This window comes from Spirochaetae bacterium HGW-Spirochaetae-1 (assembly GCA_002839375.1).
Taxonomy (GTDB): domain Bacteria; phylum Spirochaetota; class UBA4802; order UBA4802; family UBA5550; genus PGXY01.
In genome coordinates, this window is the sequence record PGXY01000007.1 from 519,044 (window position 1) to 576,714 (window position 57,671).

At 44.7% G+C, this 57,671-nt stretch carries 46 protein-coding genes (2 of these 46 running past the window's edge); 8 read left to right on the top strand and 38 right to left on the bottom strand.

Features of this window, described 5'->3' with window-relative positions; translation table 11 throughout:
• Both glpK and CVV44_15835 read left to right on the top strand, forming a co-directional pair.
• Positions 1-1,336, top strand: partial view of a glycerol kinase gene (glpK, locus tag CVV44_15830; GenBank protein ID PKL37802.1) — the 3' portion only. 152 nt of this gene lie to the left of the window's left edge; only the last 1,336 of its 1,488 coding nucleotides appear in the window; the start codon falls outside the window, past its left edge; the stop codon is at positions 1,334-1,336.
• A gap of 65 nt (positions 1,337-1,401) precedes the next feature.
• Positions 1,402-1,599 (top strand): hypothetical protein, encoded by a 198-nt coding sequence (locus CVV44_15835; GenBank protein ID PKL37803.1) that lies wholly within the window; start codon positions 1,402-1,404, stop codon positions 1,597-1,599.
• Between the two features lie 66 nt (positions 1,600-1,665).
• Here the strand turns inward: CVV44_15835 and CVV44_15840 are convergent, their stop codons facing one another.
• Positions 1,666-2,700 (bottom strand): branched chain amino acid aminotransferase, encoded by a 1,035-nt coding sequence (locus CVV44_15840; protein ID PKL37804.1) that lies wholly within the window; start codon positions 2,698-2,700, stop codon positions 1,666-1,668.
• Positions 2,701-2,914: 214 nt separating this feature from the next.
• Between CVV44_15840 and CVV44_15845 the strand changes: the two genes are divergently transcribed.
• Positions 2,915-4,147, top strand: coding sequence for a hypothetical protein (locus CVV44_15845; protein ID PKL37805.1), 1,233 nt, complete (start codon positions 2,915-2,917; stop codon positions 4,145-4,147).
• 11 nt (positions 4,148-4,158) lie between these two features.
• On the opposite strand, the gene CVV44_15850 is transcribed toward CVV44_15845, so the two are convergent.
• The 25 genes from CVV44_15850 to CVV44_15970 form a co-directional block, all read right to left on the bottom strand.
• Positions 4,159-5,340, bottom strand: a complete 1,182-nt coding sequence (locus tag CVV44_15850) for a hypothetical protein (protein ID PKL37806.1) — start codon at positions 5,338-5,340, stop codon at positions 4,159-4,161.
• The gene (gene argH / locus CVV44_15855) at positions 5,337-6,749 is read right to left on the bottom strand and encodes an argininosuccinate lyase (GenBank protein ID PKL37807.1); all 1,413 of its coding nucleotides are present in this window, start codon (positions 6,747-6,749) and stop codon (positions 5,337-5,339) included. The genes CVV44_15850 and argH overlap by 4 nt, the downstream gene beginning before the upstream one ends.
• Positions 6,750-6,863: 114 nt before the next feature.
• Complete coding sequence (locus CVV44_15860; protein ID PKL37808.1) at positions 6,864-7,817, bottom strand: hypothetical protein; 954 nt, start codon at positions 7,815-7,817, stop codon at positions 6,864-6,866.
• Positions 7,818-7,923: 106 nt separating this feature from the next.
• Positions 7,924-9,948, bottom strand: coding sequence for a hypothetical protein (locus tag CVV44_15865; GenBank protein ID PKL37809.1), 2,025 nt, complete (start codon positions 9,946-9,948; stop codon positions 7,924-7,926).
• A 558-nt stretch (positions 9,949-10,506) separates the two neighbouring features.
• Positions 10,507-10,848 carry a hypothetical protein gene (locus CVV44_15870; GenBank protein PKL37810.1) on the bottom strand — a complete coding sequence of 114 codons (342 nt, stop codon included), beginning with the start codon at positions 10,846-10,848 and terminating at the stop codon, positions 10,507-10,509.
• Positions 10,849-10,974: 126 nt separating this feature from the next.
• Positions 10,975-11,820: a flagellin gene (locus CVV44_15875; protein PKL37811.1), complete on the bottom strand. Its 846-nt coding sequence runs from the start codon at positions 11,818-11,820 to the stop codon at positions 10,975-10,977.
• 336 nt (positions 11,821-12,156) lie between these two features.
• On the bottom strand, positions 12,157-13,014 hold the full coding sequence (locus CVV44_15880) for a flagellin (GenBank protein PKL37812.1): 858 nt from the start codon (positions 13,012-13,014) through the stop codon (positions 12,157-12,159).
• A gap of 615 nt (positions 13,015-13,629) precedes the next feature.
• The gene (locus tag CVV44_15885; GenBank protein PKL37813.1) at positions 13,630-15,612 is read right to left on the bottom strand and encodes a hypothetical protein; all 1,983 of its coding nucleotides are present in this window, start codon (positions 15,610-15,612) and stop codon (positions 13,630-13,632) included.
• Positions 15,613-15,624: 12 nt separating this feature from the next.
• Positions 15,625-18,183: an alpha-glucan phosphorylase gene (locus tag CVV44_15890; protein ID PKL37814.1), complete on the bottom strand. Its 2,559-nt coding sequence runs from the start codon at positions 18,181-18,183 to the stop codon at positions 15,625-15,627.
• A gap of 136 nt (positions 18,184-18,319) precedes the next feature.
• On the bottom strand, positions 18,320-20,197 hold the full coding sequence (locus tag CVV44_15895; protein ID PKL37815.1) for a hypothetical protein: 1,878 nt from the start codon (positions 20,195-20,197) through the stop codon (positions 18,320-18,322).
• 31 nt (positions 20,198-20,228) lie between these two features.
• Complete coding sequence (locus tag CVV44_15900) at positions 20,229-22,499, bottom strand: hypothetical protein (protein ID PKL37816.1); 2,271 nt, start codon at positions 22,497-22,499, stop codon at positions 20,229-20,231.
• Positions 22,500-22,503: 4 nt separating this feature from the next.
• Complete coding sequence (locus CVV44_15905) at positions 22,504-24,102, bottom strand: bifunctional glutamine amidotransferase/anthranilate phosphoribosyltransferase (GenBank protein PKL37817.1); 1,599 nt, start codon at positions 24,100-24,102, stop codon at positions 22,504-22,506.
• On the bottom strand, positions 24,099-25,493 hold the full coding sequence (gene trpE / locus CVV44_15910) for an anthranilate synthase component I (GenBank protein ID PKL37875.1): 1,395 nt from the start codon (positions 25,491-25,493) through the stop codon (positions 24,099-24,101). Before trpE ends, CVV44_15905 begins: the two co-directional genes overlap by 4 nt.
• A gap of 170 nt (positions 25,494-25,663) precedes the next feature.
• Positions 25,664-26,479, bottom strand: coding sequence for a hypothetical protein (locus tag CVV44_15915; protein ID PKL37818.1), 816 nt, complete (start codon positions 26,477-26,479; stop codon positions 25,664-25,666).
• A 61-nt stretch (positions 26,480-26,540) separates the two neighbouring features.
• Positions 26,541-28,808, bottom strand: coding sequence for a hypothetical protein (locus CVV44_15920; GenBank protein ID PKL37819.1), 2,268 nt, complete (start codon positions 28,806-28,808; stop codon positions 26,541-26,543).
• Between the two features lie 2 nt (positions 28,809-28,810).
• Positions 28,811-30,796, bottom strand: coding sequence for a hypothetical protein (locus CVV44_15925; GenBank protein ID PKL37820.1), 1,986 nt, complete (start codon positions 30,794-30,796; stop codon positions 28,811-28,813).
• 415 nt (positions 30,797-31,211) lie between these two features.
• Positions 31,212-31,616, bottom strand: coding sequence for an ATP synthase F1 subunit epsilon (gene atpC, locus CVV44_15930; GenBank protein ID PKL37821.1), 405 nt, complete (start codon positions 31,614-31,616; stop codon positions 31,212-31,214).
• 2 nt (positions 31,617-31,618) lie between these two features.
• Positions 31,619-33,034: a F0F1 ATP synthase subunit beta gene (gene atpD / locus CVV44_15935; GenBank protein PKL37822.1), complete on the bottom strand. Its 1,416-nt coding sequence runs from the start codon at positions 33,032-33,034 to the stop codon at positions 31,619-31,621.
• A gap of 42 nt (positions 33,035-33,076) precedes the next feature.
• Positions 33,077-33,958 (bottom strand): ATP synthase F1 subunit gamma, encoded by an 882-nt coding sequence (gene atpG, locus CVV44_15940; GenBank protein ID PKL37823.1) that lies wholly within the window; start codon positions 33,956-33,958, stop codon positions 33,077-33,079.
• A gap of 33 nt (positions 33,959-33,991) precedes the next feature.
• Positions 33,992-35,503: a F0F1 ATP synthase subunit alpha gene (locus tag CVV44_15945; protein PKL37824.1), complete on the bottom strand. Its 1,512-nt coding sequence runs from the start codon at positions 35,501-35,503 to the stop codon at positions 33,992-33,994.
• Entirely contained in the window at positions 35,493-36,101 is a 609-nt protein-coding gene (locus CVV44_15950) for a hypothetical protein (GenBank protein ID PKL37825.1), read from the bottom strand. The genes CVV44_15945 and CVV44_15950 overlap by 11 nt, the downstream gene beginning before the upstream one ends.
• Before the next feature lie 14 nt (positions 36,102-36,115).
• On the bottom strand, positions 36,116-36,625 hold the full coding sequence (atpF, locus tag CVV44_15955; GenBank protein ID PKL37826.1) for an ATP synthase F0 subunit B: 510 nt from the start codon (positions 36,623-36,625) through the stop codon (positions 36,116-36,118).
• Between the two features lie 32 nt (positions 36,626-36,657).
• Positions 36,658-36,945 (bottom strand): ATP synthase F0 subunit C, encoded by a 288-nt coding sequence (gene atpE, locus CVV44_15960; GenBank protein PKL37827.1) that lies wholly within the window; start codon positions 36,943-36,945, stop codon positions 36,658-36,660.
• Positions 36,946-37,044: 99 nt separating this feature from the next.
• Positions 37,045-37,905, bottom strand: a complete 861-nt coding sequence (gene atpB, locus CVV44_15965; protein ID PKL37828.1) for an ATP synthase F0 subunit A — start codon at positions 37,903-37,905, stop codon at positions 37,045-37,047.
• Positions 37,906-38,273: 368 nt separating this feature from the next.
• On the bottom strand, positions 38,274-38,540 hold the full coding sequence (locus CVV44_15970; protein ID PKL37829.1) for a hypothetical protein: 267 nt from the start codon (positions 38,538-38,540) through the stop codon (positions 38,274-38,276).
• A 162-nt stretch (positions 38,541-38,702) separates the two neighbouring features.
• Between CVV44_15970 and CVV44_15975 the strand changes: the two genes are divergently transcribed.
• Positions 38,703-38,957, top strand: coding sequence for a hypothetical protein (locus tag CVV44_15975; GenBank protein ID PKL37830.1), 255 nt, complete (start codon positions 38,703-38,705; stop codon positions 38,955-38,957).
• Positions 38,958-39,073: 116 nt separating this feature from the next.
• On the opposite strand, the gene CVV44_15980 is transcribed toward CVV44_15975, so the two are convergent.
• From CVV44_15980 to CVV44_16005, 6 genes are all read right to left on the bottom strand, one after another.
• Positions 39,074-40,480, bottom strand: coding sequence for a hypothetical protein (locus CVV44_15980; protein ID PKL37831.1), 1,407 nt, complete (start codon positions 40,478-40,480; stop codon positions 39,074-39,076).
• A gap of 250 nt (positions 40,481-40,730) precedes the next feature.
• On the bottom strand, positions 40,731-41,873 hold the full coding sequence (locus CVV44_15985; GenBank protein PKL37832.1) for a hypothetical protein: 1,143 nt from the start codon (positions 41,871-41,873) through the stop codon (positions 40,731-40,733).
• A gap of 43 nt (positions 41,874-41,916) precedes the next feature.
• Positions 41,917-42,705, bottom strand: coding sequence for a GTP cyclohydrolase I FolE2 (locus tag CVV44_15990; GenBank protein PKL37876.1), 789 nt, complete (start codon positions 42,703-42,705; stop codon positions 41,917-41,919).
• Positions 42,706-42,829: 124 nt separating this feature from the next.
• Positions 42,830-43,609, bottom strand: coding sequence for a type I methionyl aminopeptidase (gene map / locus CVV44_15995; protein PKL37833.1), 780 nt, complete (start codon positions 43,607-43,609; stop codon positions 42,830-42,832).
• A 7-nt stretch (positions 43,610-43,616) separates the two neighbouring features.
• Positions 43,617-44,720, bottom strand: a complete 1,104-nt coding sequence (gene recA, locus CVV44_16000) for a recombinase RecA (GenBank protein ID PKL37834.1) — start codon at positions 44,718-44,720, stop codon at positions 43,617-43,619.
• Between the two features lie 311 nt (positions 44,721-45,031).
• Positions 45,032-46,624: a 2-isopropylmalate synthase gene (locus CVV44_16005; GenBank protein ID PKL37835.1), complete on the bottom strand. Its 1,593-nt coding sequence runs from the start codon at positions 46,622-46,624 to the stop codon at positions 45,032-45,034.
• Positions 46,625-47,117: 493 nt separating this feature from the next.
• Between CVV44_16005 and CVV44_16010 the strand changes: the two genes are divergently transcribed.
• From CVV44_16010 to CVV44_16020, 3 genes are read left to right on the top strand one after another with little or no spacing between them, the layout of a single operon-like run.
• Entirely contained in the window at positions 47,118-48,227 is a 1,110-nt protein-coding gene (locus CVV44_16010; protein ID PKL37836.1) for a glycerophosphodiester phosphodiesterase, read from the top strand.
• A gap of 14 nt (positions 48,228-48,241) precedes the next feature.
• A complete protein-coding gene (locus CVV44_16015) occupies positions 48,242-49,156 on the top strand; it encodes a hypothetical protein (GenBank protein ID PKL37837.1) in 915 nt (304 codons plus the stop codon).
• Between the two features lie 31 nt (positions 49,157-49,187).
• Complete coding sequence (locus CVV44_16020) at positions 49,188-49,439, top strand: hypothetical protein (GenBank protein ID PKL37838.1); 252 nt, start codon at positions 49,188-49,190, stop codon at positions 49,437-49,439.
• A gap of 6 nt (positions 49,440-49,445) precedes the next feature.
• Here CVV44_16020 and CVV44_16025 read toward each other — a convergent pair whose 3' ends face one another.
• The 4 genes from CVV44_16025 to CVV44_16040 form a co-directional block, all read right to left on the bottom strand.
• Complete coding sequence (locus tag CVV44_16025) at positions 49,446-50,759, bottom strand: hypothetical protein (protein ID PKL37839.1); 1,314 nt, start codon at positions 50,757-50,759, stop codon at positions 49,446-49,448.
• Positions 50,746-51,777, bottom strand: a complete 1,032-nt coding sequence (locus tag CVV44_16030) for a hypothetical protein (protein PKL37840.1) — start codon at positions 51,775-51,777, stop codon at positions 50,746-50,748. The genes CVV44_16025 and CVV44_16030 overlap by 14 nt, the downstream gene beginning before the upstream one ends.
• Positions 51,778-51,954: 177 nt before the next feature.
• Positions 51,955-53,397 carry an adenosylhomocysteinase gene (locus CVV44_16035; protein ID PKL37841.1) on the bottom strand — a complete coding sequence of 481 codons (1,443 nt, stop codon included), beginning with the start codon at positions 53,395-53,397 and terminating at the stop codon, positions 51,955-51,957.
• Positions 53,398-53,698: 301 nt separating this feature from the next.
• On the bottom strand, positions 53,699-54,616 hold the full coding sequence (locus tag CVV44_16040; protein PKL37842.1) for an ArsR family transcriptional regulator: 918 nt from the start codon (positions 54,614-54,616) through the stop codon (positions 53,699-53,701).
• Between the two features lie 245 nt (positions 54,617-54,861).
• On the opposite strand from CVV44_16040, the gene CVV44_16045 reads away from it, so the two are divergent.
• On the top strand, positions 54,862-56,778 hold the full coding sequence (locus CVV44_16045; protein ID PKL37843.1) for a hypothetical protein: 1,917 nt from the start codon (positions 54,862-54,864) through the stop codon (positions 56,776-56,778).
• Between the two features lie 91 nt (positions 56,779-56,869).
• Here the strand turns inward: CVV44_16045 and CVV44_16050 are convergent, their stop codons facing one another.
• A complete protein-coding gene (locus CVV44_16050; protein PKL37844.1) occupies positions 56,870-57,436 on the bottom strand; it encodes a hypothetical protein in 567 nt (188 codons plus the stop codon).
• A 2-nt stretch (positions 57,437-57,438) separates the two neighbouring features.
• On the bottom strand, positions 57,439-57,671 hold the 3' end of the coding sequence (locus CVV44_16055; GenBank protein PKL37845.1) for a diaminopimelate decarboxylase. The gene runs 1,024 nt beyond the window's last position; 233 of the gene's 1,257 nt are visible here — the last part of the coding sequence; its start codon lies off the right edge, out of view; its stop codon occupies positions 57,439-57,441.

The following is a 57,671-nucleotide window of genomic DNA, read 5'->3' on the forward strand; positions in this document are numbered from 1 at the left end:
AATATGGAAGTCCGTATTGGAACTGATACCTACGGCTATAGAAAAGGGCGGACTGGATTCCCGAAACGCCCTTGCCATTGGTATAACCAATCAGAGAGAAACGGTTGTTTTATGGGACAAAACCACGGGAAAACCCATCTATAATGCTATTGTCTGGCAGTGCAGGAGAACGGCTGATATCTGCAACCAGCTGAAAAATTCCGGATATGAAAAAAATTTCCGGGAGAAAACAGGGCTGGTCATCGACGCTTATTTTTCCGGTACCAAGATAAAATGGATGCTCGACAATGTCATGGGAGCCAGGGACCTGGCTAAAAAGGGAAAGCTTCTCTTCGGCACCATCGATACGTGGATATTATGGAATCTGACAGCGGGGAAATCCCACAAAACAGATTATACCAATGCGTCCCGTACGCTTATTTTCGACATCAAAAAGAAAAAATGGTCGAAGGAACTTACGGAAATTCTGAATATTCCCGTAAACATACTGCCCGAAGTGAATGATTCAGCCTCGCATTTTGGCGAAACAAAAGACGTCAAAGGCCTGCCCGACGGTGTTGTCATTGGAGGAATTGCCGGCGACCAGCAATCCGCCATGGTGGGACAAAACTGTGTTTTTGAAGGCACCATGAAAAACACCTATGGCACTGGATGCTTTGTGCTTATTAACAACGGAAACAATTTCACCATTTCCCAGAACGGACTCCTCACGACACTGGCCTGCGACAACAAGGGAAAACCGGTCTATGCCCTGGAGGGATCAATATTCATCGGCGGCGCGGTCATTCAGTGGCTACGGGATTACATGAAATTTTTCCACAGCAGTACTGAATCGGAGGGCATGGCCACCTCGCTCTTCAACAAGGAAGACGAAGTGGTTCTCATTCCAGCCTTTGTGGGACTGGGGGCTCCCTACTGGAAAATGGATGCCCGGGGCGCAATTTTCGGACTCACAAGGGACACGACACGGGAGCAAATCGTGAAGGCAGCCCTGAAGTCCATAGCCTTCCAGTCCATGGATGTTATCACGGCAATGCAGAACGACACGGGAAAAAAGATAAGGGAATTGCGCGTCGATGGCGGAGCGACCCAGAATAATTTCCTCATGCAGTTCCAGGCCGATATACTGGGAATTCCCGTGCTTCTTCCGGAAATAATTGAATCAACCGCCCTGGGAGCGGCGTACCTGGCAGGAATCACGGCGGGGGTATTCGGCAATGTGGATGAAGTGGCTCATAAAAACAAAATATCCTCTAAATTCGAACCGGTCATGAACGAAGCGGCAATTAATCGTGAAGTCATGCTCTGGCGTGAGGCGATCAAACGATTGCTATAATTATTCATTCAAAGCTCATTCGATCACTATAGTTTATATAGAATAATAATCTCTGGAGGCATACAATGGCAAAGCCCTTATTAGGTGAGATACTGCTGGAACAGGGTGAAATTTCTCAGGAGCAGCTTAATAAAGCACTGGAAGTTCAGAAAAATGAAGGTGGCCTGATTGGAATCATACTGGTTACCCAGGGTGCGATCACGGAACAGATACTGGTTAAATACCTGGCTCTCCAGGCCGAGCGGGTTACAAGTTCAAACTGAAGCATTCAGAACTGATGGCAGAATTTCTCTTTATACTGAAGGGAAATTCTGTCATCATCATTCCCATCACAGTTCGACTACATCGAGCCAGCCGTGTTTATCTTCCAGATCACCGGTTTGTATATTAGTAAGCCTGTTGTAGAGTTCAGTAATAACCGGGCCCACCGATTTACCGTCGCCGTACACAAAATCATGATTTCTGAATTTAATATGACTTACCGGTGTAATAACGGCAGCGGTTCCCACAGCTCCCACCTCATCGAATTCTCCCAGCTCCGCCGCTTCAACGGGTCGGCGCTCCACCTTCATTCCCATATCAGCGGCTATCACCGAGAGGCTGTCATTGGTAATACTGGGAAGAATGGAACGGGACTCGGGTGTTATATACGTGTTTCCCTTTATGGCAATAAAATTTGATGTGCTGAATTCATCGATATATTTCTTTTCCCGGGAATCGAGATACAATACCACGGGAAATCCTTTGTCCTTGCCAAACTGCCCCCCCGAAAGACCGGCGGCGTAGTTGCCCCCCACTTTACAATCCCCCACACCCAGAGGAGCAGCCCTGTCATACTCTTCAACAACGAGGGCCTTTACCGGCGCGAATCCGCCCTTGTAATAGGGACCCACGGGAGTCGCCAGAACCAGGAACAAATATTCCGATGCAGGTCCCAGGCCTACCCTTGCGCCCGTACCAATGATGAGCGGCCGGATATACAGGCTTGCGCCGGTTCCGTAGGGTGGTACAAAACGTGCGTTGGCCCTCACTGTTTTCCTTACAGCATCAAGAAAAAGATCCTGCTCAACAATGGGCATATATATTCTCTGGCAGCTCTTTTTCAATCGAAGCCCATTCTGGTCCGGTCTGAAAATGACTATCTTCCCCTGTTTTGTCGTAAAGGCTTTCAATCCCTCAAAGGCTTGTTGTCCATAGTGCAGTGAGGGCGCTGCCATATGCAGCTGTACGAATTCATCGCTGGAGAGCTCTCCCTGCGACCATTTTCCATCCTTGTTCGTGTAACGGATATTAAAATCGGTTTTTATATATTCAAAGGACAAATTTGCCCAATCAAGATTCGCTTTATCAATTGTTTTACTCATAGTAATCTCTCCGATAATATTTCAGTTTGCACACGGGGGATATTTATTGAATATACAGGTTAAATTGTCAAGAATAATGAATGAAAAATCATCCGTGGAAATCATGGGCAGTGCCGGGATTCCGTTTCATTACTAATTTAAAAAACCCCCTTATGGGCACATCTAAAATTTAATTTTCAGAGGTTCCCTTATTTTAATTGACTGAATTAAATTCATGTATCTAATACGTTCCATAAGGGATACGGGAACAACTATCGGAATGAATATTAATAATACTCTTATTACAGCTTTACGGGCTCTCTCTCGGAATAAAATGCAATCGGGATTGACCAGTCTTGGCATTATAATTGGCATATCATCGGTAATAATCATGATGGGACTGGGAAGCAGTGCGCAGATTACCGTTCAGGATAAGGTAGCAAGCTTCGGTGTCAATACCATGTCAGTATTGATCAATCAGCCATACAGTTTTAATGATTACGATTTAGATGTTCTTAAGCGTACGTTTCCCCAGATAAAATATATTACGCCAATCATAGAATTAAAAAAAGTCTTCCTTAAGCATAATAAATATTCGCTTATTTCACAGTTCTGGGGAGTAAATAATGATTATTTTGCCATGAAGAATTATTCTATATCGGCAGGTAGATTATTTACGAACGAAGAGATAGAAACAAATTCGAAGGTCGCCATAGTGGGGATGACGATTGTGCGTGAACTGTTTCAAAATCGTAATCCACTGCAGGAACCTGTAATAATAAACGGCATACCATTTAATGTAGTTGGTGTAATAAAATCCATGGGAAAATCGTTATCCCGTGACGATTTTGACAATCTGGTCATTATCCCCCACTCAACAGCTATAAATACGATCCAACGAGAAATCGGATATAATCAACTCTATATAGCAAGCCATGATGAAAAAATGTTAAGAGAAATAAAAAATATTCTATCTCAATATATAGAAAACAAGGTGGGGTTGAATATAGAAAAATCAAAGGACCTATATAAAATAAATCTGAGTACCAAAAAAATGCAGATGGCCAAAGATATATCCCAGGCCCTCACCTATCTCCTTATCGGAATTGCCTCCATTTCACTTTTCGTAGGGGGTATTGGCATCATGAATATCATGCTGGCGTCGGTATCGGAAAGAACACGCGAGATAGGTATCCGCATGGCCATTGGCGCGAAAAAAAAGGATATACTCCTGCAATTCATCCTTGAAACAGTAATACTGACAATAATGGGAGGAGTAGCAGGAATTATACTGGGGCTTATAGTTTACACGGCCATTATTTCCATGACTGGCTGGCCTTTCATCTTTTCCCCGAAATCTATAATTTTGTCTCTTGTCTTCTCCACCATTGTAGGCGTATTTTTCGGCTACTATCCTGCCCGAAAAGCAGCTATAATGAAACCCATTGATGCGCTGAAATACGAGTAGCCGCAATACCCTTATTCATGACGCAGCGCATCAATTGGATTGAGCAGCGATGCTCTGCGCGCCGGGTAATAACCAAAAAAAACTCCCACCATAATCGAAAACAAGAAGGAAATAAATACGGGAAAGAATGATGCGACAAAAGGCCAATCTATAGAAAAGACAATGATAATGTAACCGAATACACCAACCAGCACCCCGATTATCCCGCCACCTGCACTCAGGATAACCGATTCAGTTAAAAACTGCAGGAGGATATCCTGCCTTTTGGCACCGATAGCCATCCTGATCCCTATTTCCCTGATTCTTTCATTTACCGAAACGACCATTATATTCATGATACCCACGCCGCCTACAATCAAAGAGATAGATGCAACGCCTATCATGAGGAAGGTCAGTGATTTCCATATGTACTCGGTAATTTTCAGTTTTTCATCCGAGGTCAATATGTTAAAATCATCCTTATCGTTCTGATTTAAACCATGCTTCGTCCTGAAATAATTCCGGAGAATTTCATAGGCTTCATCCACACCCGATTCGGACTTCACGGACAGATACAACTCATGGAAATTTAAATTGCCGAAGAGCTTGATACCGCCCGTGGTATAGGGAACCAGAATATAATTATCCAAATCCCTCCCCGACATAGCCTGCCCCAGGGATTCTACCGTCCCGATTACATAAAATGGAACCTTATCGACAATGATAGTTTCCCCTATACAATCGGCGTTATCGAAGAGTTCGGCTCTGACCGTATCACCGATAATAACCACTTTTTTATTATACTGGATATCCGATTCATCAAATTCCCTGCCCTGCTTGATCACATATTCACGCAGTTTCAGAAAATCATTATTAACCGCGTTTACCCTGGTTTTCATGTACCGGTTTCTGTATTTGAGAGACATTGATTTGTTTTCATTAAGGGGAGAAATATATTTGATATCGGGGATAATTTTCTGAATTTTTTCCACATCCGTCATCCGGATATAGATACGATCGCTTCTAATCTGCATGGCGTTTTTGCCATAGGAATAGATCTTGCTCTTGACAACGATCCTGGCGCTATTGCCGATGCCGGCCATCATTATCACCGAGGAAACTCCGACAATGACACCAATAGTGGTTAAAAATGAACGTGTGCGGTTCTTGTTCAAAGACCGCATAGAACTTATAACTGCATTGTTGATATTCATAAATGTTTTTTCAGATTCTCTATCTCTGCCTTGAGTAAAACTATCTGCCTGTCCACTTCTTTCAACGCAGTGCTTCCCGCTGAAAGCTTGCGTTCCGTTGATGATTCGGGATTAACAATTTCAGTTATGTCATCATCGATGACGGAAGAAAAAGCCGTCAGATCCTCTCTTGCGAGGGAGAAAAAATCTTTTCCTGTCTCCTCACAATGCCGGACTATTTTCCCCACGATCTCGTGTGATTCCCTGAAAGGAACACCTTTCTTCACCAGGTAGTCGGCTATATCCGTTGCCGTGGAAAAATTGCTGAACACGGCCCGGCGCATTTTGTCCCTGTTTATCGTCATGGTTCCCAGCATGGCGGACATGCCTTCCAGGGAAAGCTTTACGGTATCAATAGAATCAAAAAGCGGTTCCTTGTCCTCCTGCAAATCCCTGTTATAGGTCATGGGAAGGCCCTTGAGCACGGTAAGCATGGCCACAAGGTTTCCGTTCAGCCTCCCGGTTTTTCCCCGGATAAGCTCGGCAAGGTCGGGATTGCGTTTCTGCGGCATTATGGAGGAACCGGTCGTTACCGCATCGGACAGACGGATAAAATTGAATTCCGATGTAGACCAGATAACCAGCTCTTCACAGAAACGGGAAAGATGCACGCCAAGCACCGAGGCAAAATAAAGAAAATCGAGGATAAAATCACGATCGCTCACGGCATCCATGGAGTTGAGAATTAAATCACTAAAACCCAGTTCTTTTCGGATAAACTCCCGGTCATTGGGATAGTTAACGCCCGACATGGCTCCTGCTCCCAGGGGTAGCGATGAACAGGATTCTTCCGCTGTTTTAAGTCTTTTGATATCTCTCATAAGCTGCCAGGCATAGGCCAGCATGTGATGACTGAACCGGACAGGCTGCGCCACCTGCATATGGGTGTAACCTGGTATGAGTACATCCCTGTTATTCCCGGCCACATCAAGCAGAATTTCAACAAAAATAATGATGAGCCGTCTGATTTCAACTGTCTCATCGCGTATATACAGACGCATATCAAGGGCAATCTGATCATTCCGCGATCGGGCTGTGTGAAGTTTCTTGCCGGCTTCGCCTATTTTTTCAGTCAGGCGGGACTCTATGTTCATGTGGATGTCTTCGAGCGAAACAGAGAAAGGGAATACTCCCGCATCGATTTCCGCTTCGATTTCCCTCAGTCCAATAATGATAGACGAGAGTTCTTTTTCATCAAGAATTCCGATTCTCGCCAGCATTCCGGCATGAGCTATGGACCCGCGGATGTCCTGTTTATACAGCCGTGAATCAAAGTGAATGGAGACAGATAGACGCTCAGTAATATCCGATGAAGAAGTATTAAACCTGCCGCCCCACAATTTTTTTTTGTCATCAGGACCCTTTTTCATCAACAGCTCCTATAAGGGAATTTTGAATCAATAAGTCATGACAGGCTTGATTCGTCAATAAAAAGGCGGTATCTTTATAAATTTTAACCGATGTGTAATAAAGAAGCAAGAATTTTAACGTTCATTAACCGCATTTATCAGCTCCCCTAAATAGACATCCAGATCCTCAAGGGAGGGTTTGATTTCATACTCCAGTATATCGGAAAGGCTTATAAAATCATTGTTTTCCATAATTGCTATGGTCTCCTGAAGCATCTGCTGCAGTCTTTCATTTTTTTCTCCCAGATTCACACCATCATGAACAAATTCCGTCAATTCAATGTCGAAAACCGGCATGACCTGGTAGCAGGTCCGTATATAATTAAAAACAAAATCAATGAACTGATTCAGCTTTTCAATGCCTTCTTTATCTTTTCCGGTCTGAAAAGATACCGCTATATCTTCAATATTCTGCAGCTCTTTCGGCATGCTCTGGCGAATTACCGTAAGGGTTTCAAGAACGACATCGGGTGAATCAATACTGTGAAGTATCAACTTTTTCATCTCCGGACTCATGAGTATGAGCCTGAATATTTCTTTTAGAATAGGAAATATATTGCCGTGCTTCTGGAAATAATTCTTATATTCTTCAATCGCGTCCATATCCCGGACTTCATTTTTCATTTTTTCAAGAAACAATATATAATCGGCAACGGTTCTGTTTTTGTATCCAAAGGCGTTGGCATCGAGGCCCGTGAGTTTTACTATAGACTTGAAAACATCGTTCATCCATTCAAGCCCCTGTGATAGATGCTCTAACTGTCCCTGCTCTACTTTTTCCGTATCTTCAAGCAGTGAATCTATAAAAGCCCCGGCCCTTGCACAATACCGGGCTCCTTCGTCAATTGATGAAAAGACAATATCGGACTTTGACTGGATGATACAGTTGATGCATGCAATTTTCTCAAGATCATGAAGCGGTATATCGTCCACCGTATATGGCTCTCCGTCGATATGCACTTCGGAAAATATCAGGTCGCGCTCACTGGACCATCCATTGATGGAATTGATGACGTCTGCAATCGTCATCTCCTGCTGCAACTGGAATTCTATTGGATGATTATTTATTTGAATTTCCAATTTCTACCTCTCAACTGGGAATAATCTTTATGGGGAAGCAATCCTTTCTGACCGGTCATTTCCCTTCATCGCCATTGCCAAGCTGCTGGTTCATCCAGCTCTTCTGTGCCTTGGCGCCGGAAATGGCTTTTTCCATGGTGCCGAATTTCTGCCTCAGTTTTGCTTCGTATTTTTTCAAATGATCCGTATGTCGGTCTATCCGCTCATTGGCCATCTTGATCGATTCATTTTCAAGGTCAATTCTGGAGGCAATTACGTTTTTCCCGAATCCGACATAGGTGTTCAACCGGCTTACCAGGATGTACGCCATGCCGTTATCGGTCTTATTGTCGCCATCGGTATCGGAGCCGAAAAATACCTCTACTCCCTCGGGATTTTCCATTATTGATGATCTGAGCAATCCTTCATCAACCTGAAGCTTTCCTTCCTTGATTGATTCCCATTCTGCATTCACCTTGCCTGTTGAGATACCCATCTGTGTTAAAATTTTTATGGGCTTCTCCAGCCTGCTGGGATAGGCGCCGTTAATAGTCGACTTCAGCATGTTTTCCAGGCTGATGAGAGTCATGTCACCGACAAAAATTCCCTGTTTCCGCAGGTTATTTTCATAGTCACCGGGCCGCGTAGAACGTTCAACCTTGGTGAGCTCCCGGTGCAGTATTATATAATTATTATAGGCTTCCACGAACTTTTTAATTTTATCTATGGATTTGGTTGCATCCCGATCCACCTTAACCGTGATGGGATTTTGCGACGGCATCTTCAGATCAAGACTGAGGCCCTTGATTACATCGTTGAGATCATTATTCTTGTCCCGAATAATCTCAATGCCATCCACCTTCAGCCTGGCATCCTCGGGTTTGGCTATTTCATTTTTTGCCTGCAGCGCATCCTTATCTTTTACCGGAGTGGCGAACTTTGCCTCAGAGAATTCACTCATACCGTCATTACAGTAAAAAATAACTTTGCTAATTTTTTTTCCGGCAAAATCGGACCCTACGGGCATTTCCTGTTTGCCCTTTGCATCCTTATCCACAGAATATATTTTTTCTTCACGTTTCCCCGCTTCATCAACGGAAACGACTCCCACACCCAGGAGACTGTCATAGGCCTTTTCGGGCTTCGTTTCTTCCGGGGGTCTGATGCGGGACACATTATAACCATTCAGCTCTATCCCCTTTACCGTTATCTTTTCATCAGGCCCTATTTCAAGGCGCGAAGGAAACTGTTCCTCTTCCTCTTTCTTGGGTTTCTGGTAGGTAAATGTAAATTCAAGCAGCGTGTCCTTTGAAACAGTTGCGGAAACAGGAAGCGTGTATTCCTGCCAGAGCAGACCATTGAGAGATAACTTTTTACCATCCTCGCTGACTTTGATATTGCCCGTCTGCTTATCAGTTTCCTTCTGCCCCATGTATGAGGTAAAATACCTTTTATCAAAAAGCAGGGTGGCTCCCTCGACCTCGCCGCCCTTTGGCCCGCTGGCCAGCCCTGTTTTTCTTAAAAAATCAAGATCACCCTGGATAATAATTTCTCCTTTCTTTCCGGAGATCTTGGACTCCAGGGTCAATACCTCCTCATCACCTGACGTTCTCACCAGGGATGTGGCAATGGAATCGGACGCCGTTTCATCGATCCTTTCCTTCAGGCTCTGGAGTTTACCACCCTTGAAACGGATATTATAATCGTTCCCATCAACCTTGAGAGTAAATTTCCCGGCCGGAATGCTTTCGGTTTTTAAAACGGGATCCGTTGACAATTTATGGCTCGAGGCCACCTGAATGATCTCAATTTTACGCAGACCGGGATCGGCCTTTTTTGTCGCCCGCACATCAAGAAACTCGGGATTGGAGGACACGGCTATTTTTTCATCGTAAGAAGCGCGGAAACCATATAGTTCCTTTGCCGCGTCATTGAGCTCCTTCAGGTTTTTGCTGAGAACCTGAAGAGCTTCTTTCCGTCTTTCATTCTTCTTAATATCCGCTTCAAGCTGTTTGATTGGTCTTGCTTCAACATTAACAAGTTTCTCAATGATACTGTCGGTATCCAAACCTGAAGCCACTCCGCCCATGGTTATCGGCATTACAGTTTCCTCCCGTGGCTGGATAGGGAATAATTATACATAGGAATGTTTCTCATAAATATATCTTCTCAGGTAATTATCGTCAAATTACCGATTTTAATAATATCTTATTTTCAGGGGACATAAATTTTTTTTGAAAACAAATAAAGCACCATAGGCAAACAAATACATTAAATATTGCATAATCTATTTAAAATTAAATCCATTATAACTTTTTATTATGGGCACCTCTAAAAATAAGGTTTTTCATTAACCAAAAAATGAAAAAACCTTATTTTTCCTATGCTTGTGCCCACAAGGGAACTTCCAAAATCTAATTTATAGAGGATCCCTTATTTTATACAATATAAAACAAATGATTATAGGAAAACATAAGTGGTAATAAAGGGGATAATAACAGCGAAAAACAACAATGCCCGATTCAAATGCGCAAAGATACCCCCTGCACACGAATTATTCAACAAAAAGGTGTGCACCGGTGGTCTCTTCTCCACCACAGTGAGTCTGATTACTTACCGGGAAATATAAAAATCATATTCCAGGTATAAAACATGCAGCCTATCGGGACTCATCCACGAATGTGCCAAGAAATTCCTGGATATGTTCCAGCAACTTGATGGCGTTCTTTGCAGGGATCTCCCTGATAACCTCTTCAGTTTCAGGATCTATCACCCGCATTATAACGCGGTGAGTCTTTTCATGATAAGTGAAGGAAATTTTTTCACCGAACTTGGCCAGTGAATAATTAAGTTTTTCCACTGCCTCGAAAATTTCCTTTTTCGACGGTTCAGCATTAGCTGTTTTCCCTTCGGTACGATTTTCACCCGCCTGCGTGTTTTCACCATTGCCGGTCGAGTATTTAAAACTGTCAACCTTGTCGATTATTCTTCCAATATTCATGATAAACCTCCGTGTCCTTACTGGCACCTCCTTGCAAAATAAAAAAGTTCCTCCTTCCGGTCTCCCAACCGGAAGGAGGCCGAAACTGCTGCACTGCAGGAGCAGTTTCTAATTTTATAGTGATTCTCATTCCAACAGTTTCATTACAAGCTTTGGCTTAAAATTCGCTTGAGCCAGCATCGCAACACCAGTCTGAATGAGAATCTGGTCCTTTGTGTACTCAACCATCTGAGCAGCCATATCCACGTCCCGCACGCGGGAATCCGCAGCAAGCATATTTTCATAGGATCTGGTCAGAGAACTGATAGTGTTCTCCATCCGATTATAGTAGGCGCCAAGATCTGCCCTCTGTCGATTTAGCTTCTCAAGAGCTATATCAACATACCCAATCATGGCATTCGCCTGACCTACAGTCGAAATAGAACGCTTCTTACTCGCCTCATCTACGAGGTTCAGGGCCTTCGCACCAATGGTGGAAATGTACACCCTGATCCGCTGATTGCTGTTGGCTCCAACATGGAAGAACATACTGCCGACTTTACTAGTTTTAGCGAAAGCTCCTGTCAGCATTTTCATCCTGTTGAATTCAGCAGAAGTCGAGATGCGGTCGATCTCTTCGATAAGCTGCGACACCTCCACCTGGATCTGTGTTCTGTCACTATTGGAATAAATTCCATTAGCAGACTGAATCGACAATTGTCGGATCCGCTGGAGAATATCGTTAACCTGCTGGAATGATCCTTCCGCGACCTGTACAAAAGACAGACCGTTCTGAGCATTTTTCTCAGCCTGGATCAGACCGTTAATCTGTGTCCTCATTTTCTCAGACACGGCCAGTCCGGAAGCATCATCACCAGCGCGGTTTATTGCTTCGCCCGAAGCAAGCTTTTCGATAGACTTATCCAGCCGCGCCGCGACATTCTGCATTTGCCTGTTCGCAAATATCGCGCTCATGTTGTGATTGATTCTCATAGCACCCTCCCTTGGTTTGTGAATCAGGATCGCCGTTTTTTTTAATGTCCAAGCTTTCCCGGTTTTTCAGTCCCAACATCTTGTTGGAAAAGGAACCGCACAGCAGTTCAAAGGTTTTCTCCTTAATCGCCGTCCGGACTGCCCATAATCCAGACAACACCGGCGCCGAATAATTCCGGCAGCCGATGATGCCCTCCCAACACCACAAGCTGCCGGAATCTCTTCCCGGCAAAATAATACGTATTGGGCAGTCACCAAGGGAAATGGTGCGAGAACCATCACAGGTTGAATTTTCAAAGAACATTATTAGTCTTACTTCAGGGACTTTTTAGTTTACTACATAGATCCGTTTAACAGTCTCAGTGCCGATTGCGACTGCAGGTTCGCCTGACTGAGCATCGCTGTTCCGCTCTGTACAAGCACCTGATTTTTCACAAACTCAACCATCTCCTCAGCCATGTCAGCATCTCTGATCCTGGACTCGGCTGCCTGGATGTTTTCATAAGCCACCATAAGTCCTTTGGCGGTCATATCCATCCGGTTGTAGTATGCGCCTAAATCGGCTCTCTGCTTGGAAAGAATCTGCAAAGAGTTATCCAGCAGGCCAATGGCATCATTCGCACCACCGGGAGACGAAAGAGAGATCGCAACCTTACCCGTGGCATCCCTGAATCTGAATGCCTGGGCGGTCATCGTTCCCACGTATACGCGTTCCCGCTGGTTCTGGTTTGCACCAAGATGAAACCACATGCTGGCCTTGGGATTCACTCTCGAAAACTCTCCCGTCAGCACTTTAAACTTGTTAAACTCGGCCTGTGAGGCGATTCGGTCAACCTCATCAACAAGAGCAGACACCTCAACCTGAATCAGCTGCCTATCCCTGTTGGAATAGATGCCGTTTGCGGACTGAATGGCAAGCACCCTTACCCGCTGAATAATCTGAGCCGTCTGGTTCAGATAACCTTCAGCAGTCTGGACGAAAGACATACCGTCTTCGGTATTTCTTTCCGCCTGCCTGAGCCCCTGAATCTGGGTACGCATCTTTTCAGATACGGCCAGACCTGATGCATCATCTCCTGACTTATTGATCCTCTCGCCGGAAGAAAGCTTTTCCATGTTTTTCTGGACGCCCCATTGAGAGAATTTCAAAGTCCTGTTTGCATTAATTGCACTCATGTTGTGATTAATAATCATTTTACACTCCTTTGTTTCTGTGTTTTTCCCGGCTTCCTTGCCAGACTGATCCCGAGGGCCGAAGATCAGTAATTGATACCAGGTTATCGACTGAAAAATCAGTCTGTAACGGCCCGGTTCCAGGCTTGTATCTGGGCACATACAAGCCTGCAACAGAATGAGTGGTCATGACGTTATCGCCAACAGGCCAATCGTTTTCAAAGAACCCGAAGTAAGAAGGGACTACGCCCTGTTCGAAAGTTCGTCACCTTTGGTGGTCATATTTAACACTGTTATAGGCTGTTATGGACAATTGAAGGTTATTATATTATAATATGATCGTTTTTTATCATGTTTGATCCATTTTCCATTATTTTGATGTTTTTTTGCATTTTTCCTGTTTTTTTACAATAAATGCAGTAAAGACATATGAATGGCGGTATTTTAATGGCGGTATCATGTAAGTGAGTGTATTTAATTCTGTTGAATGATGTCGGATGGATTTAGAAGCAAGTCATACAATGAATCGGCTTTATTTCAGGACCAGAGAAGGCTATATGTAAAAAACTATTATGCAAACAGAAGATGCTCTGACCCTCATATTCCGCAGTGAAATTTATTTATCGGGATAATCCGTCAGGGAGCGGCCTTTTTTACCCTTTTGAAGAAAAACTCTGTACGCCTGTTCCTGCTCCTCCCCTCTTCCGTATTATTGGGGGCGATAGGTTTCTTTTCGCCAAAACCAGTAGAGTCCACTCGCTCGGGTGAAATACCGTTTTTTATCATATATTCCACTACCGAATCTGCCCTGCGCTCGGAAAGCTTCTGATTGTAATCACTATCTCCCGTGGAATCGGTATGTCCCTGAACTTCAACATCGAGATTCTTATTCTCTTTTAGAAGGGTTATGAGTTTGTCCAGAATATCCAGCGATTCCTTTTTAAGGTAGGCCCTGTCAACCTCAAAGAGAATATTATCCACCACAACAGGCCTATCCTGCTGCAGTTCATCGAGCTCAATAACCTTTTCCTTATCCTGATTGCTCACAATTGCTTTTTTGGGAACAAAACCCGGGGCTGTAATCACCAGTTCGATATTATCACCGCCAGGTACTTTTATATCTCCTGAGCCGCGAACGGTCTCCTTTGAATGATGTACTATCCTGCCCTTATCACGCTTTTTTATCTCCACAGTAGCAGTAATATTTTTACCCGTCTTATCTCTCACATTTACGGTCAGGTCACGAAGACTCTCGATCTTATCCTGATCCTTTTTATCATAGATTCTCTGCGGTGGCGCCACATCATCTTTCTTTTTATTCTTGTCATCGGTAAGAGTTGCGAATCCGCTGCCTCCGTCGACTATTTTAGTATAGTATTCAGTTCCCAGGGCATAGAGATAATTTCCCGCCGGGAGAAACATGATGCCTCCCGAGGCCACAGGCTGTGAAACAGCTCCGGGGAAAGGAGTAGTATATTCCCAGATAGCTTCCTTGCTGACAAAGTTGGAGGCCTGCAGGAGTCCATATGTCATATCCTTGCCATTGACCGTTTTTGCCTGGTTGCGTGCTATATATATCTGGTCTCGTACCGTGACAAAAAGGGGACCTGACCTGGGCGATACGACAATCCTTTCATTAATATTTCCCGTTTCTGGATCAATCACTGCCACATCGCTGTTCCCTATGGCAAAAAGAATGGCCCTGTCGGTAAAACTGGGATTAGAGGTTATGTAATCGCCATAATCTTTCATCCAGATGGTTCGGCCATCCCGAATATCAAGACAGTACATGCTCATGGTGCAGGGGATGTATACCTTCTGCTTATACACAACGGGAGGAATTATTGCAAAGGGTTTCGGCAGGTCCCTGGACCAGACCTGCTTACCTGTTTTCACATCCAGGCAATGAACGGTATACCGGCCGCTGGAATAATCCATGGACTGGGCAAAGATAAGATCATCATAAAAAGTTGGAAAACCGCTGAATGATTTAATGAGTTCATTGTCCCACTGCAGGTGACCATTGTTGATGTCCCGGGAAAGAAACATGTTTCTCGTACCGTACAGGATAATCTCGCCGGAAATAACAGGATCGGAGTAAATGCCGTCCACCATGGGTAGAGGCTTATAGCCCGAGAGACCCTGCCGGCCCGTCTGTTCTTCACGCATCGCCGTACGCGCCCACAATACCTTTCCCGTGCGCTTGTTGAATGCATATATGGCGATGGGGTCGGTAAGAAAGAGGGTATCACCTTTAATCAGAGGATACTTGACCTTTCCGGCCGCACGCGACAGGGCCTTGAACTGACGGGAAATATCCTGCATCCTCACTTTCCAGATGAGTTTCCCGTATTCCTCATCTATACAGTACACCGTGGCGCTGCGATCGACAAAATATACACGGCCATCGGACACAACGGGATTAAACACCTGGTCATCGGCCTGGAACAGCCATTTGAGATTATTGTTCTTTACGATTATCTCATCATTATTTCCGGTAAAATAAATATTTCCCTTGTAAATAGGCCAGTCAGCCCCCTGAAGCTGCGCAGGGTAAAAACCCGGGGTCAGAGCCGCCGCTATTGAAAACAGGAATGCAATGATAACCGTATTTCTCATGTCAGGCCTCTGTCACGCCCAGATTATATTTATCTCGGGATCAAATTTCCGGTATGAATCATCATGACTTGCCAGCACACGCACGGTGAAACCAAACTGGCCTGACTTAAGGCAGAGGAGCTGACCCACGTATTCATATAAATTATTATCAATTTTATTAATGAGCGACATGGGCAATGCGGCGCCTTCGGAAATCTCATCTTTCTGGCTCAGGGAACCAAAATAAAGCTCCACCTGAACATCATCGGGAGTCAATTCTCCCAGGTTGACCTGGGCGGTTACGGTAATTTTTGACCCCACAGTGATTTCCTTCTCCTTATTAAAGGAGAGGTCCTTAATCTGTATCTGGTCCCATTTTTTATGAGCAGTATGTTTCCACTTTGACAGGCTTTTTGCTATCCGATAATTATCGCCCGACAGTATGGAAAAATTCTTGTGGCCTTTAATATAATATTTTTCAGCGTAATCCTTCACCATCCTGTTGGTATTGAATACGGGATTAAGCGTTTTCATCGATTCCTTTATCCTGGCAAGCCATTCCCTGGGAAGACCATCAAGCCCCCTGTTATAGAACATGGGAATTACTTCCATTTCAAGGATATTGTAAAGCGAAAGGCTCTCTACATCATCCTGATATCCGTGGTCATCATACACCTCACCCTTGCCGATGGCCCATCCGTTATTCGCGTTATAGGCCTCATCCCACCATCCGTCAAGAACGCTGATATTGATGCCGCCATTGGGTATGACTTTCATGCCACTGGTGCCCGAAGCCTCTTTAGGCCGAATGGGAGTATTGAGCCAGATATCCACTCCCTGTACCATATACCTTGCAATGTTGATCTCATAATCCTCGAGAAAAACAATCCGGTTTCTGAACCGCTCATCCTTGGCGAGATGGATTATCTGCTTAACCAGTTCCTTCCCCATATTGTCCCGCGGATGAGCCTTGCCGGCGAAAATAATCTGTACCGGCCTGTCCTTGACGCTCAGGATAGAAGCAAGCCTGCCCATATCACGAAGGAGGAGAGTCGCCCGCTTATACGTCGCAAAACGCCGCGCAAAACCAATGGTCAGGGCGTCGGGGTCCAGCACCGAATTGGACTTATCCGCTTCCTTGGGAGGAAATCCCCGGGCAAGCATCTGCTTTTTCAGCAATCTCCTGGCAAAAGCGACCAGCCTTTCACGCGACCTTTCACGACAGCGCCACAGTTCCGAATCGGGTATTTCATCGATATTTGCCCATATGCTGTTGTCGGCAGGGTTGTCGATCCAGCGGGGACCAAGATAGCGGTTGTAAAGCCGCATCATCTCGTCGGAAGTCCAGGACAGGGTCTGCACTCCGTTGGTGATATGACCGATGGGAATTTCATGTTCCGGCAGCGTGGACCAAATATTTTTCCACATATTGCGCGAGACATGACCATGCAGCTTCGACACACCATTGCTAGCCGCCGCCGTCTTGAGAGCCAGGACCGTCATGCAGAAAGTCTCCTGCTTATCAAAGGGATTTTCTCTTCCCAGGCCCATAAACCGTTCGCGGGTTATTTTCAATTTTTCATAGTAATGAGAAAGATATTCATCGACCATTACCGGGTCAAAACGGTCATTACCGGCCGGTACCGGCGTATGCGTGGTAAAAACATTGCTTGATACGACGAACTCATAGGCTTCGTCAAAAGTCAGTTTATTGTCACGCATGGAATTATATATCCGCTCCACGGAAAGAAACGCGGCATGGCCTTCATTCATGTGATACACAGTACAGTTGACCCCCAGCGTCTTGAGCGCGCGGACACCGCCGATCCCCAGCATGATTTCCTGCCTGATTCTCATCTCCGTATCTCCGCCATAGAGCTGATCGGTTATGGTCCTGTCCTCCAGATTGTTATCCTGGATGTTTGTATCAAGAAGAATAAGCCTGATTCTTCCGATAGATGACTGCCAGAGCTGGGCATGCACAATTCTGCCCGGGAATTCAACGGAAATTTTTACAGGTTCGCCTTTGTCATTCCTTAACAGCTCAATGGGGAGATTGTAAAAATCCAGTTCGGGAAAGCTTTCCTGCTGCCAGCCATCCATGTTCAGATACTGGTGAAAATAACCGAGCCGATAAAGCAAGCCAACACCGAAGAGAGGAAGCCCCAGTTCGCTGGATGATTTCAGATGATCTCCTGCCAGGACTCCCAATCCTCCGGAATAAATGGGAAGGCACTCATGGATGCCGAACTCCGCTGAAAAATACGCAACCTTCGCATCTTTGTAATCGACCAGATTTTCTTCAAACCAGGACTTACTTGAAAGATGCCGGTCCAGTTCCGTTACAACCCTTTCCATATGGGCCAGGAAGCTTTCCGATTCAGCCGCCTCGTCAAGCTGAGTCTGTGAAACCGTACCAAGAAGCTTCACGGGATTATGTTCTACCTCCCTCCAGAGATCCACATCGAGTCTCCTGAAAAGCTCTATGGCTTCATAATTCCAGACCCACCATAAATTATACGCTATCTTCAACAGCGGCCTTAATTTTTCTGGTAAATATGGAGTAACATTAAATTTTTGTACATGCCCCATTGTCAGCTCCTCAATTTTTCACGGGAGGGTTTCAAACCGCCCGATTGATAGTCACAAAAAGTATCACCATGTGCAAACAAAGCAATTTTCAATCTGTTCACACTGAAGCCCCGATGACATAAAAGCAGGAAAAGAATCAGGCCGTTACCGGCAAATATAAAGATACGGTGGTCCCTTTATCTTTAATCGAATTAATATCGATATACCCCTTGTGCCGTTTAACAATAGCATAACTGATGGCAAGTCCCATACCACTGCCCATATCCTTTGTGGTGAAATAGGGGTCGAAAATCCTGTTTAAATCATCCCGGTCAATACCCCTGCCTGAATCCTCGATAATTATCTGAACATACCTCCCTTCCTGGAGAGAGATACCGTTATGCATCTCTTCATTTTCCACCTGTATGTTCATTGCTGCAATTTTAAGCATGCCGCCATAGTCCATGGCTTCAAGGGCATTTGTGATAATGTATTCGAGCACATGACCAATCTGAAATTCATCCACTTCGACCATCCAAAGGTTCGAAGAAATATTCAACACACATTTACAGGGGGCTCCTTTCAACAGAGGATCGCAGATATTAGAAATGAGGAGCTTCATATCTGTATTCTTCTTAACGGGCTTCCCGCCTTTTGAGAAAGTACTCAATTGATGTGTCAGCTCTTTCACTTTAAGTGCAGCCTTCTCTGCATCGTTGAGTGTATCAATCAATTCGATGTTTTTCGGATCAATTTCCATTCGTGCCAGGGAAAGATTGCCTATAATGGCCGTGAGAGCATTATTATAATCATGAGCTATCCCACCTGCCAAAATCCCAATGGCCTCGAGTTTCCTGGCCATGAGTAATTCCTGTTCCATTTTTTTCTTATCAGATATATCTCTCAAAATACCGTTAAAGAAGGCCATTCCCTCAGTTTTTGTCTTAATAAGGGAAACAGAGCCCTCTAAATAGATTTTTTTGCCGCTTTTCGCCACACCGGTCCAGTTTTTCAGCATACTGAGTTTTCCTGATTTATAAACCTTGTTAAAAAAACTGTATACGCTTTCTTTTTCTTCGGGATCAACAAATTTTTCAAAAGGACTTCCGATTATTTCTTCTTTCGGATAACCCAGCTTTTCACTCAGGGCCCGGTTTACATAGAGAATCCTTCCTTTAATATCTGCCTCGTAATATCCGTCCTCTATGCTTTCCATGACGGATATCCATTTCTCTTCACTCCTGCGCAGGGACCGCTCGAACTGTTTTTTATCTTGTATATCTGAATATACACCCTGTGTGCCGATATAGATTTTTTCATTTTCCCCATTATACCTGTACACACCCTCGGAACATACGGAAAAAAAATGAGAATCCTTACCCGACTCACTATCAAAGGACACATTGAGAATTTCCTTCGATTTTGTCATGAGTCGAACCTCGAAAAAACGTGTCATCCTGTTTCCCGTTCTTCTTTCGAGGATGCGATTCCGTGCCATTTCCCTATCATCGGGATGTACCAGGTCAAGAATACTGGTTCCAATGAGCTCTTCCTGTTTATACCCGTAGCGACTCACAGATTCGCTTATAAATGTAATACTACCGTTTGTGTCAACCCGATAAACGATATCGGGAATGACTTCCAGCATGGTTCTCAGTTTTTCTTCCGATTCAAGGTAGAGCTTTTTGATATTTTTCAGTTCAGAAATATCGTCAATAACAAGAATATATTCATTTTCAGCAGCATTGAGCAGAGATGTTTTCAGGTATTTTGCCGTGTTGCCAGAGTCATTGATTTTAATCTCGAGTTCATTCGCCGATTTTGTATTATAATTCTCAAAAAGACTCCGAAAATGGCCTATATAATCAAAAAGGCAGGTATTCAGAACATCATTATTTTTTTTAAACTGGCCGTTCAAGGAAAGCAAAGAAAAAGCACGGTCATTGATGGATATAATCCTGCCATCAGCATTACAGCAACAAAGTCCCATCCCTGCTTTTTCAAACAGATCCAGATCCATCCCAAGTTCTCCCATTTGAGAATAGTATAACAGGATAATTCTTTAATCAACTATTTTTCTGGATATATTCGAAACCGATCAGAACAATATCATCCTCGCTGATGGCATCACCCTGGAAATTTTTAACATTGTCAATTATCAGGTCCAGAGAGTCCTTCAATGGCTTGCTGCTCTGTTTTTTAATGATATTCAGCAGTCCGTTATAGCCGAGCATTTCTTTGTTTTTATTGATGGTTTCATGAATGCCGTCGGTATATATAAACAGCCTGTCACCCTGCTTGAGGGAGACCGTCATTTCCTCGATAACGGCCTCTTTAAACATACCAATGGGTTTACCTCGCGGTGTGAGTAACTCCACAGATTTTTCCTTTTTTCTGAAGAGTACCGGCGGACAATGACCTCCTCTGGTAAATGTAAAATTCATGAAAGGACCATCCTGCTCAAAAAAACCGTATATGGCAGTGAGAAAATAGGATCCCATGCTTGAATATAACTCTCTGTTCAACCTCTGCAGTAAAGGGACAGGCCTGTCGCCGAATTTTATACTTAATCTATCGATTGCCGATTTCACCAGTGCAAGAAACAGGGCTGCTGAAATGCCATGCCCTGCCACATCTCCGAGAAAAACTCCCAGCCTGTTGTTGCTCAGTTCATTAAAGGAGAAGAGATCACCACCGATTGCCTCCAACGGCATATAACAGTACCCGATTGCCAGGCCGGGAAATTGGGGGGCTTCAGCGGGAAGAATCTGCTTTATGATCATCTGCGCATATTGCAAATCTTTGACCATGGCCTGGTTCTGGGCCCGCAATTTCTCCTCGCTTATCTTAAGAGCCTCTTCGGATTTTTTCCGGTCCGTAATATCTTCTTTTACGGCAACAAAGTGGGTAATCTTACCCTCCTGGTTTCTGTAAGGCGAAATTGAAGCAAATTCCCAGTATAGTTCCCCGTTCTTTTTTTTATTATGGAATTCCCCCCGCCACTCATTACCGGCCAGAATGGTCGTCCAAAGATTGTTATAAAAATCTCCGGTTTGCCATCCCGATTTGAGAATCGCCGGTGTTTTCCCCAGGACTTCGCGTGAGTTGTATCCCGTAAGGCTTGTAAATTTCGGATTAACGTATTCTATTGTCCCCTTGATATCGGTTATGATTACCGAAGCGGGGCTCTGTTCTATCGCACTGGATAATTTACTTATCTCCTCTTCAGCTTCCTTGCGTCCCGTAATATCATCCAGGGTCCCCACGATATTTTTCACATTACTGCCGTGAATCAGAGTGGAAAGGAAAACAGAGACGATCCTTTTTTCGCCATTCTTTCTTTCCAGTTCCGATTCAAAATGCACTATCGCCGCATCCTTGACAAACCTGGACCTGAGCAGGCTGAAGATTTGCCGGGTTATTTCAGTATTGAACATGGTGGACACGGCGTTACCAATTATCTGCGACGAGGAATAGCCGGTAATATCCGTAAACAGTCTGTTGACCATGAGAAATTTGCCTTCGCTGTCAATGACGAAAATCGGATTGGTATTATCCATTACCCTTTCGATAAATTCATAGGACCTGATAAGAGTATCCATCATGAATTTCTGTTCACTGATATCTTCAGCTACCTTCATATAATGGGTCGTTTCCCCCTTGCTGTTCTTGATGGGAGATACTGTGGCCGATTCCCAGAAGATTTCGCCGCTCTTGCGCCGGTTCTGCAGCTCCCCCTTCCATTCCTTGTCGTTGTTTACGGCATTCCAGATGTCCTGATATACAGTGGGTTCGATGTCGACGGGATTTATAAAAACATAATTTTCACCTTTGATATCCGCCTGCTTGCAGCCCGTCATTCTTTCAAAACCGGGATTCACATACTCAACAATGCCGTCTATACCGGCGATAACTATTGATACAGGGCTCTGCTCCACAGCAATGGAAAGCTTGCGTATCATATCTTCACGCTGTTCATTCTCCCAGCTGAGAAAGCTATTGACCAGTCCCAGCACCTTTCCGTCAGAAAGTTTCTCGCAATTGATCTCGCAGTATATTAATTTACCATCATGGCCCGTAATCCGAATTTTACTGCATACCGTTTCGGCCCCGGCGAAATCACAGAACATTTTCTGATCATCGACAGGAATAAGTTCATCCAGGGATTTGCCAATATAATATTCAGGGGTATGTTTGGTATATATCTCAACTGAGGGATTAATGAACAGGCACAGGCCCTCTTCATTAAGTAAAAAAATGATATCCTTACTTTGCCTGAAAAGAAATTCTCTGACAAGTTCCAGATTTAGTTCCTTTTTGTCGATATCACCGGTCATAAGATCATATACTGTTCGTTATTTCCTTTAATTGAATAAGCTTCTCCCGGGCCCTTCCGGAACCGATAGATTCTTCTGCCATTTTAATGCCATCGGCAACATCCGTTCCCAGTCCGGCAGCGATGGCAAATCCGGCATTCAGACACACAATATCACGGGCTGCTCCGCGTGTTCCATCAAATATTTGATTTATGATATGGGCATTTTCCACGGCATCACCCCCCTTCACCAGGTTGATTCCACTTCGCGCGTAACCCGCATCCTCGGGCCTGAAGGTAAACAATTTCACTTCTCCATCCCGGATCTCGGCGATAAGAGTTTCGTCGGATATGGATATTTCATCGAGCCCATCATTCGATGATACTACATACCCCCGGGAAATGCCAAGATTTTTCAGAACAATAGCAATTTTTTCCACTAATTTCTGGCTGTAAATACCCATAATCTGGAACCGGGCCGAGGCCGGATTAGTGAGGGGACCCAGGATATTAAAAACAGTCCGTATCCCCATTTCACGCCTGGGGCCTATGGCATATTTCATTGCCGGGTGAAGCTTGGGCGCAAAAAGAAAACCAATGCCGATCTGATCAATGCAATGGGCCACCTCTTCCGGACCGAGATCGATATTCACATTCAATGCTTCCAGCACATCGGCACTTCCCGATTTACTTGAAATACTTCTGTTCCCATGCTTTGCTATTTTCACGCCGGCACTGGCGGCAACTATAGCGGCTGCCGTTGAAATATTGAAGGTTCCCGAAGAATCACCCCCGGTACCGCAGGTATCCACAAGATCACGACTGACAGGCTTTATCTTTATTGACTTATCCCGCATAACCTGTGCAAAGGCGGTTATCTCCTCCGTTGTTTCACCCTTCAGACGAAGAGCGGTAAGAAAAGACGCTATTTGGGCAGGTGTGCTGTTTCCCTCCATGATCTCGTTCATGACGGATTGCGCCATATCCCGTGTCAGGTCCTTTTGGTCCATGACCCTGGCAATGGCATCGCGGATCAAAATCCCGTCGGCTTTTTTCTCATAGGAATAATCGAGAAAATTCTTCAGCAGGTTTTTACCCTCTTTTGTCAGAATGGATTCGGGATGGAATTGAACACCTTCCGTGAGATGCCTCCGGTGCATCACTCCCATTATCTCTCCGTCATTGCAGTATGCTGTAACTTCCAGTTCATCCGGGAGTGTATTAGTGTCGATTGCCAGAGAATGGTAGCGTGTTGCTTCGAAGCCTTTAGGTATATCACGAAAAATTCCCTTGCCCCCGTGATCAATGGCGCCGATCTTTCCATGCATGAGATACTTGGCCGAAACGATTTTTGCCCCAAAGGCGTATCCAATAGCCTGATGACCAAGGCATACACCGAGAATGGGAATTTTTCCACTGAACTGGCGTATCACCTCAACGGTTATCCCGGCGTCCTCGGGCCTGCCTGGACCCGGGGATATTATAATATGGGAAGGCTTCATTTTTTCAATATCACCGACACTAATTGCGTCATTCCGCACTACAAGGACTTTCTGGGAAAGCTCTTCCAGGTATTGTTTCAGATTATATGTGAAAGAATCATAATTATCAATTAATAATATCATAGATATTCCTCAACCATCTCAATTGCTTTTGTCAACGCCTTCAGCTTGTGTATTGTTTCATAGTATTCCCTTTCAGGGATGGAATCGGCCACAAGCCCTGCACCGGCCTGGAGATAGGCAAATCCGTCTTTCACAACAAATGTGCGAATAGTGATACAGCTGTCAAAATTCATATCATACGAGAAATATCCTATCATCCCGGAATACACACCACGGCGTTCCGACTCCAGTTCGGAGATAATCTCCATGGCCCGTATTTTCGGCGCGCCCGATACGGTCCCTGCGGGAAAAGTCGCCTTTATAAGATCGAAAACATCGCAGTCATGCTGAAGCTTTCCCGTAACGTTTGATACGATATGCATGACATGGGAGTAATATTCCACGACCATGAGATCATCGACCTTGATCGTACCGCCCTGGCACACCCGGCCGATGTCGTTTCTTGCAAGGTCAACGAGCATAATATGTTCCGCACGTTCCTTTTCATCACCCAGCAGTTCCTGCTCATTGAGACGATCTTCCTCCGGAGTGGCCCCGCGCGGTCGTGTACCCGCTATGGGGCGAATATTTACCGTCCCGTCACTGAGCTGCACATGGATCTCCGGCGAAGAGCCGATTATCTCCATGTCATTGCACTTGAGATAGAACATGTAAGGTGATGGATTGATAATCCGCAGGCATCGGTAGAGATTGAAGGCGTCACCGCTGACGGGAATTTTCAGTCTCTGGGACAGAACTAGCTGAAATATATCCCCATCAAAAATATGCTGCTTTGCCTTTTCAACGGCCTCTTCAAAACGCTCTTTTGAAAAATTAGACTTGTATGCAATGCGGCCCTTTTCCTTTTTTACGGCAAAGGGCTCCAGTTTGAGCCCCTCACCGCTGACCTGTTTGACCATTTCGGTTATCCTGGCAGCGCAGCGGTCATAAATTTTTCCAGCGTCATCACCCTCAATAAAGGGTGAATTCACCACAAAAAGTTTATGCGTCAGGCCGTCATACACGATGACCATATCAGCCATAATGAGCTCAAAATCATTCTGACCGATTGTATCCTTCTGCTGAAGTTCCACTTTTTCAAAATACTGAATGGAATCATACCCGATAAAACCGACAACGCCGTTTACAAAAGGCGGCAGTGAATTATTTTTATATGGCTCGATCCGTTTAAAATATTCACGTATGAATTCCATCGGATTTTCATAACGCCCCTTGACATCCTTTTTATCACCGTCCACGATAGAAACGATGCCGTCCTTACAGGTGATGGCCTTCTCGGAGTTGCCCATGAAACTATAGCGGCCCATGTATTCTCCGCTGACAGCGCTTTCAAGGAGAAACTGGTATCTCCCTCCCCGTGTCTTAAGGAACAGGGAGATGGGGGTGTACATATCGCCCTGCAGCTCGGTATAAATCGGAATGAGATTATACTCCGAGGCCAGGCGGATAAATTCAGTTTTTTCAGGATATATTTTTTGCAATGTTAAACTCCGTTACATATTTGTAATTAAAAAACGGATTAGACGATAATATTTCATGCTAGAATTTCAAGGTTTCTTTTTCAATCATTATTTTCAAGGCATGTCCTGAAACCATAATAAGGACTCCTGGCCGTGGGACAGCGGCGAAATCGGTAAGCTGGATTCTTCTGGACGGGCATACTCATAAGCGATCCGCCTCGCAGCACCTTGTATGTCTCGCCGAATTCAGTGTTTGCCGGACCTCCGGGATATTGCCTGAACCAGTTTATTGTCCATTCCCAGACCAATCCTGTTGGATGAAAACTCCTGTTCTCATGAGCAATATCAATCAACACGTGCATGAATGATTTGTTTTCTACCCGGCTGTCACTCTGAAGACCCTGCATATCTCGCAGCTTTATCTCATAAAGCTGCACCATGGCCTCCCACTCCCATTCCGATGGCAGGCGCACCTTTTCTCCGGTTATATTCGATTTATACCTGCAATATTCCTCAGCATCATTGCATGACACCTGCAGCACCGGCACCAGGGCCCCATATTCCCTGTAGAGAATATCATCATCATTCATAAAAGGAGCATTCCAGGAAACATCTCTTTTTTTTTCCCATTGATTGCCCCACACCCAGCCCCAGCCATCACGTTCCGCCTCAGTCCTGTAACCCGTTTCAGCAATAAACGCCTTAAAATCATCATAGACTGTAAGTTTTTTTGAAACATGGCATGACTGCAGCTCAACATCATGGCGGGGATAGGAATTATACAGGTATGTGCTGTTTATGGCAGGACCGGTGAATGACCTGTCGGCGAGAATGGAACGAATTTCATCATCGGTCATTCCCACCGGGTACAGTCCCTGGGGAATTTCGAAATAGCTATTTCGTTCAACTTTCTTCATTTTGAGGAGGATATTTCTGCCGCTGTGTTCAGTAACCGGTATATTAAATGAACAGGTATTGTTATTCCAGAGAGTCCATAATACTGTAGAGGTCACTGCCGTCTTCTGGAAACTCGGCTATCATGAAGGTGACCAGCAGCTGAATATTATTGCCGCCCGATGATTCAACGACTTTATTCCTGATGGCATTGGCAAGAGGTATCGTATATTTTTTGTCCTTTCCCGGCAGCACTAAAAGAAAACGGTTTCGCCCGTAGCGGAAAGAGAAATCGGTGTCCGACAGCCTGCTCCTGATTATTTTTTCAAAATTCTCCAGGAGTGATCGCGATTCCTCATAGCCGAACAAATTGTAATAGCGCTTGAAATTTTTGATAGAAAACAAGGCGAACGTAACCGGAATATTGAGCTCTGCTGCGTTCTCCAGTTCCTCGGCAATGCGGTAAAAAATAACTTCTATATTATCGATATATTTTTTCCCGCGGGAATCGCTCTCTCGTATCACCTCGATATAACTGAAAATAAACCGTGATATCTTTTTTATTTTATTGTCTATTTTTTTAATATCCACATTATCGCGCATGCGAAAAACAACAATAATCCCGTTCAACCGGCTTCCCAGGACAAAAGGATATGCCCTGAATATGGCCATTTTATTAATCCGGTTTTCATCGAAAACATCGAGAATCATTCCCGCATTTTTAAAATCATCTACAATTACCGGCGCTTCACTTCTTCCCAGGTGTTTTATCAGATGTGCTTTAGAATTTATCCTGAAATCGTCCTCCTGCAGGGAAAGAAAATCCTCCAGCTCCACGAAATAAGGGAAAAAAGATCCATCTTTTCTGTCCTGCACAAATATGGCATAACTGAGAATTCCCAGTTTTTCGAACTCATCCCTAACCGTTACGCGAATCTGGTCAATTGAATTCTCATTCACGATCTTTTCCTGGAACCAGTCCACATGCCGTATATCACTCAGGTCATTTTTTAAAAATTCTATTTCCCTGTTCAGCTTTTCCTTTTCAACTATATTATTCAGTACAATGGCCGACGTTCTGCAGACTATCCGGATGAAGGCCTTTTCCTCGTCGGTATAATCCTCCACCGACACCTTATCCCCCAGCAGAACCGCACCGATTATATTTTTCCTGAATACTATGGGAGCCATATACCGGGCATCAATGGCAAGATAATTAAGATAATCATCCTGCAGCCCCGGATCATTCTTGTATGCATCAAGATCCATTATTTTTTTAAGCCGGTGCAGTTCGCCCAGAATACCTTCATTTTTATTGAAATAAAGACCGTGATTGTCGATTGCTACTCCCTGGGAAACAGGAAGAATCCATCGCAGGCTGTCCGGTGAATCCGGTACTATTACCGAGGATGAAGTTGAGCCTATCTGGCCCATGAGCGTAAAAAGTATTACATCATATAGTTCTTCTTTAGTCGTGCATTTTATGATTTCTTTTTCAATTTCATAAAGCAAAAGATAGTCGTCAAACCGCGTATCTTCCTCAACCTCGGAGTAATCTCCATTTATTGACATATCTGTTTCATCATAGTCGGCTTTAGATACGCTTTCAAATTCATCGGTCAACGATTCGCCCATATCCCGGTCGTTATTCCTCCCGGAACTCACAGTCGCTCTTTCAGCTTCGCTTCCATCGTCATGAGCCTCTTTGATCACCGGTCTCTTTTCAACCGAAAGGTCCGGTTCATCTTCAGGTCCCAGCAAATCAACCTCTGCATCATCGGACTCAAAAGGCTTTGCTTCTGCAGCCGTAATTATTCTTTCCTGTTTATCCTTGGGAGCAGGACCTTCTCCACCGATCCCCGGACTTCCGGTCCCTGGCAACATGCCGGCACCAGTTGATTCCTCTTCCCCCGGCAGTTCAAATAATTCATCTTCAATTTCACGCCCTGGGGTAGTCTGTATATCGAGTTCCCTGTCATCGATGGCAAATTCTTCCAGACGAGCATGGTCAGCCATATCTGATTCAATTGGAGACTCGGAAATTTCTTCATCAATTATAAAGTCATTATCCAGTTCATCGGTGACCGGTACTTCGTCACCAATTTCAGCTGAAATATTATTTTCTTCAACGGCAACAAGATCATCACCGTCGAGAACGTAGATCTCATCCTTCCCGTTCACTTCTATAATGGAATCGACGGGTTTTCCCGTATCGGCCATATCAGGCGACGTTTTATCCTCGTCCACAATGAGATCGGTCTCGGCAGGCCCCATAATTCTGTCCATAATGGTCTCATGCCCTTTCCGGTTCATCTCCTTCTTATATTCCAGTGCTTTTTCGAGAAGCCCCATGCCTACACACCTATCTCATGAAGAACATTTACATACAGATCAAAATATTCTGAACTGGCAAATTTTTTCACAACATCCTCAGGAAGTTTTTCAAAAAGCCCATCCAGATATTTTAACAGCTTTTTAATATCGGTCTGCTGTTCATCGGGAAATTCCCTGACGAAACGGTCAACATCAAGATCATCCTCAATGATAACAATTTTATCCGTAATATCATAAACCGAATCAACAATTTCCACTGACTCGCTTTTTACTTCGACGACATCTCTTCCCAGTTTTTGTTTGATTAAACCGACATCCTCTTCAAAAATAAGGGCTCCCTTGCCGGAAATATCCTCTTCAATGGAACGCCTTTCGCTCTCATAAAAGCTTTCTGCGTCAGGCAGGATATAGTTACAGTATCGTTCACCGTCGTCATAGGCGCCAAAGGGTGAAAATTCAAACTTTATAAGATTAAAAATTTCATCAAGGTTTACATTTTTATATTCTTCAAAAAATAATCTTTCTTCAATTAATTCAAAATCTGCCGTATTCAGACCAAATATCTCAACAGCCGTTGACGCCTGCTTCGGTCCCTGTATACCATAGAGATCATCTATCTCACGAACATACCTGCCATAATCCTCTTCGAAGACGGCATTATCAACAAAATCCAGTTCATCATCCTTGTATTTATATTCATCATCCTCAAATTCAAGAAATACATCGTCGGAAATGCCGGCGCTCACAAATGATGCATGAGCTATTTTTTCTCTGTCTTTATCCTTGTCAGCCTCTTCGAGGATTATAACCCTTCCATCGGAAATCTCGGCCACATCAGGGGCTATTGCCTCAAGTTTATTTTCTTCGAAGATGGTTTCTCTCCCGGTTTTTTTCCTGGAAATAATTTCATCATCGATAAAGAGAACCTGCTCATTAATTCTTTCTAATTCCCGTATTTCTTCCGGAATGATTTCTTTCTCGATAGTGTCAAAAATATTATCAATACTACCATCCCTTTCTTCCCGATAAGGATCACGGTGTTCCCTTTGCGATGGTCCTGTAGCCTCCTGACCGATTATAATTAAATCTTCTTCCGCAGCTTCCCTTGCGGGCAGCACTTCATCATCAAGCCTGACAGGAATTAGATCAATTTCTTCAAGGCCCTCGGCATCTTCAGCATGATATGTTTCAACCTGGGCATACCTGTTTTCAGATATTTCATTGCGTTCATGCTCCTCATCGTCAATCTCTTCAATCACCAGGTCGTGAATGACCGATCCCCTCCCGCGGGATACAGATTCACGGGTTACTTGAGCCTTTTCAGGTTTATCTTCATCGTCAACAATCAATGGCTCCAGAGAAAGATCATTGCCACCGGCACTCCCTTCTTCATATAAATCTTCAGAGGATGCCAGGGATGATGATTGAACAGATTCTTCATCATCATTGGCAGCGACATACTCAATTGTATCCTCGTCATAAATTTCCGTCTCTGTCACATCAGTCATGGGCTCGAGGGCAGCCCGGGGCGATGGCTTCGTCTCCTGTTCGTGGGAAATATTCTTCTTCAGGGGTATGAGATCAAATTCTTCCAATCCTTCGATAAGGTCATTTTCTGTGAGGAATACTATATCTTCCTTGGCAATTTTTTCAGCCTCACCAAGATCGATGCTTCCAATAACATTGAGGTTAAAATCCCTGGGAATTCTGTTTTTAACTTCATCGGGAAGCCTGATAGTGAATTCCTCCTTCCGGGGAACCGATTTTTTTGTCTGAACAGGTTGGGACGCCTTTTTGACGGGTATTTTTTTCAAAGAAGGCATACTGGAATCAAATTCATCTATTATCACACCGGGCATATTTACATTATCCTGAATTTCCTGATCATCACCAGATCCAGGCTTAACTGCCATATCACGATGTGTTCCTGAATCTTCTTTTTTCACAGTATTCCCTGCTATCTCTTCGTATGTCTTTTTCTTCTCATGCATGGTTCTTTCAATCATAGATCAGATATTTATAATATATGAAAACATCTAAACGGTAATTTATACAAATTCCCTTTTAAAATACAAAAATTTTTTAAACCAATTATCAATTTACTCATTTCCGCTAATATTCTGGGCACCTCAAATAATCAGCTTTTTCTAATAGTTATTCCTGTAAGGGAACATCCTTATTAAAATTTATCGAGGTTCCCTTATATATAATGTATACTAATATCCGTTCGAATAGACAGCATTAATTCAATCCGATATCTGAAAAATAAAATCATAGATCTTTTTATCCCGAAAAATTATCTACCCAACAAACCCTACGATGGGAGTACAATTTATTATCGGTATTTTTCAATTTTGAATATAATAAAAAAAGGATGCCCGCAAGGACATCCTTTTCGAATTTCAAATGTTTAGAAACAATCTATCGCAGAGCAACCCTGAGACGGGCTTTTACCTTGTCCTGCTCCAGTTTTATTAAAGTCTGTTCTTCCGAAAACTTACCAAGCTGACTCTTCTGCTCTTCCAGCTCTTTCATTTTCTTTTCGAGTTCATCCTTTTTAAGCTCTTTTTTGGATATTGCCGCTTCTGCAAGAACAATAAGTCTATTATCCTTGATCTCTACAATACCGCCTTCAATAACCAGATAGTCTGTAGAATTATGGTCTCTCAGTCTCACTTCACCTATTCCCAGCTCGGCTATGAGTGGTGCATGACCATACAGGAAACCAAGTTCTCCATCATAGGCCTGTACAACAACGAAGTCAATATCGCCTTCATACAGCGTTTTTTCAGGAGTCAGAATGCTGCAATTTATTTTCCTATTCATTATTAGCTACCTGTGGTTAGTTTTTTAGCCTTTTCAACAGCTTCATTTATATCGCCGACCATATAAAAAGCCTGTTCAGGAAGTGCATCATATTCACCGTTGATAAGCCCCTTAAAACTCTTGATAGTATCTTCGAGTTTTACATATTTACCGGCGAAACCAGTGAACTGTTCTGCAACAAAGAAAGGCTGTGACAGGAATCGCTCGATCTTGCGAGCCCGCTGAACAAGAAGTTTGTCTTCTTCAGCAAGTTCATCCATACCGAGGATGGCGATGATATCCTGCAGGTCCTTGTACCTCTGGAGTATCCTTTTTACTTCCATGGCCGTTCCATAGTGATCGACACCCACAATTTCAGGAGCCAGAAGACGTGATGAAGACTCAATTGGATCAACAGCGGGATATATTCCTTTTTCTGCAATCTGTCGTGAAAGTACGGTTTGTGCATCAAGGTGAATAAACGCTGTAGCAGGAGCAGGGTCAGTCAAGTCGTCAGCAGGAACATATACAGCCTGAACAGATGTGATAGATCCTCCTTTCGTTGAGGTAATCCTTTCCTGAAGCTGACCCATTTCACTGGCCAGAGTAGGCTGATAACCAACAGCTGACGGCATCCTTCCCAGCAGAGCAGATACCTCGGAACCAGCCTGGGAAAATCGGAATATGTTGTCAACAAAGAGAAGAACATCTCTTCCTGACATATCACGGAAATATTCACACATGGTAAGTGCTGTCAGAGCAACCCTTAGCCTTGCTCCAGGAGGCTCATTCATCTGGCCATACACGAGGCAGGCTTTAGTGATAACACCCGATTCCTGCATCTCGAGCCAGAGGTCATTACCCTCACGTGTTCTCTCACCAACACCGGCGAATACTGAATATCCACCATGCTGCTGAGCAACGTTGTTGATAAGCTCCATGATAACAACGGTCTTTCCAACACCTGCACCACCGAAGAGACCGGTTTTCCCACCTTTAATATAAGGGGCAAGAAGATCGATAACCTTAATACCTGTTTCAAAAATTTCTGATTTCGGCTGCAGTTGATCAAATTTAGGTGCTTCCTGGTGAATTGACCTTCTTTCTTTGGTATCTACTGGTCCACGTTTATCAACCGGCTCACCAAGCAGGTTAAAAATCCTTCCCAGCGTCATTTCGCCCACCGGAACAGATATGGGTGCACCGGTATCAAGTATTGTAGCGCCCCTGCTTATACCATCAGTAGAAGCGAGAGCAACGGCACGTATCCTGTTACCGCCAAGATGCTGCTGCACTTCACAAACTATTCTTCTTTTTTCACCCATAACTTCAATATCAAGCACAAGTGCGTTATAAATTTCAGGCAATTTTCCTTCTGGAAACTCTGCATCGAGAGTTGAACCGATTACCTGAACAACCTTTCCATAGTTTTCACTCATTGTAGTCTCCTTATTATACAAATATGAAAATGCAAATTCCTTCTATTCAAGAGCAGCCGCACCACCAACGATCTCAGCTATCTCATTTGTAATCTTGGCCTGACGCGCTCTGTTATATCTGACTGTTAACTCTCTTATCATTTCAGAAGATGCATCTGTTGCGTTCTTCATTGCGACCCTTCTGGCAAACTGTTCAGAAAATCCTGATTCTAGGAAACAGGTAAACAGTTTGACCTTGATATACAAGGGCAGAATATATGAAAATATTTTTGCCGGATTGGGTTCGAAATAATAATCAGTCGATGTGGGAGGCAGAACATCGGTCTGCTCTTCCACCATTGGTGCTATAGGCAGCAATTTAATTACTTCCGATTTTTGAGATGCTGATGATAGCACCTTTGTATAAGAAATATAAATCTCGTGAAATTCACCACTGAGGAAAAAGTTCGTCAACTCTGCGCCGATTTTAGCAGCCTCATCAAAGGTAAATTTATCCTCTGGATTGGGGGCTGTTCTAAACAGTCGCTGATTGATAAAGTTATAGAAGTTTATTCCTTTTTTCCCGACTACATAAATCTGGGCTTCTTTGCCTTCAAGCTCCAGTTTATCCTTTAATTCCATTGTCTTTGAAGTAACATTGGCATTAAAGCTTCCACATAAACCGCGATTACCCGTAATCTGGAAAATAAGCGCTCTTGTAGGATTTGCAATTTCCTTGAGAAGAGGATCGTTAAATCCTGAACCGCCAAAAGCAAGCAGATCAGCAATTATATGATTCACCTTTTCTTCATAAGGCTTAGATTTTTCCAGTCTACCCTGCATTTTTTTCATCTTTGAGGTAGATACCATTTCCATGGTACTGGTAATCTTTTTAGTATTCTTAATTGATACTATTCTATTTTTAATATCTCTTTGAGTTGCCACAGCAAGTTCCTCTTATGAAATATTTTCTTTAACCTACAGGTTAGATGTATAACTCTGAACAAAATCCTCTATTATTTTCTTCAGAGCCTGAGGATCCTGCAATTGCTTCGTGTTCCTGATACCTTCAAGGATTTCTTTTTTACTTTCACTCATATGTTTGAGTAATTTATCTTCAAAATCCTTTACGTTTTCCACAGGCACCTTGTCGATGAGACCTTCAGTACCGGCATAAATCATTACCACCTGCTCGGCTACATCCATAGGAACATATTGTCCCTGCTTGAGAATCTCAACGAGTCTCTGTCCTCGATCCAACTGTCTCTGTGTTGCAGCGTCAAGTTCAGTACCCATCTGAGCAAAAGCTTCCAGTTCGCGGAACTGGGCAAGATCCAGTCGCAGTGAACCGGCATATTTTTTCATAGCCTTGATCTGGGCGTTACCGCCAACCCGTGATACCGAAATACCAACGTCTACAGCAGGTCGGATACCTGACGCAAACAGGTTCGGAAGAAGGTAGATCTGTCCGTCTGTAATGGAAATAACGTTTGTTGGAATGTAAGCGGAAACCTCACCTTCCTGCGTTTCAATGATTGGAAGAGCTGTTAATGTTCCTCCACCCATCTCATCGGACAATTTTGCCGATCTTTCCAGAAGCCTGGAGTGACAATAGAAAATATCACCGGGATAAGCTTCCCGTCCGGGAGGACGACGGAGCAGCAGAGAAAGTTCTCGATAGGCATTCGCCTGTTTGGAAAGGTCATCATATATACAAAGTGTATGGCCATTTTTTTCATACATAAAATATTCAGCCATGGCCGTTCCCGCGTACGGTGCAATATACTGCAGAGGTGCAGGATCTGAAGCGTTAGCGGCAACAACAATCGTATAATCCATAGCGCCATACTCTTCCAGTTTCTCTACAACAGAAGCTACGGTTGAGGCCTTTTGACCGATTGCAACATAGACGCAGATAACATCCTTTCCTTTTTGATTAATGATCGCATCAATGGCAATAGCTGTTTTACCGGTTTTCCTGTCACCGATGATGAGTTCCCTCTGTCCGCGTCCGATCGGAGTCATTGAGTCAACTGCTTTGACACCGGTCTGAAGCGGTTCTTTTACCGGCTGCCTGTCGGCGATACCGGGAGCATTGAACTCAACAGGTCTCCTTGCTGTTGAATTGATCGGACCTTTGTTGTCAATGGGTTCACCAAGAGGAGTAACAACGCGACCGAGAAGTCCCTCTCCTACAGGAACGGAAAGAATCGTGTTAAGCCTTTTTACGCGATCCCCTTCCTGGATAGTAAGATAGTCACCGAGAATAGCAACACCAATGGTATCTTCTTCAAGGTTAAGAACCATACCCTGGGCACCATTGGCAAATTCGAGCATTTCGGCAGACATGGCGTTTTCCAGTCCATGAACCCTGGCAATACCGTCACCAACCATGATAACAGTACCCACTTCAGAGACATCCAGCTCATTCCTGTATCCTTCTATCTCTTTTTTAATTATCGATTTTATTTCTTCGGTTTTAATCTTCATAAGCCATATCGCTCCTGACTTTACTATTTAATAAATTATATTTTATTTTTTTCAAGTTACTTGCCAACGATCCATCAATAACAAGATCACCGATCTCTATAATTATTCCACCTAAAATCTTCTCATCAATTTTTTCACTTACAATTATATCTTTATTATATTTCTTTTTAAGTTCGCCTATAATCTTGTCAAGAGTGGCGCTCTCAAGTTTAACCGTTGAAACAACATCCACCCTCATTCTATTATTCGCTTCATCCAACAGACCGTTAAAAGCCGTATTTATCTCGGGAATAACTGACTGACGGCCATGTTCAATCAGAACGTACAGGAAATTAATGATATAATCAGAAAGTTTGTCGGAAAAAACCTTGCCGATGAATTCTTTCTTTGATTCCTTAGTAAACCCCGGAGAGGTTAAATAGTTTGAAAATTCATTGTCTTCTTTTAATAAACTTGAAACAAAACCAAGTTCTTCTTCCAACTGAGCAAGAACATTCTTGTCCTGCCCAATCTCTAATAAAGACGTCGCATATACCCTTGCTATATCGTTACCAGCCACTTTGAGCACCTTTTTATCTTCATTAGGATTATAAAAAATTGGGACAGCTCAGATTACTGAACTGTCCCAATTTTATTTAATGTCTCTTTTACGAGAGCATTTTGATCTTCAGGCTTGAGATTTTTTTGTATAATTTTTGAAGCTATATCGGTTGAGAGCACTACAATTTCCGCCTTCATTTCAGCAAGAGCATTATCCTTAGCGAGAGAAATCTCCCGTTTAATACGTTCTGCTATTTCCTTGGCGTCCTTGTTCGCACGCTCAATGATATCATTTCTGATTTTTTCAGCCTCATCTCTTCCCTGGGCAATGACCTTGGAAGCTTCATCTTTAGCATTCCCCATCATCTGCCTGTGTTCTGCCAAAAGCTTCTCAGCTTCCTGCCGCGATTTATCGGCATTCTCGATATCACCGCGAATTTTCTCCGCTCTGGCATCCAGAGCTTCGACAATAGGCTTCCACGCGGCCTTCCAGAGGAGCAATAAAAGTACTAAAAAAGTAATTATTGTCCAGAGTAGTAGACCGGGATCAACCTTGAGTAAGCCTTCTTTTATAACTTGCATGACATTTTCCTATTAAAAATTTTGTCACCCTACTATTGATGTTGCTCAGCTGCAGGAACTTCTGCTTTTGGGCCAGCAAGTTCTTGTTTAGGAGCCTGAGTAGCAAGCATAAACGTAACAACGAGAGCGAAGAAGGTGAAACCTTCGATCAGAGCAGCTGCGATAATCATTGCAGTTCTCAGGTCACCACTCATTTCAGGCTGACGAGCCATACCTTCGAGTGCGCCGGCAGCTAATCGTCCGATACCAAGAGCAGCACCGAAAACGATCAAACCTGCTCCCAAACCAGCTCCAAGATACGAAAGACCTAAGTATTCCATGCGAATCCTCCTAAAAGATTTCTTTTATGATATAAATGTTGTTCAAAAATATTTTTTTAAAAAACATTTTTGTGCGCAATAAAAATCATCACTTTACTTTTAGTGATGATGCATAGCCTCACCAATGAACATCGCCGACAGGGTTGCAAATATATACGCCTGGATAAAAGCAACCAGCAGCTCGAGCAGATAAATCATCAATGAACCGGCCACGGAACCAATTCCAATAAAATAATTCTGAAACATCATAACAAGATAGATAAATATTATGATAACAACATGCCCCGCCGTCATGTTGGCAAAAAGACGAACAGTGAGAGCGAAGGGCTTGATACACATCCCCATGAGCTCGATGACCCATATAAGGGGGAACAGTGCCAATGGAATACCGCCGGGAACAATGCCCTTAACAATCCAGAGTGGCCCCTGTTTTATAAAACCAACTGATATTATTCCTATAAGAGTACAAATTGCCAATCCGGCCGTTACACCCAGATTGCCCGTTGATGTTGCAGCACCGGGAACAAGCCCGATATAATTGGCAAACAGTATAAAAAAGAATACGGTAAGAAAATAAGGCATTGCCTTGTTTTTCGCGGTGCCGTGAAAATTAGGCTCCACGATTTCATCATGCACAAAACCGATAAGCGCTTCCCACATGTTAACCCATCGGGATGTAGATCCCATGGCATCCCGCTTAATCTTGCGGGCAAGAGGAATAAACACTATCAGACACAATAACATGGCTACCCAGAGCATGAGGACCCACTTGGTGATTCTCATATCGAAAATTCCAAAAATCTTTTCATTTAGATAGTTGTTATTGATTGTATCCCAGATACCACCTGTAAGAACATGGTCCGTAAGGTGATGCATTACTATATCATACATCGACTCTTCCTTTCCATTTCCGCCACCTGATGTGACAAAGGTATTAACGAAGTGCACCAACCGGATCATAATTGTTTCTACCCCTTAAAAGATTACCCTCCGCCGGTTATTTCCGTTTCACAAACGGCCGGTCCGCGGGTGAGGATATTTTTCTTTTTCTCTTTAGTGCTTTAGATCTTTATAAAATTTGCAAATAAGAAGACAAAATTTATTTTTTTGTCTATCTTATCTTTAACAACGATGAAAACGCATAGTCTTTATTTGTAAATCTTTTTTTTACAAAATTTTAATTAATTTCCGAAAACCCCCATTGCCAAAAAATAGTTTCACCCATACATTAAATCGCTTAAGCCCTTCATCTCCCGATGATAAAATTAAAAAAAGTACATAATTGTATTATTGTTATACCGTCATATCAAGAAGAAAAACATCGATACTCACATCCACTTTATCTTTTTCCGTTGATCGTCATCGGATTCATCCTGTTTATCCTTCTTCATGTCGCTCTGCAGTTCCTTCATCATGTGATAAAATCCCACAGCCATGCCCACAATGGTTCCAAGAGACAAAAAAACAGGGGATTTATCATAACGAAGATCAAGCCTGTATCCTATATATACAAAAATAAAAATTGTAATGGCCAATTGCAGGCCCAGCGTCAGATGGGTCACTATCACCTGGGGAGAGCTTTTCCTCTTCATCATCACACCTCATTTTCGCTTAGTGCCTTATTCTGGAAATTTAAATTTTAAATGTCAACACCTAATAGAATCACTGTTTAATTATGTTAAAATAGCGGGGCTCATTGACGATAATTAATTTGTTGGTAAACCGTCTGCAAATAAAAAACAACAGGGTCATATATTATGAAAATTACCGTAAGATTGATTGAACATGAGAATGAATTTATCGCCAATTGTCCTGAACTCGATATCAACTGCTATGGTGGTGATAAATGCGAAGCAGTCCGAAGGATACAGAATGTCATAAACTTTTACATAGATTCAGCCAAGGAACTGGGTCTTGATGTTGAAAATCTCAGTGAAATTTTCATAGACGGTGAGTGGAATAAAATCCCTGAAAAAAATATCATGCCCTGCGCCACTGATACGATCAATTAACCCGGAACAGCTTCCCGGGACAATGACAGGACTTATAAAAAGTGATTCAATTATCTCTGATTTAAATCGAAATAGTATTAAAAAGGGCGGCAACACTGTACCGCCCTTTTGTTATATTATTTTTTATCCTTCTTTTTTGCCTCTTCCAGCTCGCTATCATCTATCTTAAAACCATTCTGATCCAGAAGATTTTTTTCATAATCCCGTTTCTTTTCCGACCGTTTTCTGCTGTAGATCATATACTCGATTCTTTCTTTCATTTCACCAAAGGATTTCGGCGCTTCTTTCTTATTTCCCGGTGCACGCTTGTTTCTTTCGATTTCCCTCTGCCTGTTTTTATCATATTCCGCTTTCACTTCCTGAGGTGTCACGGTAATCCCGGCAAGAAGAACATCGTTGATATAAGCATTGGCCAGGGTAAATTCTTTAAAGGACTGCCATTCCTGAATAAACTTTTCATCCTTATCAATACCTTTCTTAAGGGCTTCCCTGAGCATCAGCTTTTCATCCAGCATCCTTTCGGCAAGACGTTTCTTTTTTTCCACATCGAAATCCATGTCTTTTTTACCCATATCCCCCCGCTTCTTCTCAATAAAAGAAAGGAGATCGTTGAGTCCGGCAACGGTGAATTCCTCATTTCCCACTTTATACAGCACATCCTTGGGATTTCTGTAATTGGCTTTTTCGATATTATTGACAATATCCTTGGATTCCTTCAGTTTTTTCTCAAAATCTCTCGATGAGTCAGCCTGGAGACGGTTTTTCAACCGCTTTGCCTGGTTTTCATCGTCAATAATATCCTCGATATTATCGCTGGTGAGCTCTTTCTTTTTATCCACTTTTATAATATATAACGCGTTACGTACCCGCAGAGGTTCTTTTGTGTATTCCCCCTCCTTCATGGCAAAAGCCGCATCGCTGAATTCCATATCCCGCATTCCCTTGGTGATAAAGCCTATGTCACCACCTTTTTTCTTTGAATAATCATCAGAGTACTTCTTTGCCAGTTCGTCGAATTTACCGCCTTTTTCAAGTTCGGCAATTATGTTCTTTGCTTCGGCTATGCGCTCCTGAAAGGCCTTTTCCTGCTCTGCTTCGCTGAGCTTTTCTCTTTTGTTGTTAACTATCTTATAGTCCTTCACTCTCAGTTTGATAATATTGGCTTTGATTGCCTCTTCCTTGAAGGAAAGATCGTTCTTCATATTCTTTCTGTAAAAACCGGCGATAAAATTATTTTTCACCAGGCCAAGAAGTTTGGCAAAATCTTCACTTTTATCGTATCCGGCCTTTGCCGCTTCTTTCACCGTCAGCCTGTCCAGTGCAATCTGCTTTAATTTTGCTTCCTGTTTCGCCTTTGTCTGAAGTATCATTTCCTTTGAAAGGTGACGAGCTTCCAGCCACTGATAAAACTCACCGCGTGTTATCTTCCCTTCATTGTAAGTGGCCAGAACATCGCTATCGCGTTTACACCCCGCTGTCATAAAAATCACGGCAGCCAAAATAAGCCATACATACCTTCTCATACACAACTCCTTATTTTATCAATGAATGAATATGGGGATACTCTCTTATTTAAATCAAGGAAAAAAGTCAAATTCATTTTAGCCCATGATTTAAAAAGCAGATTATGTAAATATGGGCATCCTTCTGCAAATGTGTTACAGCGCCATGTAAAAATTTATTTAATTGTCGAGGATATACGAAATGCTTGTGATTTCCCAAAAACCACGATGATTATCAGCCATTTAATTGCATAATGCCGGTGAAAAAGAATTAAAATTGTGTTCTGGCTCCCAGTTGGAGATTGATATCGCTGCCGTTCCTGAGACTCACCATGGATTCAAAGCTCAGACGCACTATGTAGAGGTTCACTTCAAAGCCGATGATGTACACCGGCAGGAAATAATAAGGCTTATATTTATTCGATGATACCATGGTTAGCGTACCAACATCACCGCTTCCACCGTTATTTGCCATATATATTGCATCGTCAGTAGTTACATTGCCGGCCGTATTGAGGTCAAAATTAAATACTCCGTAATTGACGCTCATCCCAAAACCGGTGTAAATGTTGAATATCCAGTAAATTTCGCCATAGACCAGGGCCTGCAGATTGACGGAAAGAACAAACCACTTTATTTCATTGGCATAATCAGATGTATAGCTAAGCTCAACTTCTGACGCCGGGACCCCACCTGCTCCATCGGGATCGACTTCTATGGTCGGCATCTGATAATCATACTGCCCCGATAGATTTATAAGTCCGTAAAGAAAATCACCACCGGCGCTGAGGGTAACTCCGCCGAAGCTGAATATACCGGGCAACAGGGTCTGTCCTTCAATCCAGTTATAGCGCAGCTTCCCGCCGAAGGAATAGAGGTTTAGCTTCTCAAGTTTTACCGTGCTGGTATCAATGGGCGGAGTATAGAAGCCGGTGCTGAAAAGAAATGCCTTTCCAAGTAAATCAACCTTTTTGCCGATACCCAGTCCGAAATTCACCACGGGATTCAGCCCGGCAAAGGGCAATACATCATTCCCTACATTAGCGTCTTTATCAAAATACTTCATGTTTGTAAGGCCCGCGTTCAAGGAAAGTCCCACGGTAAAATTGCCCAGACCACCAAGATAGGCCACGCCCATGGGATATCCAGCTATATTGCCAAGCGCATAGGCGTTTGCAATTCCCGGCCCGAAATTATCCAGGAGGTTCTGAATCTGATTTTCCACGTCATCAAGTCCAGTGGCGGTGATATTTCCCGTTGGTGTTATTACCGTACCGGCAAATGCATCGTCTTGATATCCGCAGAGCGCAATTATCATGAGAATGATAAGGATGTATATTTTCTTATTTATCATCTTTTTCAGACATGAGGTCACATTTACATACTCAGAGTTATTTTCGTCCTCATGCTGCATAAAATTTAATCCAAAGAGGCGGGTCTGTCAAGACCTTGGGGATTTATTTCCCACCAAGGTCCATTTCAATCTGGGCATAGGCGGAATGATTATGGATGGATTCCATGTTTTCCGATTCAACGGAAAACCAGAGGATCCCCTCTATTTTTTTCAGATGCTCAGCCGCATTTCTCACTATGTCCTCGACGAAAACGGGATTTTCATAGGCCTTCTCCGTAATATACTTTTCATCCTCCCGCTTCAATATGGAGAACACATCGGAACTGGCCGATTGCTCAGCAACATTGACAATATCCTCTATCCAGATACGCTCCCGTGCCTTTATCGAAACCGATAGTATGGATCTCTGATTGTGGGCGCCGTACTGAGAAATCTCCTTAGAGCAGGGACACAGAGACAGAACCGGCACCTTCACTTCCAGGAGATAGTAATCGTTGTCTGAATTTGCCGTGAGGCGGCAGGTATATTCCATCTTCGCCCTTTCACGGGACACGGGTGCTTCCTTTGTGATGAAATAAGGAAATTCTATTTCGAAGTGGGCTGTTTCCGCATCGAGCTGATCCTTCATTGCTTCGAGGATCTCCCGGATATTCAGTGTGCTGATCCCTTTTCGGTACGTATTCAGGATTTCGATAAACCTGCTCATGTGGGTTCCCCTGAAATGATGAGGAAGATTTACATACATGTTTACCCTGGCAACGGTATGCTGTTCACCTTCGGCGCGGTCCAGGACTACCACGGGGTAGGATATATCTTTGACCCCCACCCTGTTGATCGCCAGATTTCTGTAATCCGGCTCTGATTGTATGTCGCGTAAATCCTTTTTACCCATGGCTAATACCGATAATAAATTTAAATGTATTTCCATCCACGCCGTGAAAAGCATTATGTTCCGGCGTCTGTATACTACAACTGTTTTATTTACTGTGTAAAGATAATTTTCCCAGCGATAACTGTCATACCGTCAGGATAACCGGCCCGGAATCGGTAATGGCTATGGTATGTTCGAAGTGAGCTGACAGCTTTCCATCGGCAGTCAGTGTTGTCCAGCCATTGTTGTGAAGTTTCACCTCTCCCGTCCCTTCATTAAAAACGGGTTCTATGGCAATGACCAGTCCTTCCCTCATGATATAATTCTGGCCGCTCGATGCGTAATGCGGCACAATAGGCGGTTCATGGAGTGCGAAACCGACACCATGACCAGTATGACTTTTCACAACACTGAATCCGCTGACCTGCGCCCGCTCTTCAATAAAATCACCGGCAATACCCAGGTTTTTCCCTGCTTGCAATACTCCAACAACATCGAGAAGGGATTGGCGGCATGCATGTACCAGGTTCCTTCCCTTCTGAATATTTTCTCCGGCAATAAAGGTACAGCACGCGTCGCTGAAGTAACCGCCCAGGACAACTCCGATATCAATTTTAACAATATCGCCGCTTTTAATTTTCCTCTTCTTAGACGGGATTCCATGAACCACTTCATTATTAAGCGAGATACAGCTGGCATAGTTATAATCCCTGACGGTTTTAAAAGCGGCACGGGCCTTTCTCTTCAGGATAAAATCATCGACAAGAGAATCAATTTCCCAGGTGGAAAGCGATACGAGGGAAATGCCATCAATATATGAAAAAATATCTCCGATTATTCGGCCCGAGTCCCGGATTTTTTGAATATCATCGGGACTTTTCAGCCGGATATCATCCTTTTTCATAGACAGGTTTTGCTTTACCATGGCCCGATCAGGCTTCGGCCACTGTTACTTTTTCCTTTTCTTTTTCTTTGGGTTTTGTCCCGTTTTGCGGTTTTGTCTCATCAGTGGTCTCGACAATAAGGCCCGTGGCAATCTTTATTTTTCTTTCCACATCTGCAGCTAAAGTGGGATTTTCCCTGAAAAACTTTTTGGCGTTTTCCCTTCCCTGGCCGATGCGCTCCTCGCCAAAGGAATACCATGTGCCGGATTTCTTTACAATATCAAATTGTACACCGAGATCAAGAATACCACCTTCCCGCGAAATACCGCTGTCATACATGACATCAAATTCAGCCTGCCGGAATGGAGGCGCCACCTTGTTTTTGACGACCTTGACGCGAACCCGGTTGCCTGTGGCGTCTTCACCGTTCTTGATAGTTTCAATTCTCCTTATATCCAGCCTGACCGAGGAATAGAATTTCAGGGCATTCCCCCCCGTTGTTGTTTCGGGAGAACCAAACATGACACCGATTTTATAGCGGATCTGGTTGATGAAAACCACTGATGTGTGCGACTTGGCTATGACAGCCGTGAGTTTTCGCAGGGCCTGGCTCATAAGACGTGCCTGAAGTCCCATGTGGGCATCTCCCATATCCCCGTCTATTTCCGCCTTGGGCACCAGTGCCGCAACGGAATCCACGACGATTATATCAATGGCACCGGAACGAACCAGGGCCTCGACAATTTCCAGGGCCTCTTCACCCGTATCGGGCTGAGATACCAGGAGATCCTCGGTTTTTACGCCGAGTTTTTCTGCATAAATGGGATCCAGGGCATGCTCGGCATCAACAAAGGCAGCAACACCGCCTGCCTTCTGGGCCTCGGCCACCACATGAAGAGTAAGTGTTGTCTTTCCCGATGATTCAGGCCCGTATATCTCCACGACCCTTCCCCGGGGGATGCCTCCTATACCGAGGGCAATATCCAGTTCCAGGGAACCTGTGGAAATCGAGGCGATCTGGACTTTTTTATTTTCATCGCCAAGCCTCATGATCGCCCCTTTGCCGAATTGTTTCTCTATCTGGAGGATGGCCGCATCCAGCGCCTGATTCTTCTGGTTTAGTTCTTTTTGCTCGGACATTATGTACCTCATTTAAATGTGTTATTGAAGTGGAATTCCCGGGAGTAAACTGCATATGCTACGGCGTCTCCCGGTAATTGATAATTCATTAATATATACGTACCGGCCATTCTCTTAATGAAATGTTATGTCTCATGAAGATGAATTTTTCGGTCGCAAACCGGATATTTTCTTGCCTATCTATAAACAGGTAACGGGACTGAATTTTCAATTAAAATAATTAGTATCTATATAAAAAATATCGATCTACTTGTCAAGAAATATTACTATATTTTTGTATAGTTGTACAGGCGGGTTACACAACCCGCCTGTACAAATTCTATCTATAACGCCATATCTTGCAGGCCGACATGATTCTGGTTCACTTTTTTCATGTATTCCAGTTTATTCAGGGCATCAACAAAGGATATGATACCGGCGATGGAAATATCCACATGAGTGCCATTGCCGAAGACCTTGAGCTCTCTCCCATTATAGTTTTCCACCACCGTGGCCGTTACCTCCGACAGGGCATCGGAGCCGCCTGTTATCGCCACCAGGTTAAAGGACTTTATCAAGGCGTTCGTATCAGTGATCTTCTTAACCGCTTTAACACCGGCATCAACACCGCCATTTCCATGGGCAACTTCAAAGATATTGTCCCTGTTTGTATCATGGTCCTTAAGGGTTACCATGGTCATGGGAGGAGAGAACATACCCGTTGATATCTGAACATTCTGCACCTTGTATCTACGACGTTTTTCTTCTTTATACATGGCCTCGCCGATGAGTGCGATGAGATCCTCGTCGTATATCTGCTTCTTTTTATCTGCCAGTATTTTAAAATATTTGAAGAACCTGTCCAGTTCTTCCTGTGAAAGGTCAAAGCCCAGTTCATGGAGCCTGGTCATGACCGCATGTCTTCCCGAATGCTTGCCCAGGACAAGGGTCGATTTGCTGATACCCACATCTTCGGGCTTCATTATCTCATAGGTCATGGAATTCTTGAGAAGGCCGTCCTGGTGAATGCCCGATTCATGGGCAAAGGCGTTATCTCCCACAATGGCTTTATTGGGCTGTACCGATACTCCAGTAATATGGGTGAGGAGCTTGCTCGTGGCCATGATCTGCCTGGTGTTCAGTGTTGAATTTACATGTAATACGTCGCTGCGTGTTCTCACAGCCATGACTATCTCCTCCATGGCTGTGTTCCCGGCCCTCTCACCGATCCCGTTTACCGTGCATTCCACCTGTCTCGCACCGGCCTCAACGGCTGCCAGTGAATTGGCAACGGCCAGTCCGAGGTCATTATGGCAATGTACGGAGATAACTGCCTTCCCGATATTTGACACATTATCAAAAAGGTACTTTATAATGCGGTGAAATTCCGAGGGAACCGTATATCCAACAGTGTCGGGGATATTAACCGTTGTTGCTCCTGCTGCTATAACCTCATAGACCATGGTTGCCAGGTATTGAAGGTCACTCCTCGTAGCATCCATGGGAGAAAATTCAACGTTGTCCATATACTTAACAGCGTGACGCACGGCATTTATGGCAAGCTCAAGCACTTCCTCCCTGGTTTTCCGGAACTGATGAATAATATGAATGTCGGAACTGGAAATAAATGTGTGTATCCGGGGATGTTTCGCTTTTTCCAGGGCCCGGGCAGCAGCATCAATATCATTGACATTTGCCCTGGCAAGACCGGCCACCTGCACATTCTTGAGCCTTTCTGCGATTCTTTTAACCGAATCAAAATCACCGTCAGAAATTACGGGAAATCCGGCCTCGATGACATCAACACCCAGACGCTCCAACTGCTCGGCAAAAATAAGTTTTTCCTCCATATTCATACTGAATCCCGGCGATTGTTCACCGTCTCTCAAAGTGGTATCAAATATTATAATTTTATCTTTATCTGTTTTATCTTTCATACCAAGACTCCTTTTATTTGTTTCCTGCTGTTATGTAATTTACTGTATCGTTTTTATATAAATTCATATCAATCATCTCCTGAATGATTGATAGTGAAACCGTCCGGCCGCACCTTTACTTCTTAAAGGGAAAGTATACACGGGAAACCCATTCCCTGCACCTCCTGTGTCCTTAAATTAAAAAGGCCGTCACTTTTGTTCGTGACGGCCTTTGTTTGTATCAATAGTACAGTGACATCACGAACCATATCCAGGTTTCTCCAGGAGCAGATGAAGGCTTAGCAATAGGTTCTGCGTGTAATTTCGTGACATCATTTTTTCTCTTGCTCTTTTAATAACTACAAGCTAAGCATTGCTCTCATTATTGTCAATATAAATTAAAAATTATTTTACAATCATAGTATGATTTAGTGTGGTATAATCATTTTTTGAATTTATTGAGCATAATTCTTATAATTTCGTCACGGAACATATTGACCTTTATAAATATTTTATGTTATATATAAGGTTGGGATCAGGTGAGTTTTTCATCCCTTTAAAATTATTTCATTATCGGGACATTTTTTATTATAAAGCCCCCATGGATGGCATTTTATTCAGTACCTTAGATACAGGAATGATAAGGATTAAAAAGTATATGATGAGCATAAAAAAAATACTGTGGCTCGGTTTGCTGATACTCCTGAGTATTGCCATGACTGACTGTGCCGGTTTTAACAGCAAGAACAGGTATATCGACCTGGTGGGTCACCGCGGAGCCAGGGGATACCGGCCTGAAAACACCATTCCATCCTTCCAGTACGGCATTGAAAATAATATGACTGCCATTGAACTTGATGTAAATGTCACCAAAGACAAGGATCTTATCATATACCACGATACGGAAATAACGGGAGCCCTCTGCCTCGATGAATCGGGCAAACCGGCCGCGACAGTTCCAATACGGGACCTCACTGTCGAGGAACTTAAGAAATACGATTGCGGCGCGCTGCAACACCGGGAATTTCCACAGCAAGTCACGGTGGAAAAAACCAGACTGATAACTTTGAAAGAATTTTTCGAGTTTGTAAAGAGCTATGAAACAGAAAGAAAACTGCTCCACGCCACGAGGATCAAGGTGGAGATAAAGTTCCCCCGCGACTATACGCCTGAAGATATAAAGGAAGCGGCAACCCTGGTTGTAAAGAACATTGAAGAAGCGGGCATGACCGAAAGGGCCGTGGTCCAGAGCTTTGTTATTGCCGCACTCCCCGAGGTTCGAAAACTTAATAAAAACATACAGACATCGGCATTGTTTGAACCCCGTTACTCCCGCGGTGTTGCAACCACGGACGGCCCCGGCAATCCCAGGAATACCATAATCAAAGAGGCTCTGAATGCCGGCGCAGATATGATCGCACCTCATTATCTCTTTATAACACCCCAGTTCGTGCGTGAGTGCCACAGAAATAAACTTCGCGTCATTGCCTGGACGGTTAATGATAAAGCGCAGATGGAAAAATTGCTGAGTTACGGCGTGGACGGCATCATATCCGATTATCCCGATATCCTGTACCTTGCCTATAAAGAATGGAAGACTAAAAAAAAGAAATATAAATTATAATATTCAGGATAATCATGATGCAGGCTCTACTGAAGGATCCTTTTTTTTTCGGCGAAGAAATACTTAATACTATGCACATTTTTATAGGTCCGTGGCTCGATTACTGCATGATAGCCATTACAGCCATGGGAACCCAGCTTTTCTACGTAGTAATGCTGCCCCTGGCCTATTGGTTATATGACAGGGAGATAACTCTGAAAATCGGCGCCGTCTTCCTTGTTTCATCTGTTATCAATGATATGACGAAAGAAATATTTCAGAATCCAAGGCCTGACCCGGCATATCTTGTCGACGGCATTCGGGAACTTAATATTACCTATAAGCCGAAAGGACCGGGTTTTCCCAGCGGCCATACCCAGGGTGCACTAACGTTCTGGGGCTCGATTATCTATTTTAACCGAACCAGAGTTATGATCATTTTATCCGCCCTTCTTATTATCCTCATCCCTTATTCGCGCATTTACCTGGGCGTTCATTACCTCGGAGATGTCATAGGAGGATATATCATAGGCGCATTGTGCCTCCTGGTATGCATACCTCTGGTAATTTATTGCGGAAAGCACTACATGAACTGGAACAGCGTCCTTATCATCCTGGGTCTGATCATTCTTCCCCTGGCCGTTTTTCTTATAATCCCGGGCTATCAGACACAACAGCCCCTGGGCGTCCTGTCAGGCATGCTTCTGGGAGCCTACATGGCCAGGGACATCATCTTTAATCCGCGGAACACCCTGTCCGCAGGCCTGGTTAAGGTCCTGATCGGTCTGATCGGCATCTTTATCATTAAATCGGGTGTGAAAATAATTCTTCCCGACAGCGCCATTTTCAGTTACATCCGGTACTGGCTCATCGGTGCCTGGGTCTCCTTTGCGGCGCCTCTCATCTTCAGCAAGGTGGAAATGCTGAAGGGAAAAACCGACAATTGCTGAATTCATCAAATACTATTTAAAGGAAAGTCATATGAAAATAAATACGGATGTTGAAACAATGATTCTCGATTTCACTCGGCAGGGAAAAAAGGCACAGTATATACTAATGGGTTTCACCCAGTTTGCCCGGTGGGAAAAGGAACTGGAACAGAAAGGCATGGAATCGCCTCTCGCCAGCGACGGCCGTTTCATGGGATGTCAGATCATCATATGCAGCAGCGATATTATAGAAGTCGTCACGAGCCCGGCAGACCAGTACCGGCTCCTTTCCCGGGCCCGTTAGTTTTCCTTATTTTTTATTGTCGGCCATGAGTTCCACAAAGCTCTCAACGCGGGTCTGAATCTGCGCCTCGGAAAATGCACGGGGATCATTCATGTCGCACTGGAGAATAAGCACCGGGACTCCCAGGTCCCGTTGTATCGCTTCCTTCAGATCGATCATGCCGCTGCTCGAGGGACGGCATGACATATTCTCATGAAGGATAACCCCGTCAATGCGGTATTCCTGCACGGCTTTCTCAAAATATTCGATACGGTCCTCCAGGTTATAGGCATAGGGGAGATTCATTATGGTGCGGGCCGTTTCGCGCAGGGACTCTTCAAGACTGAGGCCCATGGTTTTCTTCGGCGCGAAGCTCCAGGTATAGGGTTCATAGGTCACCACGATCCCGTATTTTGCCAGATCATACATGAAGCGCATTCGGTACCAGAAGGGAATGCCTTCATAAAGAACACGGTATTTCTCTTTCCCTTCCTGCAGTGTGCCCTCGCCCTTCGCCGCCCGTTTCTTTATGTCTGACAGGAGCTTTTCATAGAATTGAATCCCTTTTTTGACACCGGGAAGAACCACCAGGGGAAAAAATGACGCCGATGTTTCCGCTGCACTGTACACTGAAGGAATTATCTTCCGGTATTCGTATATCTCGCGCCACAGTGAGCTGAGGCGTTCCGACAGTTTCATGACCTTGCGCAGTTTTTTCTCATTGGGTTTTTTTCCGAAATTTTTTTGCATGAACTCGCCGAACAGAATAAACTGCTCCACGACGTAATCGACATAGCCTTCCATGGTTTCAGGAGAAGTGCCGCTTACCACGCTGGGAACATCAAAAACAAAAATGGGAACCTTGAGCCGGTGGGCCTGGAGGTGAAACCACTTCCAGTGCGTGTCGCAGATGGTGTTGGTACAGGTTATGAAATCGGGTTTGTCAAGTCCTCCCAGGGTCGCCTTTATTCCCGTGTCATAGGCGCCGATACTGGTCTTGCAGTAGGAACAGAGATCCCGGCTGTACCCCAGGCTTTCCGTGTACTCGATGAGGCGCAGGGACTGTTTGCGCGCTGCGGCAACCGTAGCCATGTTTTCCGGATGGTGAGGGAAGACATCGTAGGCCCAGAGAAGTTCCACGGGGAAACCGGCGCAGGTCCATGCCGTTTTTTTCCAGGGAAGTTTCGTGGCAAGCATGCCTCTTAAAAAATAATGAATCATGACGCCCTTGAGATCGCCGGCATGGGGAAGGGGCTGTACACGGATTGAGTCGTCTATGAGTGATTGGTTCTTTGCCTTTGTATTCATCATGTTCTCCCTGTCGTTCTTACAGCATTTCATTAAAGGCCATGAGCCGGTTCACCAGCTGCTGGTCCGGCAGTGCCGTGAATTCACGTTCCAGGTGCAGGACCCGGAAGCCCGCATCTTTTATGGCCTTGTTTACTTCAACGGCGTCATAGGCATAGGGCTCACAGAACTTCAGGTTCTGCGAGAGGACGCCGTCTACGGCGGTTTCCTTCAAAGCGCCGAGAAGATAGTCGACACGTTCCTGTATGGTAGGCCTGGTGGCAGGCCGGGGAATGGTGAGATAATAATCAGCCAGCGCTTCCAGGGGATCTCCCGTTTCGGAAATGAGCGTGGCATAGTACCGCTCACCCAGGGAAAGATCATCGCGCACGACACGAATATCGCACTCGTCGAGAATATCCATGAATTCCACGTAGGTAACATCGGAGCCCGTGAGAAGAAAACGTTTTTTCCCCGCGGGAAAGTCGGGACGGGCATCCCATTCCTGTGCACGTGTATCAAGCATTTCCACTATATTCGCCGGTCCATTGGCGATACAGTCCGCCACAACTGTAAAATAATCACGGTTGGGAACGTCCTTACGGGAGCGCAGCAATGACAGGGTCTGGAGGCGCTTCTTGATTTTATTGGACAGAACTATGGCCTCGTGAATCGCACCATCGGAGATATTCACCGAGTACGTATCCTCGAGACTCTTGATAAGCCGTTTCAGTTCGACAATGAAGAACTTCCGCGCAGCCGCGTCATTTTTTATGGGACTGTTGAACCAGTGGAGGAAGGGTGTTTCCACGTGTTTCTTCCAGATATCATAGTGGCGATTCGTGGCATCGCAGCCATGGGCGAAGATGATACCGGCCCATTCCTGCGAATGCGCCAATGCCTCGGTGAGCCAGCTTCGTGCCGCCGGGCAGAAAAATTTCGCCAGGTACTGATCGGCCGGGTCATTTGATGTGCGGACATCGCCCAAAATTTTATAGGGAGTGAATCCCGCGGCGCGGATGATTTCCTCGGGCATGTCATGGGATGAATCAAAATAGGCAAGTTTTTTCATGAGTACCACCAGTCATATAATTCAGTTCAGATTGTGTGGCTATAAAAATGCGGGGGATACAAAAAGGCAAGAAAAAAATGATTTTCGATCAGCATTCGACAATGTCGTATTTTTGTAGCCATGATAGGGGCGCAGCATGCTGCGTCACTACCATGGCATTATTGGCAAAAATAATTTCTAATACCGGTAATGGTCCGGCTTATACGGCCCATCCACGGAGACCCCGATATAGGCTGCCTGCTCCGGACGCAGCCTCGTGAGCCTCACGCCCAATTTGCCCAGGTGCAGCCTGGCCACTTCCTCATCGAGTTCCTTGGGAAGGGTGTAAACGCCGATCTCGTGTTTTTTCGATGCCAGCTCGATCTGCGCCAGGCACTGATTGGTGAAACTGTTGCTCATGACAAAGCTGGGATGGCCCGTGGCATTGCCCAGGTTTACCAGGCGCCCCTCGGAAAGGACTATGATGGAATTCCCCGATTCCAGGGTCCACTTGTCCACCTGGGGCTTTATGTTGTTCTTTTTACATTTCGCATTGTTTTCCAGGTAATGCATGGCAATCTCGTTATCGAAATGGCCGATGTTGCAGAGGATAGCTCCGTCCTTCATCCTCTCCATGTGAGCCCCGTTGATGACGTCCAGGTTTCCCGTGGCCGTGACGAATATGTCGGCCTTTTCAAGGAAATCCTCCAGGGTGGCCACCTCGTAGCCCTCCATGGCGGCCTGAAGCGCACAGATGGGATCGATCTCGGTGACGATAACACGTGCGCCGAATCCCCTCATGGACTGGGCGCAGCCCTTGCCTACATCACCGTATCCGCATACCACAACGACTTTTCCTGCCACCATGATATCGGTACCGCGTTTGATACCGTCGGCCAGGGACTCACGGCAGCCGTAGAGATTGTCGAACTTGGACTTGGTTACGGAGTCATTAACGTTGATGGCCGGAAAAAGAAGTTCCTTGTCGCGAAACATCTGATAGAGACGGTGTACACCCGTCGTGGTTTCTTCTGACACGCCCTTCACGTTTTTGACTATGGCGGTCCACTTGCCCGGAGCCCGCTTTACGCTTTCACGAACGCGGTCCATGACAATTTTAAATTCCTTGTTGTCATAGGTCTTTTCCAGGATGGACGGATCTTTCTCGGCCTTCACTCCCTGGTGTATGAGGAGCGTAGCGTCACCGCCATCGTCAACGAGAAGATCGGGGCCCGAACCGTCGGGCCAGGTCAGGGCCTGTTCCGTGCAGAGCCAGTATTCCTCAAGCGTTTCCCCTTTCCATGCAAAGACTTTAGCCGTACCGGCGGCGGCAATGGCTGCTGCGGCATGATCCTGCGTGGAAAAGATATTACACGATGCCCAGCGCAGGTCAGCCCCGAGGGCTTTCAACGTTTCGATAAGAACGGCTGTCTGGATGGTCATGTGCAGGCTGCCCATGACCTTGAGGCCCTTGAGGGGCTGCTTCGGGCCGTACTTGGCCCGTACCGACATAAGGCCCGGCATTTCCGCCTCGGCCAGTTCTATCTCCTTCCTGCCCCATTCGGCAAGAGCCATATCCGCAACTTTGTATTCAAGATTCGGGTCCAGCTCGGTAAATCCTTTTGGATTATTTGTGTTCATGTATTTCCTCCTGATTGTTTGGTTGTTTTTTCTATTTTACTGCAAAAAAACTTTTTTTTATCATAGATACAATTGTCCATCGGGACCCCGGCGAATATACGTTTCCCTTTCAAACATCCACCGTCGCCACCCCCACGGGGGGTTAATGGACTTTTTAAATTTCCTTTCAGAGATTTCAGATGATTCTCAACCCCCTCCGGGGGTGGCAAAAACAGGTTTTTGATATATCATAAATTCACCCGCCGGGGGCTCTCTGTGATCTTCCTGCAAATCATATTCATCTTTATAGATAAAAATACTGTCACCGCCCCTTCTTTGCCACAAAAATGTTCACTGTCATGCCCTGTTTTGCTTTATACTGAGTCACTTCATCCGTAACGAATCCTGCTTCATCGAGCCAGCGTGTCATCTCGTCACGGTTGAAACCGAGCCACCGGTGTTCATATTTCCTGCGCATCTCCTCATTGTCATGTTTTTCCAGGTCGATGATCACCAGTTTACTTCCCATATTGAGCACCCGGGCAGTCTCGGCTATAACGCGGCGCGGCGAGGGCAGATAATGGAGCACCATGTTGATAACGGCCAGGTCCGCTTCGCCGTCGCGCATGGGAAGGTGCTCCAGCTCTCCGATACGCAGATCGGCATCAATGCCCTTTTCCGCAAAACGCTTCCGCGTGATATCCAGCATCATGGGCGATTTATCAATACCCATGACACGGGCGCCCTGTTCGTGAAGGGCCAGGAGCAAGTCGCCGGTTCCGCAGCCCAGATCGGCTGCCACGTCCCCTTTTTTCACCATGGTGCCCAGGATGGAAACGACATCCATATCGCCCAGTATCTCACTCTTGATATCATCCCAGTCGGGAGCTATGGCATTGAAAAAGCTGGTCTTTTCAAAAGAGCGCTCCTGGATCATGTTTCTCAGGGCAGCCAGGTCTGCGGTCAGCTCTTCATCTGTTTTCAGCAAATATCCCAATGCATCGATAAAGGCCCTGCCCTTCCCGTTTTCCGCGGCACGGTAGAAAACCCAGAGCCCGTCACGGCGCGAAGTGAGAAGTCCCGAATCGGTGAGGATTTTCAGATGGCGTGATATCCTGCTCTGACCCATACCCATGGCCATGACGATTTCATTGACATTGAGCTCATGGTGCATGAGAAGATTGAGCATCCTCAGGCGCGTCTCGTCGGAAAGGGATTTAAAATAAGATATCAGGCTCATATAATATTACTATATCAAGATATATTGATATAGTAATATTAATGGTCTCTATCGTCAACTTTTTTACCGAAAACATCATAATAAATTAAATATTTACACTCAGACAGCATTATTTTTGTATATTATTACAGGAGCCCGGTCGGGCTTTATTTTTAAAGGATAGCTTTTTTTATTACCAGGGAGCTGTCGGGCAAAATGTCGATAGTCTTTGTATAGGATAATATGAATATCGTATGGGTGCAAAAATGATTAAAATATATACGCTTTTCCTGACTTCAGCTCTTGTGGTTTCCACAGCCTGTTCGAGAACGGATATGTGGAACAAATTCGATTCCCAGAACACCGATCCCCCATCACCTATATCCGTGATAATTAGTCCCGCCGGCGGAGCATGGCTTTCCAGCCAGGCCGGGATTATCAACAACGAGGCTACCTTTCTTTTCGACACATCCATGGATACGGCAAGTCTTACACTCACGGGCACCATGGCATCGACATCGGCTATCGCATGGTCCACAACAAATGTCGCCGATGACACGCTTACCATAACTCCATCAGCTTCCCGGACCATTGAAAACGGTGCTACCCTGACAATTGACTGCGACTCCCTTGAGGGAGCCAATATAATCCGCACTCGCACCTATAATATCACTGGATCAGTCTATTATGTGAACATCAGCGCACCGGGCCCCCTGACGGGCACACGCCTGGAACCCATGAACGATATACAGGCTGCCGTTACAGCGGCAAAAGCGACAGCAGCTGCCATATCAGCCTCAACACCGGGTGTTGTGTTGGTGGCGGCAGGAACCTATAATACATCCAATACTCTGGTGATAATGGCCGAGGGTATTTCGCTTTATGGGGGATATTCTGCTACAAGCTGGGACCTGAGGAATCCTGCAACCTATGTTACTATTCTGAAGGACCAGAGGACATCACTGGGAGTGACCACGCCTTTGCTGAATGCTGCCCGTATAATTGAGGTACCGGCAGGGATTACAGGTATGACGATCATTGACGGTTTTACACTTAATGTCGCCCCGATTTTCACCGGAGCCTCAATACTGAGCGCCTGCGCCATCTTTATCAACAACGCATCACCGGAAATCAGCAATAACACCATTACATCCTCCGACGTAAGCAGCACCAATAATCCCGGCGTTCCCGTCAACACCGTGGGAATTTGTCATATTAATGGCGGCTCCCCGAGCATACACGACAATTCCATTGCACTGGCAACACGGGGAGACACCTATAACACCTGTACGAATTACGGTATCTATTTAGCCACCAATGCCGATTCGCATATTCATGACAATTCAATGATATATGGCGGTGCAAGCACAGGCACGGCCGGTATCGTTTATGGAATATTTATCAGCAACAGTTCGCCGATTATTGAAAACAACAGAATAATTGTCTCAGGCGCCACAAATAACAGCTTTGCGATACATATATTCAATGCCGCTCCGGATATCCACAATAACTACATATATGGCGGTTCTTCAGGGTCAGAGACAACTGGGATTAGAGTTGATGGATCATCGGGGATAGTATCATGTTACAATAATATAATCGACGCCGGAGCGGGAGCCAATAACCGATACGGGATCAACATTATTGACGGCGATATCAATATATTCAACAACATCATTAACGGTGGTACCGGTGATAAAGCGAGCGGCATTTATATTACGAACAGTTCTGTAAGGACCGTACAAATTGAAAACAACAACATTTTCACCAACGATGGCGACGCCTTTAATGCCATTACAAGTTATGGCGTTTACGCAACATCAGCCACTTCGTATCCTACTACGCTCAACAATAATAATTTTTTCTACTGCGATATACAATATTATAACTATATTGACGGTGTCGCTGATAAGACGGTAACTCTTTTTGATATATCTACCGTCCTTCTTATTGATGCAGGAGACACCGTCCCCGCCAAGAATAATATCTCGGAAGATATCTATGCCGATCTTGACCAGGCCAATGAGTACCGCTACATCGGCGACTATAATGCCGTTGGTGTGGTTTTTGATACAAGCGGTATTGACGGTAACGGTGCCGGTTGGGGCTACACCATAGACCGCGACGGGAATACACGCACTGAGACCAACGGCTGGTCAATCGGGGCGTATGAGTACGATTGATGAAAGTTCCTGAATTAGAGTGATCTTTTCGTATTCTTTAGCACGCTGCGCCGGAATCACAACATGATATCATCGGTTAATTTTTCCCACTTCACCGGTTCACGTAATCCACCACGGTCCGTTTCCTTCCCACTGTGACCTTTGAAATTCCGCCGTAGTCTATGTGCAGGGTGAACATTTTCTCAAAAGGCATGTTCAGCAAGTGCGCCAGGAGAACATGGATAACGGCCGTATGGGCCACAACCGCAACGCGTTCAACCCGCAGTTCCGTAAGGTCTTTCCAGAAGGCCGCACAACCTTCGGCGAATTCCCGCAGGGCGATGCCTCCCGGTATGGGGTAATTGGTCATGTCCTCAAACCAGCCCTTCAGATCGCCGGGGGTTATTTCGGCCCAGGGCTTCATCTCCCAGTCGCCGAAGCTGAATTCACGGAGGCGATCATCTGTGACAAAGTCCCTTAGCCCCAGGTCCCGGGCCAGAATCTGGCATCGCGTCAGGGGACTGACCCGGGCCGGGTACTCCGCGATATCTCCCGGCAGGCGCTTCTTTACATCGGCCATATCTTCAGGATAGGTGTCGGCCAGTTCCACATCGGAACTGCCGTAGCAGATTGACCGGTCAGGTTTTACCCTGGTATGCCGGATGAGAAGTACTTCCATTATTATCTTTTCCCCACGGGAAACTCCAGGGTGGCAAAATAGTCGTCCAGGGTTTCGGCCCGCCGGATAAGCTCCACGGTACCATCGGGACGCAGGAGCAGTTCAGCCGAGCGGAGCTTCCCGTTGTAGTTGAAGCCCATGGCGTGGCCGTGGGCCCCGGTGTCATGGATCACCACGATATCGCCGATTTCCACCTCGGGAAGCATGCGGTTGACGGCAAACTTGTCATTATTCT

Bases quoted from the DNA above. Each gene is read 5' to 3' on its own strand.
- CVV44_15835 (PKL37803.1), top strand. From the start codon at position 1,402: ATGGCAAAGCCCTTATTAGGTGAGATACTGCTGGAACAGGGTGAAATT.
- CVV44_15840 (PKL37804.1), bottom strand. From the start codon at position 2,700: ATGAGTAAAACAATTGATAAAGCGAATCTTGATTGGGCAAATTTGTCC.
- CVV44_15845 (PKL37805.1), top strand. From the start codon at position 2,915: ATGTATCTAATACGTTCCATAAGGGATACGGGAACAACTATCGGAATG.
- CVV44_15850 (PKL37806.1), bottom strand. From the start codon at position 5,340: ATGAATATCAACAATGCAGTTATAAGTTCTATGCGGTCTTTGAACAAG.
- argH (PKL37807.1), bottom strand. From the start codon at position 6,749: ATGAAAAAGGGTCCTGATGACAAAAAAAAATTGTGGGGCGGCAGGTTT.
- CVV44_15860 (PKL37808.1), bottom strand. From the start codon at position 7,817: ATGACGATTGCAGACGTCATCAATTCCATCAATGGATGGTCCAGTGAG.
- CVV44_15865 (PKL37809.1), bottom strand. From the start codon at position 9,948: ATGCCGATAACCATGGGCGGAGTGGCTTCAGGTTTGGATACCGACAGT.
- CVV44_15870 (PKL37810.1), bottom strand. From the start codon at position 10,848: ATGAATATTGGAAGAATAATCGACAAGGTTGACAGTTTTAAATACTCG.
- CVV44_15875 (PKL37811.1), bottom strand. From the start codon at position 11,820: ATGAGAATCAATCACAACATGAGCGCGATATTTGCGAACAGGCAAATG.
- CVV44_15880 (PKL37812.1), bottom strand. From the start codon at position 13,014: ATGATTATTAATCACAACATGAGTGCAATTAATGCAAACAGGACTTTG.
- CVV44_15885 (PKL37813.1), bottom strand. From the start codon at position 15,612: ATGAGAAATACGGTTATCATTGCATTCCTGTTTTCAATAGCGGCGGCT.
- CVV44_15890 (PKL37814.1), bottom strand. From the start codon at position 18,183: ATGGGGCATGTACAAAAATTTAATGTTACTCCATATTTACCAGAAAAA.
- CVV44_15895 (PKL37815.1), bottom strand. From the start codon at position 20,197: ATGGGAGAACTTGGGATGGATCTGGATCTGTTTGAAAAAGCAGGGATG.
- CVV44_15900 (PKL37816.1), bottom strand. From the start codon at position 22,499: ATGACCGGTGATATCGACAAAAAGGAACTAAATCTGGAACTTGTCAGA.
- CVV44_15905 (PKL37817.1), bottom strand. From the start codon at position 24,102: ATGATATTATTAATTGATAATTATGATTCTTTCACATATAATCTGAAA.
- trpE (PKL37875.1), bottom strand. From the start codon at position 25,493: ATGTACACCCCCATCTCCCTGTTCCTTAAGACACGGGGAGGGAGATAC.
- CVV44_15915 (PKL37818.1), bottom strand. From the start codon at position 26,479: ATGAAGAAAGTTGAACGAAATAGCTATTTCGAAATTCCCCAGGGACTG.
- CVV44_15920 (PKL37819.1), bottom strand. From the start codon at position 28,808: ATGGGGCTTCTCGAAAAAGCACTGGAATATAAGAAGGAGATGAACCGG.
- CVV44_15925 (PKL37820.1), bottom strand. From the start codon at position 30,796: ATGATTGAAAGAACCATGCATGAGAAGAAAAAGACATACGAAGAGATA.
- atpC (PKL37821.1), bottom strand. From the start codon at position 31,616: ATGAATAGGAAAATAAATTGCAGCATTCTGACTCCTGAAAAAACGCTG.
- atpD (PKL37822.1), bottom strand. From the start codon at position 33,034: ATGAGTGAAAACTATGGAAAGGTTGTTCAGGTAATCGGTTCAACTCTC.
- CVV44_15945 (PKL37824.1), bottom strand. From the start codon at position 35,503: ATGAAGATTAAAACCGAAGAAATAAAATCGATAATTAAAAAAGAGATA.
- atpF (PKL37826.1), bottom strand. From the start codon at position 36,625: ATGCAAGTTATAAAAGAAGGCTTACTCAAGGTTGATCCCGGTCTACTA.
- atpE (PKL37827.1), bottom strand. From the start codon at position 36,945: ATGGAATACTTAGGTCTTTCGTATCTTGGAGCTGGTTTGGGAGCAGGT.
- atpB (PKL37828.1), bottom strand. From the start codon at position 37,905: ATGATCCGGTTGGTGCACTTCGTTAATACCTTTGTCACATCAGGTGGC.
- CVV44_15970 (PKL37829.1), bottom strand. From the start codon at position 38,540: ATGATGAAGAGGAAAAGCTCTCCCCAGGTGATAGTGACCCATCTGACG.
- CVV44_15975 (PKL37830.1), top strand. From the start codon at position 38,703: ATGAAAATTACCGTAAGATTGATTGAACATGAGAATGAATTTATCGCC.
- CVV44_15980 (PKL37831.1), bottom strand. From the start codon at position 40,480: ATGAGAAGGTATGTATGGCTTATTTTGGCTGCCGTGATTTTTATGACA.
- CVV44_15985 (PKL37832.1), bottom strand. From the start codon at position 41,873: ATGCAGCATGAGGACGAAAATAACTCTGAGTATGTAAATGTGACCTCA.
- CVV44_15990 (PKL37876.1), bottom strand. From the start codon at position 42,705: ATGGGTAAAAAGGATTTACGCGACATACAATCAGAGCCGGATTACAGA.
- map (PKL37833.1), bottom strand. From the start codon at position 43,609: ATGGTAAAGCAAAACCTGTCTATGAAAAAGGATGATATCCGGCTGAAA.
- recA (PKL37834.1), bottom strand. From the start codon at position 44,720: ATGAGGTACATAATGTCCGAGCAAAAAGAACTAAACCAGAAGAATCAG.
- CVV44_16005 (PKL37835.1), bottom strand. From the start codon at position 46,624: ATGAAAGATAAAACAGATAAAGATAAAATTATAATATTTGATACCACT.
- CVV44_16010 (PKL37836.1), top strand. From the start codon at position 47,118: ATGTTATATATAAGGTTGGGATCAGGTGAGTTTTTCATCCCTTTAAAA.
- CVV44_16015 (PKL37837.1), top strand. From the start codon at position 48,242: ATGATGCAGGCTCTACTGAAGGATCCTTTTTTTTTCGGCGAAGAAATA.
- CVV44_16020 (PKL37838.1), top strand. From the start codon at position 49,188: ATGAAAATAAATACGGATGTTGAAACAATGATTCTCGATTTCACTCGG.
- CVV44_16025 (PKL37839.1), bottom strand. From the start codon at position 50,759: ATGAAATGCTGTAAGAACGACAGGGAGAACATGATGAATACAAAGGCA.
- CVV44_16030 (PKL37840.1), bottom strand. From the start codon at position 51,777: ATGAAAAAACTTGCCTATTTTGATTCATCCCATGACATGCCCGAGGAA.
- CVV44_16035 (PKL37841.1), bottom strand. From the start codon at position 53,397: ATGAACACAAATAATCCAAAAGGATTTACCGAGCTGGACCCGAATCTT.
- CVV44_16040 (PKL37842.1), bottom strand. From the start codon at position 54,616: ATGAGCCTGATATCTTATTTTAAATCCCTTTCCGACGAGACGCGCCTG.
- CVV44_16045 (PKL37843.1), top strand. From the start codon at position 54,862: ATGATTAAAATATATACGCTTTTCCTGACTTCAGCTCTTGTGGTTTCC.
- CVV44_16050 (PKL37844.1), bottom strand. From the start codon at position 57,436: ATGGAAGTACTTCTCATCCGGCATACCAGGGTAAAACCTGACCGGTCA.